At 29.2% G+C, this 44,829-nt stretch carries 51 protein-coding genes, 1 tRNA gene and 1 other RNA gene (1 of these 53 cut by a window edge); 5 read left to right on the top strand and 48 right to left on the bottom strand.

Annotation, left to right across the window (positions count from 1 at the left end):
• The 3 genes from ACQZHJ_RS00600 to ACQZHJ_RS00590 form a co-directional block, all read right to left on the bottom strand.
• Positions 1 to 588, bottom strand: partial view of a GNAT family N-acetyltransferase gene (locus ACQZHJ_RS00600; RefSeq protein WP_430483633.1) — the 5' portion only. 351 nt of this gene lie to the left of the window's left edge; only the first 588 of its 939 coding nucleotides appear in the window; its start codon is at positions 586 to 588; the stop codon falls past the left edge of the window.
• A 27-nt stretch (positions 589 to 615) separates the two neighbouring features.
• Positions 616 to 1,782: an MFS transporter gene (locus tag ACQZHJ_RS00595; RefSeq protein WP_430483632.1), complete on the bottom strand. Its 1,167-nt coding sequence runs from the start codon at positions 1,780 to 1,782 to the stop codon at positions 616 to 618.
• 215 nt (positions 1,783 to 1,997) lie between these two features.
• Positions 1,998 to 2,759 carry a tRNA threonylcarbamoyladenosine dehydratase gene (locus ACQZHJ_RS00590; RefSeq protein ID WP_430483631.1) on the bottom strand — a complete coding sequence of 254 codons (762 nt, stop codon included), beginning with the start codon at positions 2,757 to 2,759 and terminating at the stop codon, positions 1,998 to 2,000.
• Between the two features lie 326 nt (positions 2,760 to 3,085).
• Here ACQZHJ_RS00590 and ACQZHJ_RS00585 point away from each other — a divergent pair, with 326 nt between their 5' ends.
• The gene (locus ACQZHJ_RS00585; protein ID WP_430483630.1) at positions 3,086 to 3,781 is read left to right on the top strand and encodes a 5'-methylthioadenosine/adenosylhomocysteine nucleosidase; all 696 of its coding nucleotides are present in this window, start codon (positions 3,086 to 3,088) and stop codon (positions 3,779 to 3,781) included.
• Positions 3,782 to 3,819: 38 nt separating this feature from the next.
• Here the strand turns inward: ACQZHJ_RS00585 and ACQZHJ_RS00580 are convergent, their stop codons facing one another.
• The 11 genes from ACQZHJ_RS00580 to dnaX all read right to left on the bottom strand — a co-directional run bounded on the left by ACQZHJ_RS00580 (position 3,820) and on the right by dnaX (position 13,432).
• Complete coding sequence (locus ACQZHJ_RS00580) at positions 3,820 to 5,049, bottom strand: DUF1015 domain-containing protein (RefSeq protein WP_430483629.1); 1,230 nt, start codon at positions 5,047 to 5,049, stop codon at positions 3,820 to 3,822.
• Positions 5,050 to 5,300: 251 nt separating this feature from the next.
• Complete coding sequence (locus ACQZHJ_RS00575; RefSeq protein ID WP_430483628.1) at positions 5,301 to 6,203, bottom strand: D-2-hydroxyacid dehydrogenase; 903 nt, start codon at positions 6,201 to 6,203, stop codon at positions 5,301 to 5,303.
• 175 nt (positions 6,204 to 6,378) lie between these two features.
• Entirely contained in the window at positions 6,379 to 7,452 is a 1,074-nt protein-coding gene (locus ACQZHJ_RS00570) for a pyridoxal-phosphate-dependent aminotransferase family protein (protein ID WP_430483627.1), read from the bottom strand.
• A gap of 120 nt (positions 7,453 to 7,572) precedes the next feature.
• Positions 7,573 to 7,755 (bottom strand): hypothetical protein, encoded by a 183-nt coding sequence (locus ACQZHJ_RS00565; RefSeq protein ID WP_430483626.1) that lies wholly within the window; start codon positions 7,753 to 7,755, stop codon positions 7,573 to 7,575.
• Between the two features lie 71 nt (positions 7,756 to 7,826).
• A complete protein-coding gene (locus ACQZHJ_RS00560) occupies positions 7,827 to 8,006 on the bottom strand; it encodes a hypothetical protein (RefSeq protein ID WP_300257419.1) in 180 nt (59 codons plus the stop codon).
• Between the two features lie 164 nt (positions 8,007 to 8,170).
• Positions 8,171 to 9,568: a hypothetical protein gene (locus tag ACQZHJ_RS00555; protein ID WP_430483625.1), complete on the bottom strand. Its 1,398-nt coding sequence runs from the start codon at positions 9,566 to 9,568 to the stop codon at positions 8,171 to 8,173.
• A 268-nt stretch (positions 9,569 to 9,836) separates the two neighbouring features.
• A complete protein-coding gene (locus ACQZHJ_RS00550; RefSeq protein ID WP_430483624.1) occupies positions 9,837 to 10,112 on the bottom strand; it encodes a pro-sigmaK processing inhibitor BofA family protein in 276 nt (91 codons plus the stop codon).
• A gap of 19 nt (positions 10,113 to 10,131) precedes the next feature.
• Positions 10,132 to 10,410 (bottom strand): YaaL family protein, encoded by a 279-nt coding sequence (locus ACQZHJ_RS00545; RefSeq protein WP_430483623.1) that lies wholly within the window; start codon positions 10,408 to 10,410, stop codon positions 10,132 to 10,134.
• A 214-nt stretch (positions 10,411 to 10,624) separates the two neighbouring features.
• Positions 10,625 to 11,221 carry a recombination mediator RecR gene (recR, locus tag ACQZHJ_RS00540; RefSeq protein WP_430483622.1) on the bottom strand — a complete coding sequence of 199 codons (597 nt, stop codon included), beginning with the start codon at positions 11,219 to 11,221 and terminating at the stop codon, positions 10,625 to 10,627.
• A 108-nt stretch (positions 11,222 to 11,329) separates the two neighbouring features.
• A complete protein-coding gene (locus tag ACQZHJ_RS00535) occupies positions 11,330 to 11,668 on the bottom strand; it encodes a YbaB/EbfC family nucleoid-associated protein (protein WP_430483621.1) in 339 nt (112 codons plus the stop codon).
• A gap of 111 nt (positions 11,669 to 11,779) precedes the next feature.
• Entirely contained in the window at positions 11,780 to 13,432 is a 1,653-nt protein-coding gene (dnaX, locus tag ACQZHJ_RS00530) for a DNA polymerase III subunit gamma/tau (RefSeq protein WP_430483620.1), read from the bottom strand.
• A 192-nt stretch (positions 13,433 to 13,624) separates the two neighbouring features.
• On the opposite strand from dnaX, the gene ACQZHJ_RS00525 reads away from it, so the two are divergent.
• On the top strand, positions 13,625 to 14,116 hold the full coding sequence (locus ACQZHJ_RS00525; protein ID WP_430483619.1) for a dihydrofolate reductase: 492 nt from the start codon (positions 13,625 to 13,627) through the stop codon (positions 14,114 to 14,116).
• Positions 14,117 to 14,180: 64 nt separating this feature from the next.
• Here ACQZHJ_RS00525 and ACQZHJ_RS00520 read toward each other — a convergent pair whose 3' ends face one another.
• From ACQZHJ_RS00520 to ACQZHJ_RS00455, 14 genes are all read right to left on the bottom strand, one after another.
• Entirely contained in the window at positions 14,181 to 14,558 is a 378-nt protein-coding gene (locus tag ACQZHJ_RS00520; protein ID WP_430483618.1) for a DUF956 family protein, read from the bottom strand.
• A 272-nt stretch (positions 14,559 to 14,830) separates the two neighbouring features.
• Positions 14,831 to 15,742 (bottom strand): PTS system mannose/fructose/sorbose family transporter subunit IID, encoded by a 912-nt coding sequence (locus ACQZHJ_RS00515; protein WP_430483617.1) that lies wholly within the window; start codon positions 15,740 to 15,742, stop codon positions 14,831 to 14,833.
• Between the two features lie 19 nt (positions 15,743 to 15,761).
• Positions 15,762 to 16,568, bottom strand: a complete 807-nt coding sequence (locus ACQZHJ_RS00510) for a mannose/fructose/sorbose family PTS transporter subunit IIC (RefSeq protein ID WP_430483616.1) — start codon at positions 16,566 to 16,568, stop codon at positions 15,762 to 15,764.
• 36 nt (positions 16,569 to 16,604) lie between these two features.
• The gene (locus tag ACQZHJ_RS00505) at positions 16,605 to 17,585 is read right to left on the bottom strand and encodes a mannose/fructose/sorbose PTS transporter subunit IIA (RefSeq protein ID WP_430483615.1); all 981 of its coding nucleotides are present in this window, start codon (positions 17,583 to 17,585) and stop codon (positions 16,605 to 16,607) included.
• A gap of 328 nt (positions 17,586 to 17,913) precedes the next feature.
• A complete protein-coding gene (gene brnQ / locus ACQZHJ_RS00500; RefSeq protein WP_430483614.1) occupies positions 17,914 to 19,200 on the bottom strand; it encodes a branched-chain amino acid transport system II carrier protein in 1,287 nt (428 codons plus the stop codon).
• A 401-nt stretch (positions 19,201 to 19,601) separates the two neighbouring features.
• Positions 19,602 to 20,108: a hypothetical protein gene (locus ACQZHJ_RS00495; RefSeq protein WP_430483613.1), complete on the bottom strand. Its 507-nt coding sequence runs from the start codon at positions 20,106 to 20,108 to the stop codon at positions 19,602 to 19,604.
• A gap of 167 nt (positions 20,109 to 20,275) precedes the next feature.
• Positions 20,276 to 20,540, bottom strand: an RNA gene (gene ffs / locus ACQZHJ_RS00490) — signal recognition particle sRNA large type.
• Between the two features lie 2 nt (positions 20,541 to 20,542).
• Positions 20,543 to 20,632: transfer RNA gene (locus ACQZHJ_RS00485), tRNA-Ser, on the bottom strand.
• 178 nt (positions 20,633 to 20,810) lie between these two features.
• A complete protein-coding gene (gene lgt, locus ACQZHJ_RS00480; protein ID WP_430483612.1) occupies positions 20,811 to 21,599 on the bottom strand; it encodes a prolipoprotein diacylglyceryl transferase in 789 nt (262 codons plus the stop codon).
• A 177-nt stretch (positions 21,600 to 21,776) separates the two neighbouring features.
• Positions 21,777 to 22,496 (bottom strand): hypothetical protein, encoded by a 720-nt coding sequence (locus ACQZHJ_RS00475; protein ID WP_430483611.1) that lies wholly within the window; start codon positions 22,494 to 22,496, stop codon positions 21,777 to 21,779.
• A 12-nt stretch (positions 22,497 to 22,508) separates the two neighbouring features.
• On the bottom strand, positions 22,509 to 23,402 hold the full coding sequence (locus ACQZHJ_RS00470; RefSeq protein ID WP_430483610.1) for a permease: 894 nt from the start codon (positions 23,400 to 23,402) through the stop codon (positions 22,509 to 22,511).
• A 2-nt stretch (positions 23,403 to 23,404) separates the two neighbouring features.
• Positions 23,405 to 23,998, bottom strand: a complete 594-nt coding sequence (locus tag ACQZHJ_RS00465) for a GTP-binding protein (protein ID WP_430483609.1) — start codon at positions 23,996 to 23,998, stop codon at positions 23,405 to 23,407.
• A gap of 15 nt (positions 23,999 to 24,013) precedes the next feature.
• The gene (locus ACQZHJ_RS00460) at positions 24,014 to 24,940 is read right to left on the bottom strand and encodes a CobW family GTP-binding protein (protein ID WP_430483608.1); all 927 of its coding nucleotides are present in this window, start codon (positions 24,938 to 24,940) and stop codon (positions 24,014 to 24,016) included.
• A gap of 152 nt (positions 24,941 to 25,092) precedes the next feature.
• Positions 25,093 to 26,289 carry a phospholipase C gene (locus ACQZHJ_RS00455; RefSeq protein ID WP_430483607.1) on the bottom strand — a complete coding sequence of 399 codons (1,197 nt, stop codon included), beginning with the start codon at positions 26,287 to 26,289 and terminating at the stop codon, positions 25,093 to 25,095.
• 317 nt (positions 26,290 to 26,606) lie between these two features.
• Here ACQZHJ_RS00455 and ACQZHJ_RS00450 point away from each other — a divergent pair, with 317 nt between their 5' ends.
• Complete coding sequence (locus tag ACQZHJ_RS00450; protein WP_430483606.1) at positions 26,607 to 28,079, top strand: protein adenylyltransferase SelO; 1,473 nt, start codon at positions 26,607 to 26,609, stop codon at positions 28,077 to 28,079.
• Between the two features lie 45 nt (positions 28,080 to 28,124).
• On the opposite strand, the gene ACQZHJ_RS00445 is transcribed toward ACQZHJ_RS00450, so the two are convergent.
• From ACQZHJ_RS00445 to ACQZHJ_RS00350, 20 genes are all read right to left on the bottom strand, one after another.
• Entirely contained in the window at positions 28,125 to 28,787 is a 663-nt protein-coding gene (locus ACQZHJ_RS00445; protein ID WP_430483605.1) for a glucosaminidase domain-containing protein, read from the bottom strand.
• Positions 28,788 to 28,915: 128 nt separating this feature from the next.
• On the bottom strand, positions 28,916 to 29,281 hold the full coding sequence (locus tag ACQZHJ_RS00440) for a DUF2809 domain-containing protein (protein WP_430483604.1): 366 nt from the start codon (positions 29,279 to 29,281) through the stop codon (positions 28,916 to 28,918).
• 78 nt (positions 29,282 to 29,359) lie between these two features.
• Positions 29,360 to 29,818, bottom strand: a complete 459-nt coding sequence (locus tag ACQZHJ_RS00435; protein WP_430483603.1) for a hypothetical protein — start codon at positions 29,816 to 29,818, stop codon at positions 29,360 to 29,362.
• Positions 29,819 to 29,880: 62 nt separating this feature from the next.
• Positions 29,881 to 30,312: a tRNA adenosine(34) deaminase TadA gene (tadA, locus tag ACQZHJ_RS00430; protein ID WP_430483602.1), complete on the bottom strand. Its 432-nt coding sequence runs from the start codon at positions 30,310 to 30,312 to the stop codon at positions 29,881 to 29,883.
• Positions 30,313 to 30,315: 3 nt separating this feature from the next.
• The gene (locus tag ACQZHJ_RS00425) at positions 30,316 to 31,581 is read right to left on the bottom strand and encodes an HlyC/CorC family transporter (protein ID WP_430483601.1); all 1,266 of its coding nucleotides are present in this window, start codon (positions 31,579 to 31,581) and stop codon (positions 30,316 to 30,318) included.
• 633 nt (positions 31,582 to 32,214) lie between these two features.
• Positions 32,215 to 32,847, bottom strand: a complete 633-nt coding sequence (locus tag ACQZHJ_RS00420; protein ID WP_430483600.1) for a hypothetical protein — start codon at positions 32,845 to 32,847, stop codon at positions 32,215 to 32,217.
• A 3-nt stretch (positions 32,848 to 32,850) separates the two neighbouring features.
• Entirely contained in the window at positions 32,851 to 33,582 is a 732-nt protein-coding gene (locus ACQZHJ_RS00415) for a DUF3800 domain-containing protein (RefSeq protein WP_430483599.1), read from the bottom strand.
• Between the two features lie 112 nt (positions 33,583 to 33,694).
• Complete coding sequence (locus ACQZHJ_RS00410) at positions 33,695 to 34,090, bottom strand: sigma factor-like helix-turn-helix DNA-binding protein (protein ID WP_430483598.1); 396 nt, start codon at positions 34,088 to 34,090, stop codon at positions 33,695 to 33,697.
• A 44-nt stretch (positions 34,091 to 34,134) separates the two neighbouring features.
• Entirely contained in the window at positions 34,135 to 34,497 is a 363-nt protein-coding gene (locus ACQZHJ_RS00405) for a hypothetical protein (protein WP_430483597.1), read from the bottom strand.
• Positions 34,498 to 34,534: 37 nt separating this feature from the next.
• A complete protein-coding gene (locus ACQZHJ_RS00400) occupies positions 34,535 to 35,218 on the bottom strand; it encodes a sigma-70 family RNA polymerase sigma factor (protein ID WP_430486842.1) in 684 nt (227 codons plus the stop codon).
• Between the two features lie 569 nt (positions 35,219 to 35,787).
• On the bottom strand, positions 35,788 to 36,306 hold the full coding sequence (locus tag ACQZHJ_RS00395) for a hypothetical protein (RefSeq protein WP_430483596.1): 519 nt from the start codon (positions 36,304 to 36,306) through the stop codon (positions 35,788 to 35,790).
• 86 nt (positions 36,307 to 36,392) lie between these two features.
• Positions 36,393 to 36,527 carry a hypothetical protein gene (locus tag ACQZHJ_RS00390; RefSeq protein WP_430483595.1) on the bottom strand — a complete coding sequence of 45 codons (135 nt, stop codon included), beginning with the start codon at positions 36,525 to 36,527 and terminating at the stop codon, positions 36,393 to 36,395.
• A gap of 183 nt (positions 36,528 to 36,710) precedes the next feature.
• Positions 36,711 to 37,868: a Fic family protein gene (locus ACQZHJ_RS00385; protein WP_430483594.1), complete on the bottom strand. Its 1,158-nt coding sequence runs from the start codon at positions 37,866 to 37,868 to the stop codon at positions 36,711 to 36,713.
• Between the two features lie 346 nt (positions 37,869 to 38,214).
• Positions 38,215 to 38,358: a hypothetical protein gene (locus tag ACQZHJ_RS00380; RefSeq protein ID WP_430483593.1), complete on the bottom strand. Its 144-nt coding sequence runs from the start codon at positions 38,356 to 38,358 to the stop codon at positions 38,215 to 38,217.
• Entirely contained in the window at positions 38,351 to 38,551 is a 201-nt protein-coding gene (locus tag ACQZHJ_RS00375; protein WP_430483592.1) for a hypothetical protein, read from the bottom strand. The genes ACQZHJ_RS00380 and ACQZHJ_RS00375 overlap by 8 nt, the downstream gene beginning before the upstream one ends.
• A 413-nt stretch (positions 38,552 to 38,964) precedes the next feature.
• On the bottom strand, positions 38,965 to 40,269 hold the full coding sequence (locus ACQZHJ_RS00370; protein WP_430483591.1) for a DnaB-like helicase C-terminal domain-containing protein: 1,305 nt from the start codon (positions 40,267 to 40,269) through the stop codon (positions 38,965 to 38,967).
• Between the two features lie 19 nt (positions 40,270 to 40,288).
• Positions 40,289 to 40,519 carry a hypothetical protein gene (locus ACQZHJ_RS00365; protein ID WP_430483590.1) on the bottom strand — a complete coding sequence of 77 codons (231 nt, stop codon included), beginning with the start codon at positions 40,517 to 40,519 and terminating at the stop codon, positions 40,289 to 40,291.
• 17 nt (positions 40,520 to 40,536) lie between these two features.
• Complete coding sequence (locus ACQZHJ_RS00360; protein WP_430486841.1) at positions 40,537 to 41,466, bottom strand: helix-turn-helix domain-containing protein; 930 nt, start codon at positions 41,464 to 41,466, stop codon at positions 40,537 to 40,539.
• A gap of 132 nt (positions 41,467 to 41,598) precedes the next feature.
• Positions 41,599 to 41,898: a helix-turn-helix domain-containing protein gene (locus ACQZHJ_RS00355; RefSeq protein ID WP_060796862.1), complete on the bottom strand. Its 300-nt coding sequence runs from the start codon at positions 41,896 to 41,898 to the stop codon at positions 41,599 to 41,601.
• 189 nt (positions 41,899 to 42,087) lie between these two features.
• The gene (locus ACQZHJ_RS00350; RefSeq protein ID WP_430483589.1) at positions 42,088 to 42,282 is read right to left on the bottom strand and encodes a helix-turn-helix transcriptional regulator; all 195 of its coding nucleotides are present in this window, start codon (positions 42,280 to 42,282) and stop codon (positions 42,088 to 42,090) included.
• Positions 42,283 to 42,431: 149 nt separating this feature from the next.
• On the opposite strand from ACQZHJ_RS00350, the gene ACQZHJ_RS00345 reads away from it, so the two are divergent.
• Together ACQZHJ_RS00345 and ACQZHJ_RS00340 are read left to right on the top strand one after the other, a co-directional pair.
• Complete coding sequence (locus ACQZHJ_RS00345) at positions 42,432 to 43,055, top strand: helix-turn-helix domain-containing protein (protein WP_430483588.1); 624 nt, start codon at positions 42,432 to 42,434, stop codon at positions 43,053 to 43,055.
• Positions 43,056 to 43,219: 164 nt separating this feature from the next.
• Complete coding sequence (locus ACQZHJ_RS00340; protein ID WP_430483587.1) at positions 43,220 to 43,675, top strand: ImmA/IrrE family metallo-endopeptidase; 456 nt, start codon at positions 43,220 to 43,222, stop codon at positions 43,673 to 43,675.
• Positions 43,676 to 44,829: the final 1,154 nt, after the last annotated feature.

Below are 44,829 nucleotides of genomic sequence, written 5' to 3'. Positions count from 1 at the left end.
ATCTATAAACTGTCTAAAACTCTCTGTTAGAATCTCTTTTTGTCCTTCATAAGTATAAAAACTACTATCTCTAGTAGGTTCATATGGTTTTAAATGATTTTCATTTCTTACATAATAATCAAGCATCTCTTCAGTATGCTCTGGAGTTAAATTTCTAAGAACTACTCTTTTAGTATTTAACTGAAACTGAACTATCTTAACCTTATCTGTAAAATCATTTATGTTTATTCCCATTATATATTCATCCTTTTGGACTCCATTAGAATATACATTATCTGATATTATTCCTTCAAGCATAAATCCTAAATCTAAGTAAGCATTGAAATTATTTATATCTGAAATAAAAAGATTAACCTTATATATATCTTTCTTTGCAAATAGAACCTTTAATAGCTTAGTTAATGTTTCCTTTAGAAGATTATAGTTGTCCTCTTTATAAAACTTAAACCTTACATCAGCCTTTTTATTCTTGCTATCTATTTCTCTTAAATAAAATCTCCCTAATATTATGCCAACTTTATCTTTTATAACGTATTCCCTATCATTCCCTCTTGTAGCTTCTATTAATACATTCTTATTAAAAGACATACTCTACTCTCCAATTTATAATTTAATTTACTTTACTAATTTCTTTTTAGTATTTACATATAAGTAGAACATTAAAGCTGCAGATAAAATTGCACTTGCAGGTATTATGTAGAAAGCTTTATCTGGTCCAATACTTTCATTTAACATTCCAATAGCCTTGTTTAGAATCATACCAACTAAGCTAGCTGCTGTTATTACTATTCCTGTTATATAAGCTACATGTTTATCAAAAACCTTACTTATACTTAAAACAGTAGTTGGGAATGTTATTGAGAAGAATAATCCTGATAAAGATATTACTACCATACCATTGCTACCTAAAAGTAAACCTACTATACATAGTATAGCCCCTACAATTAATGTTTTGTACAGAATATTGAAATATCCTCTTTTTTCTACTACAAATCCACCAAACAGTCTTCCAACTGTAAATATAGCAAAGAATAAAGATAAGTATAAACCAGCTTTTTGCTCATTCATATCAAATCCAAACTTCATATAGTTAACAAACCAGTTTGAAATACCTTGCTCTGTGAATACATATAATCCTAGAGCAAGCATGTATGCAACAATAATCTTGTTTCCTAAAGCCTCTTTTAAAGATAATTTATCCTCTTCTTTAACAACCTCTGTTCTAGGTATCTTAACAAATATAAAACATATAAATACCACTAAATAAACTATACCTACAGCAAAGTACATTGTTCTCCAGTTTACTCCTCTAGCTGTTAATGCTCCAAAAAGACCTTGTCCAACTGATGAACCCAATCCATAACACGCATGCATAACATTCATTATTACATTCTGAGCAGTTAAAGCTATTATAGGAAGTACCGTATTACATGATATTGCTACCATTGCTATACCAGCACTACTTGTTACCATTCCAGTGTATAACATTCCATAGTTCTCTGTAAAAGACAAAAATATAAGTGATAAGAATATCACCATCAATCCGCCTAAAAAGACTTTCTTCTGTCCTAATTTTTCACACAGCGTTCCACCTATAAATGTTAATACCATATATGCAGCTGAAGTTGAGATAAGCATATTACTTATAGTATTATCATTAACTCCAAACTCTTGTTTAAATACTGGTATGAATATACCCTTAGTATTTTCAACGATTGCTGCTAATATCATCATTATAAATAGGAATGCTAATGCAACATAGTTTTGTTTCTTGCTGTTCATTATTATTCCCCCTTTGTTATCACAAAATAAATAAAGCACTAAAAATTATACCATAAAAAAGCTCTCTAGTACCTAGTAATATAGGCTTTTAAATACTTGTAGAATTATATTTCCCTAGTAATTTTATAAGAAATTAAATATAAAAAATTGTTATTTGCCAAAAGAAAACACCTAAGCAATTTCTTAGATGTTTTTCTCTTATATTTAAATCTATATTAAATGTATTCTTTTATTATATCCTTAACAACCTCTGATGCTATTATCATACCTGCTACTGGAGGTACAAACGATATACTTCCTGGTATTTGTCTTTTTGAAGCACACTTCTTAGTTCCCCCTGTACAAACACATCCTGTTTTACAAGTAACAACATCTTCAACCTTTGGTTTTCTTGGCATCTCTTCTGAATAAACTACCTTCAACTTTTTAACTCCTCTTTTTCTAAGCTCATATCTCATAACCTTAGCTAGTGGACACACTTTTGTTTTATATATATCAGTAACTTTAAATTCTGCTGGATTTAACTTATTTCCTGTTCCCATTGAACTCATAAGCTTAATTCCTTTTTCCTCACAATAAACAGCAAGTGCTATTTTAGCTGAAACAGTATCTATTGCATCTACTACATAATCAACATCATCTGGTATTATTTCTTGTAAATTATCTGGTGTAACAAAAACTTGTATAGTTTCTACATTACACTTTCTATTTACTGAAAGAACTCTCTCTTTCATAATCTCTACTTTATTTTTACTTACAGTACTATATGTAGCATGTATTTGTCTGTTTAAATTTGTTAAACAGACAGTATCGTCATCAACTAATATTAAGTTTCCAACTCCTGCTCTTGCTAAAGCCTCAACTGTGAAACTTCCTACTCCACCTACTCCGAATACCATAACTTTGCTATTAGCTAATTTATCTAACGCTTCTTTACCTATAAGTAACTCTGTTCTTGATAGTGAATGTTGTAACATAAACATCTCTCCTTCTTAAGTTAATAAATTTCCCCTATGTTAATCTTCCAATAATTTTTTCAAATATCTAAATTAAATCAAAATAATTTGTATTCTCTTCTACACACAAATTCATTAATATTATATACATTCTATTGATTATAAATAAAGTTTTTTCGTGTATCTTAACATATAAAATATTATTTTATCAATAAATCATCATAAAATCTTCTTTTAGCTGCAAATATATCTTAAATATTTTTTAAATGGATTCCTAAATTTCTATGATATCCACTTTATTTAATATATAATAGCCTTATGAATTTTATTTTGAGGAGGACATATAAATGACTTTAGGAATAATTGCTGCTATGAGCGAAGAATTAGAAATCCTTTTACAAGACATGAAAGTAGAATCAAAAGACACTAAAGCTAACATGACTTTCCACCAAGGAAATCTTTGGGGACAAGAGGTTGTAGCTGTAGTTTGTGGTATAGGTAAAGTTAACGCTGCTATATGTACACAAATATTAATAAGTGAATACAATGTTGATAAGGTTATAAACGTTGGTGTTGCTGGTGGAATAGGAAGAGAAATATTCCCTGGAAACGTAGTTATAGCTGATTCATTAGTTCAATATGATATGGATACAACTGCTTTTGGAGATCCAATGGGACAAATCCCAAGATTAGATACATTTGATTTCAAATGTAATAAAGAATTAGTTGAACTTTGTCAGGAAGCTTGTAAAGAAAATGAAGAAATAAAGAGCTTCACTGGAAGAATAGTTACTGGAGACCAATTCGTTGCTAGCGTAGAAAAAGTTAGATGGTTAGAAGAGGAATTCGGAGCTGCTGCTTGTGAAATGGAAGGTGGAAGTATAGCACACGTTTGTTACTTAAACAACATTCCATTCGTAGTTATAAGATCAATATCTGATAATGCAAACAATGGAGCACATATGGACTTTGCTGAGTTCACTGCTATAGGAGTTAAAAACTCAACTTCAATCTTAAAATCAATGATTTTAAAAATGGCTTAATATAAAAAAGAGATATATCAAATATATCTCTTTTTATTTTATATCTCATGAATGAATATTCCACTTCTAAGCTTTGGTTCAAACCATGTAGATTTTGGAGGCATTATCAATTCTTTATCTGAAATTTTCATAACCTCATCTAAGCTTGTTGGATAAAGTGCAAAAGCTACCTTCATATCTTCTGATACTCTTTTTTCTAGCTCTTCTAATCCTCTTATTCCACCTACAAAATCTATCCTTTCATCATTTCTTATATCTTTTATTCCTAAGATTGGTTCTAATATATTATTTTGAAGTATTGATACATCTAAGCTTTTTACTAAATCAGTTTCTTTATTTATATACTTTAGTTTAAACCAAGAGTTATTTAGATACATTCCAAACTCCCCTTTATTACTTGGCTTAAAATTTTCTCCTACTTCAACTTTTGTAACTTCAAAGTTTCTCTTTATTCTATCTAAAAATTCTTCTTCACTTAATCCATTTAAATCTTTAACTACTCTATTGTAGTCTATTATGGTTAGTTCACTATTAGGAAATAATACTCCTAGGAAATAGTTACATTCATCAGCTTTTGAACATTCTCCTTTTTCCCTTCTCTCTAAACAAACCTTAACTGCTGCTTCTGATCTATGATGTCCATCAGCTATATATACTGAATCAATTGACTTAAAAGCCTCTATTATTTCCCCAATAACTTTCTTTTCAGAAATTCTCCAAACCTTATGAACTACACCATCATCAGCCTTGAAATCATATAGTGGATTTTCAGTGCATATTTCTAAAACCATATTATTTATATCCTCTAAATCTCTATAAGTTAAGAAAATAGGACCAGTCTGAGCAGAGCAAGCCTTTATATGCTTTATTCTATCCTCTTCCTTCTTAGCTCTAGTAAATTCATGCTTCTTAATTGTATTATTTAGATAATCATCCACAGCTAAGCAAGTAACAATACCTTTTTGAGATTTCCCATTTAAAATAAGCTCATAAACATATAAACACTCTTCATCCTCCTTTATAAGAATCTTATTCTTAAGGAAATTCTCCATATTCTCCTTAGCCTTCTCATAAACTTCATTAGAATACTCACTAACATTTCCTGGGAAATAAGTCTCAGCTTTGTCTATATTCAAAAAAGAAAATTCATTCTCCTCAACAACCTTCCTAGCCTCTTCCCTATTCAAAACATCATAAGGCAAAGCCGCAACCTTATCCACTAAACCCTCTTGTGGCCTAATAGCCTTAAAACCCTTAATATTAACCATACTATCAACTCCTCTTTACTTTAAATATATGTTTTAAAGCATTCTTGATTTTCAGATAGAACTGAAATACTCTCTTAATGATCAACTAGAGTTTCATTATATATGGAGGAATAATTACGTTAAGAAGCGAAGCTGTTTGACCAACGGGAGTTCTGAGCTTTAGTAATTATTCTGAAATATATAATAGAAACTCTATGCGAAATTAAGCTATGTCTGAAGGTCTAGCTGAAAATCAACTTTGCTTAAAACATTTAGCTAAAGAAACTCTCTATGATTTCAATAACCTCTTCTCCTATTCGCTCTTGAGCTTCCTTAGTTGATGCTCCAATATGTGGTGAAAGACTAGCCTTTGGATGATTTATAAGTTGAATATTTTTACTAGGCTCCTCATTAAATACATCTAGTCCAACCCCACCTAAAGTTTCATTCTCTAAAGCTTCTAAAACTGCTTCTTCATCCAAAGCCTTTCCTCTAGAAGTATTTATAATAAAAGCACCCTTTTTAATCTTGCTTAACTCTTTACTTCCAATTATATTCTTTGTCCCAGAAATATTTAGGGAAATAAAATCTGACATTTTTAATAATTCATCAAATTCAACTTGAGTGTATTCCTTATCCACATCCTCAATTTTAACCATATCAAAATAAACTATCTTCATTCCTAAAGCAGTACACCTCTTTGCTAATTCTTTTCCTATTCTACCCATTCCTATTATTCCTAAAGTTTTTCCACTTATTTCTGTTCCAACATACTGTTTTTTATTCCATAATCTAGCTTTCATAGTTACATTAGACTGATTTAAGAATCTTGCTAAAGAAAACATATGCGCTAATATTAATTCTGCAACTGAAGCTGAACTAGCATTCGGTGTATTCTTAACAGTAATACCATTCAATCCCGCATAGTCTGTATCAATATTATCTACTCCAACTCCACCTCTTATTATTAATTTAAGATTTCCACCTTTTATAGCAGAATCAATTAATTCTTTTCTTATTTTTGTAGCAGATCTTATTACTATACAATCAACTTCCTTTATCTTTTCCCTAAGCTCATCACCATCATAATGTTTCTTATCAACATCATATCCTAAACCTTCTAGTTTTATAATAGCCTTACTATCTAATCCATCATTTAAAAGTATTCTTCTCATAATTCATAGCCCCCTAAATTTATTTATAAAAAATTGTGTTTTAGCACTTATTGCTTTCTAGATATAACTGAAAGATTATCTTATAAAAAATGCTGTATCAAAACACTAAAAATAAAACTTATAAATTTATAAGCATTATTTAAGTATTACTTTGATACAGCGCATAAAGAAATTATTATAATCCCAAAATTTCATTTATATTTCTTAGTAACTCATTTATATCTTCAATTTGACAGTCTGCCATATGTGCTATTCTAAATGTTTTATCCTTTAACTTTCCATAACCATTAGATAATTGAAACCCTCTCTTACCTAACTCTTTGTTTAACTCCCCAACATTTATATTTCTAGTATTCTTTATTGTTGTTAGCGTATTAGATTCATATCCTTCCTCTGGATATATTTCAAAATACTTTTTAGCCCACGCTCTAACAATCTTAGCCATTCCAATATGTCTATTAAATCTATTTTCTAATCCTTCTACATTTAATATATAGTCTAACTGATAATCTAAAGCAAACATATGTGAAAGTGATGGTGTTGATGGATACTGGTAATCCTTCTTTTTTATATATTTATATAAAGATAATAAATCTAAATAAGTTCCTCTAAACTTAACTTTTTCAGCTCTTTCTCTAGCTTTTTCTGAGAAAGTACAGGCTGATATTCCAGGAGGCAATCCTAATGCCTTCTGAGATGACGTTATACATATATCTATGTTAAGCTTATCAACCTCAACCTTACTTCCTGCTGCTGAACTAACCATATCAACACAAAAAATAACATCTGGATATTTTTTAAGAACTTCACTTATTTCTTCTAATGGATTCATTATTCCTGTAGAAGTTTCATTATGAGTAACTGTTATTAAATCATACTCTCCTGAACTAAGAACTTTATCCACAAAATCTCCTCTTAATGCTTTTCCCCAAGGAACTTCAAATTTATCCACAGGAACATTGTTGCTTATCCCCATTTCATACCATCTATCCCCAAAAGCACCTACTGAAAAAACTGCTGCTTTTTTTAAAGTACAACTTCTTATAGCACCTTCCATTAATCCGCTTCCTGAAGTCGTTGATAATAATATTTCATTATCTGTATAAAATAATTTTCTTAAATTATTACTTATTCTTCTTTGTAACTCCGAAGCCTCCTTGCTTCTATGTCCTATCATAGGAGTTGCCATTTTTTCTAGAACATCATCTCTCACTTCAACTGGTCCAGGTATAAATAATTTCTTATGCATTGCCTCTCCCTCCTCATTAATTAATTTATTTAATAGTATATTATAATTCCTTATTATTGGTGATAATAAAAAAAGAGTTTTAACACAAAAAATCTGTGCTAAAACTCCTTTAAAACAAAATTAAATCATATCTTGTAAAATGTTGAATTTATTTTCCATCTCTTTTTCACAAGCTCCACTATGAAACTTAATGCAATTTAAACAGCTCTTACAAGAATTCATTGATGATACAGCTTCTCTATATCTTGATGAGTAATCATAACAATTTTCTGCTATATCTATAAATTCTTCACTTCTAGACATAAGTATTCTCCTTTCTTAGTTAAAATACTATATATCCTTAGTATTTTCTAAGAAAGGATTTTTATACTAAATTATTCCTCTTCATCATTCCAAAATAAAACTGATTCAGTCTCTCTACAGTATTTAACACATATACATTGACCTAAATTTCTTGGACAAAGTCTACAAAGACAAGTTTTTTCAGTCCCATCACATCTATTATTCTTAAAATCTATACAATACTTACAATTAATACTTGTTCCAACAGCCATAATAAAACCCTCCTAGTATCTTTACATACAGTTAAGTATATCACTTTTAATAGAGTCTTAAAATTAATTTAAATCAAGTTTATATAAATATCGATATCAAGTAATAAACCAATACTTTGCTTTAACTCAACACATAACTTAAAATAGAGCAAAATCCCCAATTATTATTGCTTAGTAAAATCTTCTTTAAGTTCACTATCAACAAAATTCTTTAAAATTTCATCAGTATCATCAATAAATACCTCTTCATCTGAATCCTTTCCATGGTCTATTTCTTCAAACTCAAAATCTTTAAGCCTCTTATTAAATTCATCATCAATTATTTTTTCATCTTCACTTTTAAAATTACTTACTTCTTCTAAGCTCTTATTTTTATTTTCTGAGAAAACTTTTTCTTCCTCTAAATTATCATTTTCTAATATAGTTTTTTCTTCTACTCCATCATTTATTTCAAGAAATCCTGTATTTAAATCAAATTCCAAATTTGCCTCATTACAAACCTGAATTTCCTTAGATTCAACTACTTCTTTATTTTCATAATCATCATATTCTTTTCTTAAAACTCGAACTCTATATACTGATTCTAATAACATAAATAAAGTAATAGCAAAAATTACTGATGCTATATTAACATAAAAAGTTCCATCTATATAGCTAACATTAGGAATAATCATTATAGCAAAATATCCTACTGCCGAAACTAAACAAAAACTTATAAGAATACTCATAAAAATATAAATAATATATCTTGGTAGTTCAAAGAAATATGGTCTATTTAAATTTTTTCTTTCCATTAGTTTAATAAGAAAATATGAAATATATCCTAGCAAAAGAGTTATTGCTAAAACTATTAATAGAAGTAAAACTTGTCTTCCAAAAGAAAAAGTCTCCTCCTTAAAATCCAAAGTTAAAAGACTAAATATACCTAAAATATTAGTCCACAAACTCCCTAAAATATTTCTTACAAATTCCAACCTGTCACTTATTAAAAGCTTGCTTACTGCAAATAATATTATCAATCCATCAGCAAATAATACTGGTAATATTCCAGCTAAAAATTTATCCTTTACAATTAAATTCATAAGGAAAACTACTGTAGTAAAAAATAATCCTATTATAAGAAAATAAAATATACTTAAAATCAATCCCTTAAAAGCAAAGATATCACTATAAGAAAAGTAACATATCATTTTTATTAATATGTTAATCACTAATGGAACTAGTATAGCTAAAGAAATAACTAAAACCTTATTTATAAAATATTTTTTTCTTCCCTCTTCACCATTAATGATAGCTTGTCTTATTTCCTCCTCTTTATCTTTAAATAGTAACCCAATAATAATTATAAGAACTAAAAACATCAATCCTCTATCCAAATAGGTCATAGAAAAGCTATTTGCTACTATTTCAGCATCCAATATTCCATTTCTATCTTTTGATAAAGTACTTATCATATAAAAATTTCCCATTAAAAAGAAAAGAGAAATTCCTAAAGTAACCCAACTTAACATTATCCTTAGCTTATACTTTTTCAACTCTAAATTATTAATTAAAACTCCCATACTTTTCTCCATTCACAAAATTAAACTAAGTTCTTTATAATATACTTTTGCAAGTGGATTTTTATGATTTTATTTTTTATAAAATTAAGTAGCAATTTAATCATCACTACATATATTAATATAAAGAATGTTTAAATTACTTCTTCATTTTTTGACTACTCCTCTCCTTAGAAAAAGAAGAAGTTTTGTTAATGCATTCCTTGCTTACTTTGCAAGTTTCCTCCCATCTAAAAATAAAAAAACAGGTGATTTATCACCTGTTTTTTTATTACATAAACATTTGAAATAAAATTATTAAAATTACTCCTGGAATGCCTAAAATACCTGCTATAAGTGCTGTTAATATGTTTATTCCTACTGTTATACCAAAATAAGCTCCAAAGTAATTAGTAATCATAAGAAGTATAACTCCAAATATACTATTTATAACTAAACCAATTATTTTCTTTAGAGAACCAAATATTAATTTTAAAACTAATATTCCAACAAGCACTGCTACAATAAGAAGAATTATATCATCTAATGATAAAGTTCCTAAATCCACACTATCACCCGTCTCTCTCTTAAATTATACTAATATTAGTATTCTTAAATATATGTTCTAAGCCTACTTTTATACCTCTTTTTTTAGCTTCTCTAAGCAAGTATTCATACCTTGCATTAATGTCTTGTTCCTTGTATATAAGAGAGTCTATAAGCTTATCATCACAAGCATTCTGAAAAGCTGATCTCGCTACTTCCATTTCTAATATGGTTTCTTCTATTGCTTTTAATATTTCCTCATCCTCATTAGAATAATCTATTTTTTTAATTAAATAATCCGAAATTTTCTTTTTATCCATTACAAACACCTCCATAACTTCTCTTTTGGAATTATTACCAAATAGTCCAAGTTATATTCAGTATCTATAATTTATATAAAAACATTTTAATATTTTCTGATTTAAAGTTATTTTGAGTTATAGATATAACTTAAATACGCCCTTAAAGAAATACCTTTTAACTACATTTAAATGTGTAAGTTCAAGATACCAAATTTTAAATTTGGACTTTCACTTAAATCTCTGTTCTACCTTCTAGTGCTTTTGATAAGGTTACTTCATCCGCATATTCTAAGTCTCCACCAACAGGGATACCTGCAGCTATTCTAGTAACCTTAACATCTAATGGTTTTAAGATTTTTGAGATATACATAGCAGTAGCTTCTCCCTCTATTGTTGGGTTGGTTGCTACTATAACCTCTTTAATATCTCCACTCATTCTTGCTACTAGTTCTCTTATTCTTATGTCTTGCGGACCTCTTCCTTGCATTGGAGATATAGTACCATGTAAAACATGGTATAAACCGTTAAACTCTTTAACCTTCTCCATTGTCATTATATCCTTAGGTTGCTCAACAACACAGATTACATCTCTAACTCTGTTTGGATTTGAACATATTGCGCAAGGATCTGAATCTGTAAAGTTACCACATACTGAACAATACTTTATTGTTCCTCTAGCTTTTATTAAAGCATTAGCAAATTCCTCTACCTCATCCTTTGGCAAATTTAAAATATGTAAAGTTAGTCTCTGAGCTGATTTCTTTCCTATACTAGGTAGCTTAGCAAATTCTTCAATTAACTTTTCTATGGCTACTGGATAAAATTCCATCGTAAACTCCTCCTTTTATTTTTTTAAAATTTCTCTATATCTATAAAAAACTCCGCTGAGAAGTTTCAGCAGAGTTTTACAATTCAATAAGTATTTTTTTATTCTTTATTAGAATAATCCTGGCATACCCATTCCGCCAGTTAATTTACCCATTTTCTCTGAAGTTTCTTCGTTAGCTTTTTCTAAAGCTTGCTTAACAGCTGAGAAAACTAAGTCTTCTAACATTTCAACGTCATCTGGATCTACCACTTCTGGTTGTATATTAAGTGCGATTAATTCTTTTTTACCATTAACTTTAGCAGTTACTGCACCACCGCCAGCTGAACCTTCGAATTCTGATACTTCGATTTCTTCTTGCATTGATTGCATTTGCTTTTGAAGCATTTGAGCTTGCTTCATTAAGTTATTCATGTTACCCATTCCACCTGGGAATCCACCTCTTGCCATACTTACATCCTCCTTAATAATTAACTCCCTAATATTATATAGTATTTTTGAAAATTTTACTATAATATTAGATTATATAACTTATTGTTCTTTTGTTACTATTTTTTTGAATTATTCTTCTACAATTTCTAATCCATCTCCCATTAGTCCTGCAAGTCTAGCCTCTAAGTCTGCTTCATTATCCTTATCAGCTTCACTTCCTTGCTCAACACTGTAAACAACTCTTACAGGCTCTTTTAAAACTTCTGAGAATATTTCATTTACTATTCTAGAAAAATCACTTTTTTCAAGTCTTTCCTTATTGTGTTTAAATTCATATGAATATCTGAACTCAACTACACCTTTGTTACAAGATACATTACTTATACCTTTTGCTAAAGCTATATAAACCATGTATTTTCCTCTGCTCTTGAAAGCTTCAAGAATATCCTTCCAAACCTTTCTCAAGTACTCTGGTGTTAAAGTAGAATTTTCATTTACCGGCTCATAATTAGCTTTTACTGGTGCTTGAGTAGGTTTCTTAGCTTGATTATTAGCCCCACTATTAACCATTCCACCATTAGCTACTTCTGCTTTTATTCCGTCTAAATTATTAGCGTTAACTTGTATATTTCCACTCTTTATCATATGTTCTAGCTTATTTATTCTAGCTAGCATTACCTCTTTAGAAGTATCATACTCTATTTTACACATTTTTATTACTGCTAATTCTAAATAAACTCTAGCTTGTTTACTAAGCTTAGCTTCTTCATCACATTCCTGTACAATTCTTATACATCTCATGATTTCTTCAACTTTAAGCTTAGCACCTTGCACCTTAAGTTTCTCTATATTTTCCTCTGCAGTATCTAAAACTTCCTCTGGATTTGAAGTTACTTTTATCATAAGCAAGTTTCTATAATGTACTATTAAATCTTTTATGAAAAGAGTCATATCCTTTCCTGTAAGAACTAATTCCTCTATGATTTCCATAGCACTTTCTATATCTCTTTTTATTATAGAATCAACTATCTTAAATAAATTATCATTAGTTACAAGTCCAAGCATTGAAACTAACTCATCATAATCAACCTTACCATCTCCAATTGATATAGCCTGATCTAAAATACTTAAAGAGTCTCTCATTGCTCCATCAGAAACTCTAGCAACAAGATCTAAGCTTCTATCATCGCAGAATACCCCTTGCTCTGTAACTATCTTTCTAAGTCTTCCTGTTATATCTTTTCTACTAATTCTCTTAAAATCAAATCTTTGACATCTTGATAAGATTGTTATAGGTAATTTTTGAGGGTCAGTTGTTGCTAATATGAATACCACATTTTTAGGTGGTTCTTCTAAAGTCTTTAAGAATGCATTAACTGCACCAATAGACAGCATGTGAACCTCATCCATTATGTAAACTTTGAATCTAGCTTCCTGTGGCGGATATTGAACATCATCGATTATATCTCTTATGTTATCAACACCATTGTTTGAAGCTGCATCTAGTTCTGTTATATCTATAGCTAAACCTTCATTTATCTTTTTACACATCTCACATTCATTGCAAGGCTCCCCATCTTTTAAATCAAGACAGTTTAAAGCCTTAGCCATTACCTTTGCAGTAGAGGTTTTACCAGTACCCCTAGTTCCACAGAATAAGTACGCATGAGCTGTTCTTTCATTTAATATCTGATTTTTTAATGTAGTGGTTATATGTTCCTGACCAACAACGTCATTAAAAGTTCTTGGTCTCCACTCTCTATACAAAGCTTTATATGCCAAATTTTTTCACCTCTCTAAGCCTGCATTAACATATAATTATTATACATCAAAACAACTATATGTACCTATTTACTCCATTATATTTTTTTCTTAATTAAACTATTATATCATGATTAATATTATCTTTTTTCAAAATTGCTATATAATTAGTTTAATAACATGTCTAAATAAATTTTGAAAGGATTGTTTTATATGTTTTCTATAATTGTTGCCAAAAGTATTAATAATATCATAGGAGTAAATAATTCTCTTCCATGGAACCTTCCTTCTGATTTAAAAAGATTTAAAGAAATAACAATGGGAAAGAAAATTTTAATGGGAAGAAAAACTTTTGAATCACTTCCTTTTGTATTACCAGGAAGAACTCACTTAGTTTTAACAACAAATAAAGATTTCTCTAGTGAAAATGAGAATGTAATTGTATATCATGATTTAGAAAAGCTAATTGAAGAGTTTAAAGATAGTGAAGAAGAAGTTTTTGTTATAGGCGGTGGAAATATTTTTTCTCAATTTATAGGCTCAACTTCTAAGCTTTATATAACTGAAGTTTTAAAAAAGATTGAAGGGGATACGTATTTCCCAGAAGTAGATTGTTCAAAGTGGATTAAAACTTTTGAAAGCGATGTTTATGAAGAGAATAATACTATGTTTAACTTCGTAGATTATATAAAAAATAAGGATTAAAATATCTTATAAAAAAAGATTTTAATCCTTATTTGTAGCCATAAATTTATTTACAAAGTACTTATTATTGTTTCTTCTTAAAGGTTGATTTAATTCCTCTTTTAACAACATCAAGAAAGCTTAATGACCTAACTATACGGTCTGGCTCAACATAGTTTCTAACAGTACGAAGTACTTTTTTAGGTTCTTTAGAGGCAAAAGAATATGTACCATTTTTCTTTGTTTTAATTGCATACCTTGGAATCCACTTTCCCTTAAAAATTATGGATGCAATAACATAATCAACTTCCTCCCAAGGAATTTGAATAAACTTTAGAGGATTGCTAGAATGATAAAATTCAAAGCCCTTATCACCAATCATTATTTGTCCATAATCTGCAAGACCTGTAAAAGCTGTTGCATCAACTACTAAATCTACCTTTGTATTCAGTGATTGAATCATCTATTCTACTCCTTTTCTACTTATTTATAAATATTTCTCTATCTATGTATTACTAAAAAAGTTAAGAAATTATAAGAATAAATTAAATCCATTCTTATTGAATTTAATATTACTATATTTTATTCTTAACTAAAATTTTCAATTTAATGACTATACTTCAGTTCCATAATATCACAAAAATTATTTTTTAACTTTACTATAAAGTATTTATATTTAAGAAAAGCCTAGGCTAAGTAAAAAATATTACCCTAACCTAGGCTAAATAAACTATATTACATTAATCCTATTACATGGAATACAATACCGATTACGAATAAAGCAAGAATCATCACGATTGGAGATACTTTCTTTTTAAGTAACCACATACATAAGAATGTTAATAATAATCCTGCAAGTCCAGGAATTAATGAATCTAAGTTACCCTGTAATGTTGTAACTTTTTGAGCAGTTAATGATAAACCAGATGCTTGTTGTAATAACGCTTGTTTAATACCTTCTGCTCCAGCAGGAAGACTATTCCAATCTATATAAGCACCTTCACTTAAGTTAACTGATGATATTACTGGAGTGAATTTAATAGCTACCCATCTATTAACCAATGATCCTAAGATGAACATACCAAGTATAGATGCACCCTTTGTAATATCTTGTAGTAAGTTACCAGATAAATCTTCTGTAATACGAGAACCTGCTTTGTAACCAAATTCTTGTGTATACCAAGTAAATGCCATACGTATAATATTCCAACCGAAGAAGAATATTATTGGACCCATTATGTTACCTGCCATAGCAAGTGAAGCACCTAATGCTCCTAATATAGGTCTAACAGTAAACCAGAAAACTGGATCTCCAATACCTGCTAAAGGTCCCATCATACCAACTTTAACCCCTTGAATAGTTACATCATCAACTGGTGATCCATTTGCACGATCTTCTTCTAATGCTAATGTTACCCCAATGATAGGTGATGCTACATATGGGTGAGTATTAAAGAATTCTAAGTGACGAGTTAACGCCGCTGCTCTATCTTCTTTAGTTTTATATAATTTCTTAATTGCTGGAATTAATGAGAATGCCCAACCACCATTTTGCATTCTTTCATAGTTCCATGATCCTTGAATGAAAGTTGAACGCCACCAAATAGAAAGACGATCTCTTTTTGTTAACTTTAATTTATTTTCCATTTTAGTCCTATCTCCTTTCTTAGTAGTTATCGATAATATCGCCTACAGGATCTCCTATATTTGATCCACCATTACCTGAGCCACCTTTTTTGCTAAGGGCTAAGTAAAGAAGGGCTAAAGAAACACCGATTGCACCTAATCCCATAAGTGTAAGTTGAGGGATAGTTGCTAATACAAAACCAATTGCGAAGAATGGCCATACTTCTTTTGTTGCCATCATGTTAATTACCATTGCGTAACCAACAGCTACAACCATTCCACCACCTACAGCTAAACCATCTGTTAACCAAGCTGGCATTGCAGTAAGTAATGCACGAATAGGCTCAGCTCCAATTAATAATATTAATGCAGCTGGAAGTGCTATACGTATACCCTGCATACAAATAGCAATAATATGCCACATTTCAACTTTTCTTATATTTCCTTCTTTAGCGGCAGCATCCATAAAATGTACAAAAGCTGTAGCTATTGTACGACAAATAATTGTTAATAATAATCCTGCAACAGCTAGAGGAATTGCTATAGCAATAGCTGAAGAAATTCCTGCTTGACCTGTTTCTCCACTAAGAACTAGAATAATTGCAGCTGCAACTGATGCTAAAGCTGCATCTGGTGCCACGGCAGCACCTATATTTGCCCAACCTAAAGCGATCATTTGAAGACTACCACCTAAGATTAAGCATGGTATTAAGTTACCTGTAACTAATCCGATTAAAGTACAAGCAACTAGAGGTTGTTGGAATTGGAACTCATCTAGGATACCTCCCATCCCAGCTAAAAATGCAATAATAATAACTAATATTATTTGAAGTATATTTAGATCCACTGTTAATCCTCCTTTTTTCTATTAAAATAATTTATATTATTTTAATTTATTTAATTCCTCTTGTGCTTTTTTAAGAATTTCATCCATATTCCCTTTTGCGTCATTTGGAACTTTACGCACATCAAACTCTACTCCACTTTGTTTAAGTTTATCAAAAGTATCTATATCTTCCTGACTGAAAGCAAGAACTTTATTTGGTTGAACTTTACCTGGTGAATGTGCCATAGAGCCAACATTAACTACTTTTAAAGGTACTCCACCCTCTACTGCTCTTAACACATCTTCTGGATTTTCAAAAAGAAGTAATGCACGTTGTCCACCAAAGTGATCTTTATCTTTTGCAAGTTTAATCATTTGATCAACAGGAACAATATGAGCTTTGACTCCTGGAGGAGCTGCTTGTTGTATTAATTTTTTACGAAGTTCATCTCTAGCTACATCATCAGACACAACAATAATTCTTGTTGGTCTAACTGTTTTTGTCCAAGCTGTTGCTACTTGACCGTGAAGTAAACGAGAATCGATACGTGCTAAAACGTATTCAAAAGAGCCAGGCGCACCTACATTAGAAGATTGTTGAGTAGAATTTTCAGAAGGCTTTTCTGAATCCTCAGGCTCTAATTCTTCTGGTTTAGCTTTAACTCCCTCTCTAGCTGGTTTTAGGATATTAGCAGCAATTTCTTGTGCTGATTCCATTGAAAAACGTGAAGCATAAGCTTCAATAACCATTGGTAGATTCATACCAGCTACAATTGCCCATTTATCTTTATGTTCTTCAACGAGACTATTAGCTTGGTTAAATGGTGTTCCTCCCCAGAGATCAACTAAGAATAATACCTCATCTTGATTCTCAAAGGATGCAATTGCATCTTTCATTTTTGCTTTAATATCATCTGGGCCTTCACTAGGCATTAGTGTAACAGCACTTACATTTTCTTGTTCTCCAAAAATCATTGATCCTGATTGCAATATGCCATTAGCAAATTCCCCATGACTAGCAAGAATAATTCCTACCATATGTATACCTCCTATTTTTTTATTTTCCATCTCTAAATTAATTTTACACCTATGTACATTTTAATACAATATTCATAATTTGGACATATTAAAAGAAAAAATACAAATTTATGCCATATTCTAGAATTAACTCCTATTCTTTTATTTATAATTAAAATTAAAATAATTAATAAATAATTATTTTATGATTTATTTATCATTAAATATTTATTTAAATCTCCTTTTTTTATTAAATCAATAATTAATAATCATAAACAAAAAAATACTAAGTAGATATATTTTTATCCACTTAGTATTTTTTTATTTCTAAAATATATATTTTTATTATCTAACAAGCCTCTTTTAAGCTTATATTCTCTTTTTCTCTAAAAATTAAACTTGCTACTAAGCCACCAACTATTGCAGGAACTATCCAGTTAAATCCTAAGCTAGCAAAAGGTAACTTATGTACTATACTTATACTAATTCCAAAGCTATCAATTACATTAAGCGAACTTATTAAAAGAGTTGTGTATGCAGCACCTTTAAAAGCAACACTTTTCTTAAACACATTTCCAAAGATACTCATAACAACTAAAAGTATAAGTACAGGGTAAATTAAGCTTAATATTGGTGCAGCTATTTCTATTATTTTATCTACGCCTAAATTTGAAGCTAATGCACTAAAAATACACATAAAAATCACTATATGTTTGTATTTAACTTTTTTGTTAGTTAAATCCTCAAAATACTTACTAGTTACAGAAGTTAATCCTACAGCAGTAGTAAGACATGCAAACCCTATAACTATTGCTAAAATAATTGTTCCTGTAGATCCTAATATTGACTTTGTTATATTCATAAGTAAAACTGTTTGAGAAATTTCACCATTATATAAAGTTGAAGCTGTTGCTCCTAAGTAAGTTAATCCTCCATATACTATAGCAAGTCCAATACATGCTATTAATGATGATTTCATTATTAGTTTTTTATTTTCAACTTCATCTTTATACCCTTTTTCTATAAATGAAGCCATAACAAGAGCTACAACTCCGCCAACACCTAAGGCATCCATTGTCTGATATCCTTGAGTTAACCCATTTATAAATAATTCATCTGAACTAACCTTTTGTAATTCTCCTATTGGCGATATTATGCCTTTAACTATCAACACTCCTAAAGCTATTAACAATATTGGAGTTAATACTTTTCCTATTATGTCCATTACCTTATTAGGTTTTATAGTGATTATAAGTACTACTATAAAAAATATTATTGAAAACATATAAGGATTAATTCCTTTAAATATAGGTAAGATACTCATTTCATAAGTTGTTGCAGCAGTTCTTGGAACTACTAATATTGGTCCTAAACAAAGCATTATTAATACTTCTAAGATAAGTCCAAATCTTTTTCCTGCCTTACCTAAAACATTTCTAAGTGAACCTACCTTTGATACCGCCACTATTGAAAGTAAGATTAATCCTACATCTGATGTCACAAATCCTAAAAAACTTTCTATCCAATTAGCCCCTGATATTAATCCTATGTATGGTGGAAATATTAAATTTCCTGCTCCAAAGAAAATTGAGAATAATGCAAATCCTATTATTACGATGTCTTTATTCTTTTTCATTTGTTTTTCAACCCCATTCTAATTTATATTTCTCATATATAAAAAAGCCACATAGTGTAAAACTATGTGGCCATTCTTGCCTAGGATAAAAAAAGCCACATAGTATTTCTCTATGTGACTATATATGCATCAAAAACTTAGCCATCATAGATACAAAACTTTTAGTTTGTATCCATGATTCTCATAATCATAAACACAAACTTAACTATAATAGCTAAAGTAAAAGGTATTAAGTTTTAAAGCCTTAGTTAAGTTTAAATTATTCATATTACCAAATCTCCAAATTTCAATTTATTATGTTAATAGCATTTTAATTGATTAAATCAAAAAAGTCAACGATAAATATTGATACTTTATTAAAAACTTAAACCAAAACCTAAAAACAATTCATTTCATAATAATTAACATCCAGCAAAATAAAGTAATACCTTATCTATTACATTCGATATTTCTTTATTATCATTTATAAATTTATCTGCATATTTTTGTATATCTTCTTTGCTTTCTGAATTTTCAAGATTACCTAAAGCTTCTTTAGCACTCTTTAAGTATGTTAATATTTCTTCGTTATAATCTATAAACTCTTCTGGAATGTCTGAATTACTAAAATCATCAACTAAGCACTGAAAAAATGTATTAGATTTTTTTATTTCTTCTCTCATTTCTGGTGAAATTTCACCAGTCTCAGATATAGCTCTCATATTTCTCAAAGAACCATCTAAACTTATATTTACTATAGTAGTGGAAATCTTATCTATATATTCATCTTCACCTTCATGCTTCTCTTCTTCAGTTGTTTTTTCTATAGGAGCTGCAACATTAGCTTCTTTAGGGCTTGTACTTCCACAACCAACAAAGAATGCTGATAATGAAGCTGTAATTATTCCAATTAAAATTTTTCTCCTCATAAAATCCTCCGTAAAATTATACTTATAAAACATATACGTATACTCAATTATATCAATAAGAATCACACTTTTTTATTAATGTTTCGTAAACATATGGAAAATAATTTTTACAAATAAAAAAAGCTTTTAACTAAGATATAGTTAAAAGCTTAAATTACATAATAAAACCGTGCACCTCACTTCGACAATAACTTATGAACGTTACCTATGCAGTTAGCTCAAGCCAGACGGATCCACGGCACATGAAAATGACTGCTTATCGCTGCTTCCTTCCGGACCTGACGAGGTTCACAGGTTTCCATTGCGTGGGGCCCAACTCTCAACACCACTTACATAGGGCAGACTCCACAAATTAGAGCCTCGATGAGGACTTCGATCCTGCTATAGCGGATTGCAGGTTACAGGGCACCGCTAACTCCCCATCTAGCACGGCATGGCGGAGAGAGAGGGATTTGAACCCTCGATAGAGTTTCCCCTATACACGCGTTCCAGGCGTGCTCCTTCGACCACTCGGACATCTCTCCATAACAAATATTAACTTATAATACTTTTTCATTCTAACATATAAGTTTAATCAATTCAATACTGAAAATTTAATTATAAATGTTACATTTTTTAGTATAATTATATAATTATCCTTATTTGCTAAATAAAATAAGGTAGATAATTCATATTATTATCTACCTTTTTATAAAAAATTATTTAATTTAAGAAAATACCACCTTTATTTTTTCTTGCCCTAATAATAATAAATATAATTGCTCCTATACCAATTATAATTCCTATTAAGCTTACCATTTGAGCTACTCTTATATTCATCAGATATAAACTATCTGTTCTTAGCCCTTCTATGAAAAATCTTCCTAAAGAATATAGAGCTATATAAGCTGATATAACTACCCCTTTATATTTATTAGTTATATTATATAAGATTATCATAAGCACTATAGCTATAAATATATCCCATATACTTTCATATAAAAAGGTTGGGTGATAATAAGTTCCATCTATGTACATTCCTTTTTGAATAAACTCTGGAAACTTACTTATAAATTCTTTAGAAACAAGACCTCCATGAGCTTCTTGATTAAAGAAGTTTCCCCATCTTCCTATTCCTTGAGCTAATATAAATGCTGGTGCAACAATATCTGCATAAGCTAAAAAATCTACTTTTTTAACCTTACAATAAATAAAAGCCGTTACGAAGGCACCTATTATTCCACCATGAATAGCAAGTCCACCTGCTCTTATATTTATCATTTCCCAAAAGCTATGATAATTCTCTAATTCAAAAAGCACATAATAAGCTCTAGCCCCTATTATAGCCATTGGAAAACACCATAAGAATAAATCTAATACAACATCAAAATCTAAATTTTTCTTTTTAGAATTTAACCAGACTAAAGCCATAGCTATCATCATACCTGTAGCAATTATTACACCATACCATCTAACTTCGAAGCTACCAATTGTAAAAGCTATTGGATCCATACAATCTCCCCATTTCCTTTAAATTTATTTTCCTAATCATAATACATTAGAATTATTAAGTAAATATGTAGCTATTAAGGATTACTTAAATCTTTGTTAAATATTAAAATGTCACATTAAAAATTAATAATAAGTATTATGATAGGCTTATTATAATGTTTCAATGTGACATAAATATTACTGTAATGTATCTGCATAGAAAATATTTATTACAGGTATTTTTATCTCTTCTCCTAGAGAATTTTTAATAATTTTTGACTGTACTATTCCTTTAACCTTAACTTCATCTCCATTTTCTAAATTTGGCATATCTCCCTTGCAAAGAACGCCTAAATAAGTTGAATCAACTATACAACAAGTCATTTCAATCTGAGTTATAGCAAATTCACTTTCCTCATAATCATTACTTTTATAAAACAAACCCTCTATTGAAATTTCCTTTCCAATAAATTCATCTAAATGAACTATCAATCCTTCTATTGTATTATGAAAATTTTCTTCTGTAAGAACTAAAGTTTCAAGCGCCTCTAAATCTTCATGAGAATGTAGATGTTCATGTTCACCAATCTCATGCTTTTCATGATAAAGTTTAACTCCTTTTAGATTTAATGAAACCTCATTTATATTAAGTCTATTAGTTATCATAAGCATTGTTAAAGCAAATATAAATATAAAATATCCGCACTTAAAAATTCTCCTTGATGAAAAAGTGAATATATTGAAAAACTGAATTATTATTAATAAAAATATTATGGCTATGGCTAGAAAAATATACTTCCTCATATCAGTTGAAATTAATAAAAATATTTTTTCGCTAATTAGCATTTTGAAAATAATATACTCAAAGCATACTAAGATAAGGAACCATACTAATTCACTAAAATTAAATTTTCTCATATAATTCCCTCCCTAAAACACTAAACATGATGCTATGAAACAAAGTGAAAACACTACAAATAATAACTTAATAACAAATGATTTTTTGAATACAGAGAAAAGCATTATTGTATTTTTTAAATCTATCATTGGTCCTATGATTAAGAATCCTGTTATTGACCCTAAAGAAAATCTATTCATAAACGTACTGGCTACAAATGCATCTGCTTCTGAACAAAGAGAAATTAAAAACGAAAATACCATAAGCATTATTATTGATAATATTGTGCTATTTTCAAAATAGAATATACTTTCCCTTGGAACCAAGGTTTGAAATAAAGCAGCTAAGGATGATCCTACTATAAAATATTTCCCTATCTCATAAAACTCTATAGATGTGTGTTTTAGAAGCCTTATCGGCTTACTAGAATTATCATCAATTTCGGAGCATCCACAAAGACATTTACCATCTAAATCTAAAGTTGAGCCTGCCTTTAAAATATTACCCTCTCCACCAAGATAGATCATTAGTATTCCTGCAATTACAGCGATGGTAAAACCAACTCCAACTCTCAACACTACTACCTTTATGTCTCCATCAAAGGCATAAAAGGTTGATAAGATTACAAGTGGATTTACTATTGGCGCAGCTAACATATATGTTATAGCTACATTTATAGGTACATTTTTACGTAATAACCCCTTAGTGATTGGTACTGTAGCACATTCACAAACTGGTAGAAAAACCCCTATTACCCCAGCTTGAAGTGAGCCTAAAATTTTATTCCTTGATATAATCCTATTGAATAAATCTCTCGAAAAGTAAACCTGCATAAAGGATGATAGCACTGCCCCTGTTAATATGAAGGGCAATGCTTCAATTACTATACTAGAAAATATTATAGAAAATTTATTTAAACTCTCCATACTTATCCCATCATCCTATTAACTAATCTTTCTTTATCAAATTTTAAGTTGCTACACTCTTTACCTATGCAATTTACTAAATGAGCACTTGGATTAAACTTTCCTATCATATCCCTATACTCTTTTAAACTTTCTTTACTAATTTCATTTGATTTGTTTAAAACAATAAGATTACTCAAAGATATATTAGGAATTATCATTGAAGGTATATTCTTTAAAAACATATTGAAAGTAGTTATATCTAACAGATTAACTATAAGCCCTAATTTTAAGTATTCATTAAGTTTGCTATTTCTTATTTTATCTATAAGCTCCTTAGTTTCAGAAACCCCATTACATTCAATAATAACTCTCTTAGGTGCATAAAACTTTAATGCCCTTATTAAGTCATCCTCATTTAGGTCATTATTGCTTTGAAAAGTTTTTATACTTATATTTCCTCTATATTTTCCTTTATTTATTTCTTCTTTTCCATTTTCGCATTGTATTAATAGAACTTCATCTTTTGAATAATCATCTAAAATATGATTTATAAAGCTTGTTTTCCCAGATGACAAAAAACCTGTAACCAAGTCAACAGAACACTTTCTCACCATATCCTCCCCCTTATTTTATGAGAATAGTTTGTCTATACTTTCCCTATCTAAATTTCTTCCTATCACACAAACTCTTCCTGTATAATCGCTTTTATAATCAACTATTGATAAATCATTAGGAACAAAATCAAACTTAATCCATGAATTATCTTTAGCTTTTAAAATCCCCTTAGCTCTAAGAACTTCTCCATGTTTATTCTCTTGAAATTCTCTTAATATCTTTAATACATCCTTATACTCAAAAGCTTTAGGTGTCTCAACTCCCCAATTTTCAAATATCTCTGGTGCAGATACTCTTCTTATTCCAAGTGATGTTGGTTTCTTTATAGCTGTATTGCTTATTAATGGTTCAACTTTCTTCTCTGAAACCTGAATTATTCTCTCTGCACTCAGTTTATCTAACTCAGTTGTTATAATTGTTGCCTTATTGTTTACGGATTTTATCTTATTGCAAACCTCAGTTATTTCATCATTGTTCAATTTTTCTATTCTTGTTAAAATGATAGTATTTGCATTAACTAATTGGCTTCTATAAAAATCACCAAAGTTTTTCATGTACATATCAATATTTTGAGCATCAACCATTGTAATCTTCATATTTATCCTTAAACCTTCTATATCAGCTTCATTTATAGATTCTAGAACTTGAGATAGGTTAGCCACTCCAGAAGGTTCAATTATTATTCTGTCTGGTCTGTAATTTAAGATTATATCTAATATATTTTTCTTAAAATCACCCTTTATAGTACAACATATACATCCAGAATTAATTTCTTTAACTTCTATTCTTCTATCTTGAAGAAGTACACCATCTATACCAACTTCCCCATACTCATTTTCAACAATAGCGATTTTTTCTTTATTAACTAAAGTATCTAAAAGCTTTTTTATTAAAGTAGTTTTACCAGCTCCAAGAAATCCAGAGATTATATCTACTTTCATTTAAATTCCTCCTAATGTAATCACCATATTCTTATTGATTATATTCCTTAACTATTTAGATTATTACTTTTAGTGTACAAATAAAAAAAAAGTCTAAATTAGACTTTTTAAAATCTAATTTAGACTTCCTCATTGTTTAAATATCCACTAATTTACTTTATGTAGAATGTTGAATTCCCTGAAATCCATTGATTTATATCTTTATCAACCTCTACTTTTCCATTTGCTATAATCTTTATGTTTTCTGGCTTATAATCATCATGAATTGCTGTAAATTTACTTTTTCTGATCCACATGTTTTCTATGTCATCAATTTTAAGATTTTCATCTCTTAGCTTGAATGTGTATGTATCATGACTTCCTTGCATAAAATCATTGCCTGGGTTGTCCATTTTCCATTCTTGAGTTTGTCCACCTTTAGTTTTTATCCCAAAGTACATGTAATCATCAGTTCCAGCATCCTTATCTCCACTAGTTGTAATGTATGCTACTAATTCTTTTACATCATTATTAGCTGTCATATCTGTTCCTTCTGAAACATCATGTAAAAATCTATATATATATCCTGCTGTTCCTTTTTGAGAATTTGATAAAGTTAATCTTGCTGCCTTATCCCAATCTTCCCAGCTATGACTCATGCTAGCGTGACTATAATATGTAGATTTCCCAATTTTAGCGAAATGTCCTGCAAATTCCTTTGACCATGTTGCAAAATCAGGATTTTTTAAGATATCAGTATAGAATTTTTCATTCGTTTTGCTTCCAGTTGTGTTTATTTTATACTGCTCTTTTCTTTCTTCTGCAAATGTTTCAAACTTAACATGACCTAAACTATCTACAGCTGTTACATTAGCTGGATGATATGGAGTATCTATATCTCCAAAATAATGCATAGCTTCCCCAAGATAGAATGTAGCTTGCTTATAGTTTCCCCTTCTCCACTCATATCTAGCTAATGCAGTAAATTTTCTTATTTGTGATTCACCTGTGTCTGGTATTGAATAAGCTAAGTACCAATTGTTATCCTTTGAGAAGTTGCTGTTAGTGTCAGGATCCCAGAAATGATCTTGATATAAATCATATGCATTCTTATCGTAATCAGGATAAGTTGATCCTACTTGTAGCTCATGAATGTTCTGCTTTAGTATTTCTAGATTATTTCTCACTGAGCTTGGCTCATCCTTAGATAAATCGTTTTCTAAAATAGTAACACCCTGCGTTACTATCATAGCATGGGTTCCTGTTCCATCTGGTTTACCATCCCATGCATAAACTTTAGTACTTGTTCCTGCCCATAGGCATGTAGTTAGTGCAGCACAAATAAGTGCCTTACAAATATTCTTCTTCATTTTTTATCCCCCGTCATTGTTTTAAGTGTTAAATTCCCCTATTTTGATAATGATTAACACTTTCACGGTAATTATATCATAAATTTACCAACCAAAAACCTTCAAACGAATATTTTTTAAAATATTTTTGAATTTAATTAAATTTTTTATAATAACCAATTCATTTTTTTTATAATGTCGTTTTACTCACATATATTTATATCTCTGTAATGATATAATAAAATAATATTTATTTTTAATTTATTGTGATGAGTTTAGACATAATAAAAGGGATGGATTAAAATTTGAAATAAATTATAAAATAGAGGAAATTAAAAATGGATAATAAAAATTTAGAACTAAAGGCTGGTTTTAACTTAGAAAACAGTTATTCCAGTCTCCCAAATATATTTTTTAGCGTACAAAAACCTAATGGTTCAAAAAATCCTAAGTTAGTTAAATTCAACTCTTCACTAGCTAAGGAACTTGGCTTAAATGAAAAAATATTAAATAGCGACTTTGGACTTAGCATATTTTCAGGCAATAAAACCTTTCATGGAATAGAGTCTATTGCACAAGCTTATGCTGGTCACCAATTTGGTCATTTTACTATGCTTGGTGATGGTAGAGCATTGCTTTTAGGTGAACATATAACTCCTGATGGTAAAAAATTTGATATTCAACTTAAAGGATCTGGAAGAACAAAATATTCTAGAGGCGGAGATGGTAAAGCTGCTCTATCACCTATGCTTAGGGAATATGTTATAAGCGAAGCAATGCATAGTCTTGGTATACCAACAACTAGAAGCTTAGCTGTAACAATAACTGGTGAAGACATTATCAGAGAAAAGTTTGAGACCGGTGCTATTTTAACAAGAATATCTTCTAGTCATATAAGAGTTGGGACTTTTGCCTTCGCTGCTAGATGGGGAAGTTTTGAGGATTTGAAAGCCTTAGCTGACTACACTATAGACCGCCACTTTCCTTATGTAAAAGAGGATAATAATAAGTATTTATCATTACTTAAAGAAGTTATAAAACTTCAAGCAGATCTTATATGTAAATGGCAGAGTGTTGGATTTATTCATGGAGTAATGAACACAGACAATATGGCTATATGTGGAGAAACAATAGATTATGGCCCATGCGCATTTATGGATACTTATAATACAAATACAGTGTTTAGCTCTATAGATATTAATGGAAGATATGCTTATGGTAATCAGCCAAACATAGCAATGTGGAACCTTGCTAGATTTTCAGAAACTCTAATTCCTCTTTTAGATACTGATTCAGATAAAGCTATACGAATGGCTGAAGAATCACTAAATGAGTTTGCTGATTTATATAAATCAAAGTGGTTCTCAAAGATGAGAGCAAAACTTGGTTTATCTTTAGAAGAAGATGTCGATGAATTTTTAATTGAAGGACTTTTAAGCACTATGCAAAAATATGGTGCTGATTTTACAAACACTTTTGCAAATTTAACACTTAATGAAATCGAGGAAGAAAAAATATTTAGTACAGAAGAGTTTAAACAATGGTATTCACTTTGGAAAGAGAGACTTGAAAGAGAGAATAAAACTTTTGAAGAAATACAATCTCTTATGATGAAGAATAACCCTCGTATAATCCCAAGAAATCACAGAGTCGAGGAAGCTTTAAATGCTGCTAAAGCAGGTGATTATACAGTAATAGATAATCTTTTGGATGCTTTAAAAACTCCATATGATTATTCAAGAGATTTACGTTGTTATACTGAACTTCCAAAGAAAACAAACATACCATATAGAACCTACTGTGGAACTTAACATTCAAATAAAGCGAGTACTTTTAAGTGCTCGCTTTATTTGTCTTTAATATATATTTGTAACCTCTAAATCATAGTTTCCTATGCCTTCAATAAGTTCGTTATACATACCTAAAATTTCATCTCCATAAGTCTCACTTGGTGCCCAATTCGCTCCTAAATCAACTACTGAATCTGCCTTTCCATAAATAGCTGGAAAGTGTCTTGGGTCTTCTGTTTCTGCTTTTGGATATCCTTCTGCTCCAGCATATAAAGCAAGATGATCTAAATGTGCTTTAACTCCATCATGCCAACTTTCAAATTTCATATGTGCATTAGGATTGTAATCGCCCCCACCTTGGCTCGTTTTTAACCCACAAGGATTATTATAAGAAGCATCTAAAACTCCACCGAAGTTTCCATAAGCAGTTTCCTTAGCAGCTTGTACATAAGCTAAAGCTGGATTAACCCCACCATGCTCTTCTGAATATTCCCAATATAAATCAGCCAGTTGGACAAATTCTTCACTAGCCCCTTTACCAATAGCCCATTTTTTCGCATCATCCTGTGACACATAAACTTTAGAAATTATAGGTACATCTTCTTGAGATTCAAACTTAATACTAACACTTTGAGCTTCCGTTACATTTATAAAATCTATATTTATGAGAGTTAGCATTATAAGTATTGTGACAACCAAAATTTCTATATTAAAGTATTCTTCACTCACTAGAAGTCCTCCAATGCAATTACATAATATTCTCTTTAAAATAATATGCCTCTAATTAAGTATTTATGTAAAAAAATGATTATAACAAAACTAATAATAAAACTTATTTTTGCTATAATCACTTCCATCTAATCCTTATGAAATTTTTCCCACAAAATAAGAATTATTGTACCAATCAAATAACATACAATATCCTTAATATCAAAAGACGTTCCTATTAGTATTCTAAAAAACTTGCTATTATGTAAATTTAATATTTTAACAATATTTATATACTGTAAAAATTCAACTAAAACTCCAAATAGAAATAAATATATAGGCAAAAATCTTATTCTTTTTCCTACCAAACCTCGTATCAAAGTGTATAAAACTATTATTACTAAAATATCTCCTACATATGGTCTAATGAAATTATCTTTAACAAACAAAGCTATGAATATTTCTACCAAAAGTAAAATAAAAAAAGCTCCTAAATACTTTTTATCTATTTTCATAAAAACACTTCTTTCACTTAATTTATATATGTAAACTAAAAGTCAGTAAGTAAAGCTTTACTTACTGACTAAAAAATATTATGAAATCTTTAATGATCTTACTTTACACTCTTTTTGTAAGTAGTTTTCTTTAATATAGTCAAACACTTCTTTATAATCAGCCTCACCATATTTTTTAACTAACATTACATTTAAGCTTGTACCAAACCATACCCTACAGAAAGAAGGGTCTATCATTAATTTTGCTCCCTCTTTACCACTTATTTTAACATTTTCATCTTCTAATAACTTATTAAAGTGGTTTATAAGTCCCATCATTATTCTATCACCCATTTTAGGATCTTCATCTGCTATAGTAACAAAATAATATGACCAAGCATATAAAAGATTTTCCTCCATAGCTATTCCTGCAACTTTTTCCCCTATAGTTTCATTTAAACATCTATGCATATAGTAAGATAATTTCTTTGAGTTCTCCTCAAATTTCTTTTCATAGAAATTTATATCATATCCTACCATCATGTCTAATTTGCTCATAATGCACCCCCACCAATATTTGTATTTTCAGTATAACATAAAAAGGGTAAGTAAATCATTACTTACCCACGTCTATCTTTGAAAAATTTTGTTAATATTTTACTACATTCTTCATCATTATCCCAATTAACATCTAAAAAATGATTAAAATTAGGATTTTGAAGAAGGTTTATAGTTGAACCTGCTGCACCTGTAGTCTCATCAAAAGTTCCTATATGAATTTTTGAAATTCTACTCTGAAGTATTGCTCCAGCACACATAGGGCATGGCTCTAAAGTTACGTACATTTCACAGCCACTAAGTCTCCAGTTATTTAGTTTTTTACAAGCTTCTTTTATAGCTAGAATTTCAGCATGCGCTGTCGGATCATTTAAGGTTTCTTTCAAATTATGTGCTTTTGCAATAATTTCTCCACCCCTAACAATTACGGCTCCAACTGGAACCTCACCTTTTTCTCTAGCTTTTTCGGCCTCTTCTAAAGCTAAACTAAGCACTTTTTAACTCTCCTCTTGTTCTATCTTATACGTATAAACTCTAACTTTTTTTACTCTATTTCTGTCGATTTCTTCAACAACCACTTTAAACCTATTAGTCTTAACTTCTTCTCCAACCTTAGGCATTCTTCCTAGATATCCAATAACATATCCACCTATTGAATCAAATTCTTCTGACTCTATATCAAATCCTATCATGTCACTTAAGTCTGAAAGTCTTGTACTACCATCAACAACAAATTCATTTTCTTTTATAATCTCAATTTCCTTATCTCTTTCATCGTATTCGTCCTCAATATCTCCTACGATTTCTTCGATTAAATCTTCAATAGTAACTATTCCAACAGTTCCACCATACTCGTCTAAGACTACTGATATATGATTTCTAGTTGTTTTCATTTCAGCAAATAACTCAGTTATCTTTTTAAACTCAAAAGTTCTAAATGGCTCTCTCATATATTTAGTTACATCAAAATTATCTTCATCTCTCTCTAAAAGGATTAAATCTTTAACATTTAAAATACCAACAATATCATCAATTGACTCATTATAAACTGGTATTCTAGAAAATTGCTCTTCTTTGATAACTTTCAATACTTCCTCATAAGTTGATGTAACATTCACTGCTACAACATTTACCCTCTGAACCATTATATCTTTAACCTGAAGATCTCCAAATTCAAAAACGTTGAATATCATTTCTTTCTCTTCAACTTCTAAGACACCTTCTTCTTCACTCACATCTACCATTGTTTTTAATTCTTCTTCTGTTATAAATGGCTCTGTCTTACTCAAATCACCACCAAGAAGTTTTATAATTAATCCTGATATATTTGAAAATAACCATACAAAAGGCTTAAATACAATAACAACCAAGTTTATTATTGGTGCTACTAATAAAGAAATTTTCTCAGCATTTTGTTTAGCTAATGATTTTGGTGTTATTTCACCAAAAATTAAAACAAGTATAGTCATTACACCAGTTGCTAAAGCTACTCCACTATCTCCAAAAAGTCTGTAAGCTAGTGTTGATGCTAAGGATGATGCTCCTATATTTACTATATTGTTTCCAATCAAAATTCCTCCTAATAATTTATTAGGATCTTCTAATAATTTTTCTAATAATTTCGCTCCTTTTACTCCTTCATCAACCATATGTCTTATTCTTATCTTACTTAAAGACATTAATGCAGTTTCTGATGCTGAGAAGAACCCTGATAATATTAGCAGGATTATAAGAAGCACAATCTGAAACGTAAATGGGTCCAAAAAAACCACGCTCCTAAAATATCTATTTTTCTTACTACGTTTATATAATATTATAGTATATAAAAATTTAATATTAAATAATAATCTTTTAAATTTTTTATATACAATTGCTCATTTTTACATTAACTATTATCTTGAAATACAAAAAATTTATTTATAAATTAAATATAAAATAAAAAAGACTTAATCCAAATGATTAAGTCAATTCCACTAAATAAGTGGTATCCCCAGTAGGAATGTTTCCATACATTTTTATAAATCTATATACAATTATAAAACATCTATAAACCTACTTAAATACTATATTTGCAAGTGATTAAATATTCTTATAAAATCACTTGTATTTTCTTTTATATTTACAAACTGTCCCCTTTGTGTCCCTTTATTTTATTTTTATTAATTTTCTATGAAATTATTATCTTTTTTATTTTTTTTGAATATATTATAGTATAATGTCAATACTAAAGTTATATTAACGTTAATAACACTGAAAATATACTTGACAAAGTCACTTAATGTTGACTTTTTAATTGCAATGTGATAAATTTAAGGTAATAAAAGTAATATTACTCATCTACCTAGTTAGTAGAAGGAGCCCACCGGATTCCTCAGGGAAGACCGGTATTTTTTATTTTATAATGGATATTTTTTAGCCTGTTTGTCCAAATCAGCTCCTTCATGTGGTTTAAATATTGGATATGCACTTCTAAAATCTAAATAATTTAATTTTGTTTTATCTTGTTTATCATATAATTCATTAAATACTATTAAAAAATCTATAAATTCTGATCTATATCTAATATATCTGCACCAATACCATTTCCCTGACTTATCCTTTTTATCATATCTCCACATAGTTATTCTAGGATCACCTTCATTAGCATATTTTATTATTTGAGGTATCCATTGTACTCTTGCTAATCTATATTGACACTCTACTCTTTTCAATTTAGAAAAAGTAAAATTAGCATTTTCTATTTTACATTTTGGAATACATTTCTTTGAATAAGGTAAATTTGAACAAGGTAGTATACTTTTATAATATCCTTTGTCCTCCATACTTATGCAATGTAAAAATCTTTCTTCCATTCCACTTTCTTTTTCATTTTTTATAAATATCGGTATTCCTTTCACTTTAGGTCTTATTTTTGGATCAATAAAAGTTTTAAATAATATATCATATTCTCTTCTTATATCCATCATTAAATCTTTACTTGTAAAAACCTTTGGAGTACTTAACCCATAGTAATTTTGTTCATGTTCCACAGCCTAAACACCTCTTTCCTTGTGGTTAGGTGTCCATATAAAAGTATTAAATTTTCTTTCACTTATTAACGTTGTTTTAGTTAATGAATATCCACTTAATTCTTTTATTAATTCTATAATTTCTAATTTTGATTTTGAAACTAATTTTTCTCCAACTTCAATTCTATTTATATAAGCAACAGCTCCAGTTAATAAATCAGCAAGTTGCATTAATTCACTATCTCTTGAATCTATTATTTGAATTCTCTCAATCATATTTAAGTTAAATTCTGTATTAGAATCAGTTACCAACTTATTTTTAAGCCACGCTACCTTTCTCCCTCCCCTTGTATCTTTTTTATCTATATAAATTGAATTATTCTCTGAAGGATTTATTAAATTTTTTAATAAAAGATAATACGCCATATAATAAAGATCATTATGATCGTAATAATCGTAATAAAATTCTGTCTTTCTTTTAAATACAAGTACTCTAAACATCAACTTATTATTATCAAAAAAGTATCTTATTATCTCTTTATAAAATGCTAATTTATTATCTGATACCTTTGTCCATTTAAATTCTCCATGTTTACTTAATCCGTGCTTTACTTTTATTCTTCTAATATCATCTAATATCTCCCTCTTAAATTTTTCATTACATATTATTCCTCCTAAAGCCATCGACTTTTGATTATCTTTATTTAAATCTGTAACCTCTAAATGACAACTTTCATCACAATATATATTAATCAACCAAAATTCACCTCTTCTAAAAATCTTATTGTATATTATACTAAAATTAAATTATGTTTGCATCTAATTATAGACCTAAATAATTCTTATATTTATAATATATACCAAAACATTATAATACATTAAATATGTTAAATAAAATTTTATTTAACATTTCCTTTCTACAATAATCAGAACTATAACCAACTATGTTACCTGTCTCTTTCCAAGTATGCTTTTCACCTTCTAAATACCTAAGCTCAATTATTTTTCTTTCAATATCACTCAATTCATTTAAAGCATTATCTATACTATTTATACAGTCCTCTAGCCTCTTCCTTATAGTTCTCTTATATTCAATCTCATTATTCTTTTCAATAATATAGTTCTCTGTATCTCTAAGCTCTCTTAAGCCTTCTATGCACTCTTTAATTGTATTAATTTCAAAATCAATACACTCAATTTGAGCTTTCATAGTTTTATAATTGCTTAATAGCTTTTTAACCTTTTCTTTTTGTTCCTTAGTCATAAATCCTCCTAAATAAAAAAGCACCTACTTTATGTGTAAATGCCTTAAATCTTATATTCTATATTATTCTTTTCATAGTAATCAATTAATAGCTGCTCTACCTCTTCCATAGCATAAACCTTCCCATTCTTATCTCTAAACACATGACCTAAGTTAATATAAAACTTAAATACAGTATATAAATCAACCTTAATAATTACTGGTTTCTTAATCTTCCTTATGCTCTTATCAGTTTTCTTACATTGGATTAAACCTAAATCTTTTTCTATATCTACCATAAGCTTATAATGGTCTAGTTTACTCTTATAAAACTTATGTAAATTCCTCTCTTTTATGAAGAGGTCTTTTTTAGTTAATCCCATTTGTTCTAATCTCTTAAATACTTCTTTTCTAAACTCTTCACTCATTGCCTATGCTCCTATATTAAAAAGGTATAAGCATAAACTATATACTCATACCATAATCTATATTTCTTAATACTCTCATAAAGGTTATATCTTCTGAATACCTTCTTTGATATTGGATTCTAAACCATTGACTACCTCTTAACTTTCTTATAGCTCTTGCCTTTGTATTTTTTATATCACTTGAAGAGGCTTCAAATATATCAGCTATTTGTTCTATGCTTAACTCATCAGTATCCCAACCATAATATAGTTTTAATATTTCTCTCTCATTAAGAGTATTATGTTTGTCCATAACAGCCTCTAATTCAAGCCTTAATTCACTTAGGTATAATTCCTCTTCTCTATCATTTATCTCATTACTATGGCTCTCTATACTATTTATTAATTCATCTGTATTCTCTTCACTTACTGGTGTATTAAGACTTATTTCCTCATTAGTGTTATGTGTAGTAATAAATCTATGTATTTTTTGATATATCCAGTAAAAAGCATAAGTAATAAACTTAGTTTTCTTTATATATTCAATATCATATTTACTACACGCTAATATAAATCCTATTCTCCCCTCCTGGATCAAATCATCAAACTCAATAGAACTGGTTTTATCTGAATAGAATTTACTGGCTATCTTGTATATTAACTTATCATTATTTTCTAAAAGCTCATCTAAAGCCTTTTTATCTCCTTGCTGATATAATACAACAAGTTCCTCATTAGTCATTAATCTCACCTCTTTTATCTTAATGTATCCACTCATTTTCATGTTAACAAATGTCAACATTTTCTCTATCAATTTCAATCATTTCATTGGAGCGTTTTATACATTCGTCGTTTTGTAAAAATAAATTTATCCTAGCATTTCCTAGCATACTATGTAACTTTTAATGTTAGCATTTGTTAGCATTTTATCTTAGTATTTCTTAGTATCAATCCTAACAATTCCTAACAAGCATTTACTAGCATTAAGCAACATTTAGCAACACTTAAACTAACCTTGCACACCACGTTTTACCACAGTCTTAATGTTGCATCTATACTAGGTTTTACTAGGTCTACGTTGCATTATAGCGTTGCAAATAGTTGCCTTTAGACAAGGTATTACAAGGCTCAAACGTTCACTTAAACGTTCCTTTTCGTTACCATTGGAACGCTCCTTTTTACGGAACATTTTAATGGAGTACTCTGTCCAATTTCAATGTAGTACTCCATTAAAATTTATTGTTGTACTACATTCAAAGTGTGCATACTTTTTTAAATTTTGTGTGCATACTTTTTAATAAAATATTGAACTCAAAAATTTTTTTTGATATATTTATAAGCTAACTTAAGCCATCTATTCTCTCTTTCATTCTGCCAATATATAAGTGACCTAATTAATTTATTGTATGTAGTCCGCCTCATGCCTTTAGGTTTTATGTTTGGTAATGCTCCAGTATAGTATTTAATATCATGCTCTAGCTTTAACTTATCCAGTATCTTATTTATCTTTAAATCACAATATTCCATACCTCTTCTGTATGTATTAGTTGTTCTGTATCTCAATGATCCACACTCTCTACACTTCCAATTACCTTTTACTAAGTAAATATGTTTTCTAGGACTTAAACAATATGGACATAAGAATAAATGCTTTTCTCCAAAGTTATTTTTATATCTCTCTATTCTTATAAAGGTATTATCAATACATATACCATTATCTTTTACGGTCAAAACACTCCCTTTTAAGACACTTGATTTAAACCTAAACTTATTACCCTTAAGACTTAAAACCTCGTCTATATCTAGCCTAAGGCACTCATCTACATACACAACTTAACCACTCCTTATATATAAGAAAACTACTAAATAGTAAGGCTTTTTAAGTAGCTTATAATTAAATCTATATTGAAGAGGTATTATATTGATTGTTCCTCTTCTCTCTTACTTTTACGCTCCCAGTAACTAGAGTTATACATCTTTACTCTATCTTTGTTCTTTTTACGCCATGCTCTCATATGTGCGTTTCTTTCTTCTCTTGCCTTATCATTCACTCTCAATGCTCCTTTCTATTTTTAAGCAACAAAAAAGCCACGAGAACAACACCAGTATTTATATACTGATTAATTGTTTCCCGTGGCTATATAACACGCCTTCCACCTTTTAGGTAGGGTACTTAAAATATTCTTTTTCTTAATCTTATTATATCATTCTTATTTACTTTTTAAAAGAAGAGGTTATCTTAAGATACTAATTAAATCGTAGAAGAAGTACTTTTTATTTCTTGCTCTATCATCAGCATATATAACACCAGCTTCAACTAATTTATTTAAGTAGTTATTTAATGTGGATGGAGCAATGTCTAATCTTTCTCTCATTGATTTAGTTGTAAATATAGGATGTTCAAACATATAATCCACTATATCAACAATTTTATTATTACTTACTAAAGTTTTTGCTATTGTTAAAGTAACATCATATAGCTTATCTATAGCGTTTATTTTTTCTATTCCTTTATCACATTCTATTTCACAAGCCTTTAAGAAGAACTTAATCCATTCAGTATAATTTTTTCTAGCTAATTCAAGTTTCTCTGAATCAATATCCTCTTGATCCTCATCCAAAGGAGAATTTAATCCTTTAACTAAAACTCTAGTATTATTTAATAGCTGATAATATTTAAACTTATCGCGCTCTAAGCTTTCACTTACAAAGAACATAGGTCTGCTAGTTTTTTTCTCATTATATAAATATAAAGGTATTAATATCCTTCCTATTCTTCCGTTTCCATCTAAGAATGGATGAATAGTTTCAAACTGTGAATGAATAACAGCTATTTTAATTAATACATTCCAATTATCTTCTTCATTTATGAACTTCTCTAAATTGGATAAATATTTATCAAGTAACTGTGGCTCCGGAGGTACATAAGTCGCAGTTTCTAAAGTACATCCATTTCTACCTACAAAGTTTTGAATACTTCTAAACTCTCCTGGTGCCTTTGAAGCTCCTCTTACTCCATTACTCATTAATATTCCATGAAGTTTTTTTATTAACCTTGTACTTATTGGTAATCTATTTAATTCATATGCTCCAGCCTCTAAAGCATGTAAATAATTTAGAATTTCTCTAGTATCATTATTAGCCTTATTCTCATCTATTTTACTCTCAAACATATCATCCATAGTAGCTTGTGTACCTTCTATTTTTGAAGATTCTAAAGCCTCTTTAGTAGAAAGTAGTCCAACTAATAAATCTGAATCTACTTTTGAGTTATTTATTTTTTCCGAATATGAAGCTAACTTACTATTTGCTTGTATAGCTGGTTCAAATAGCTCCTCTTTATCTATTAATCTTTTATCTAAAGGTAATTCAAAAGGTATATATGGTTTCATTTCTCTCACCTCATTTTATTATACAAAAATACATTTTTTAAGTTTAATATATTATATTATATCACTTTAGAACAAAAATAATACTTTTTTTGAAATAAAATTACAATAAATTTGAAATAAAATTACAACAAAAAAGATACCTAGTAAAACTAGATATCCTCTTCCTAATACTTGATAATGTATATTCTTATTGCAATTTAAATATAAAATAGCTGATACTAGAATACGTTCATTACCAGTAGACAAAAATTACAGTAACGTAACTAGATTTTAAACTAAAACTTATTTATATTCAATACTTTATTAAAATAATAAGGCTCAACTTAATGTTGAACCCCTTAAATTATTAATCTATATCAATATATATTCTCTTATAAAGTCCTTTTTTATAAGGCTTACTAATCTTCTTTATCTTAACACCAGTTGATAAAACTTTAATGATCTGCTCTCTTTCCTCAACTGTTTGGTAGCTTATAATTATCTTACTCATTTGATACCCTCTTCATCTTTAATGCTCTTATTTTAGCCTTAGCCTCTTCCTCTAGCTTTACAACTTCCATAACTCCACTAGCTTTCACAATTTGATTTTGAGTGTCTAGTAAAGCCATAACCACACAATCTAATGTATCTCTTAATTCAATATTGCTTAAATCTCTTGTAATATTATCTATTGCATTTCTCATTATTTTAAATTCCTCCAATATTTCTTATGTTTACCTCTTGATTTATTGGAGCTAACATGATACCTTGAAGTTGCGAATTTCTAGGGTATCATGTTAACCCTTTGACTAATGTATGTATCTTTACATTAGTCTTTTTTTATATCATCTATGTTTCTTATAGTGTTTTTACCCAGTTATTCGCCCCGTAGAAGAGGTTTGTCTATTATTTAATGGAATATAGGTTGAATTTTCATAAGTGCTTATACGAGCCGTTATCCTCCTTGAAATATGCAAATTAAAATCTATTTATTATTACCTTTTCCACTCATTAAAACACCAACTAAGATTTTTGTTTTCTTATCTGATTTTTTATAGAGTATAGCAATTAATTTAACCCTTTCTTTTAACTCCATATATTGCACTCCTATATTAAATTATTTTCCAAACTTTTCAGTTAACTTTTGAGTTGGTAAGTTGTAATCAAAATAGATAGCTCCAGTTCTTCCACTCCTATTTTTAGCAAAGTTAACTTCTAGCACATCATCTTTTATATTTGTTCCCTCTTCTCTAGCCTTGTAATAGCCCTCTCTATAAAGTAGACCAATAACATCAGCGTCCTGTTCAATAGAACCCGTGTCCCTTAAATCACTTAGAAGAGGTCTTTTATCTGACCTTTGCTCTGTTCCTCTTGATAATTGACATAAACCAACCATGGCAACATTCAAATCCTTTGCTATTGCTTTAAGCTCATTAGACACAATATTCATCTGTTCATATCTGCTCCCTTTAGTTGTTGGAGTTATTTTTCCTATATGATCTATTATGATTACATCTAGTCCATGTTTTAACTGAACTTCTTTAGCAACTAATCTTATTTCATTTATTGTTATTGATGAAGGTTCATAGATAAATATATTTTTCTTCTTAGCTGCAATGTAATTAAATGTATCAGTTAGCTTATTCCATTCACTATCATTAAGCTTACCTCTTGATAGTATTGTATTTTCTATACCACTATTCATGGCTAATAATCTTTGTCCCATTCCCTCTGTACTCATATCTAATTGTATGTAAAGTACATTAGCTTTTATATTATTTAATATTGCAAGTGAAAAGGCTGTTTTCCCCATGCTTGGTCTAGCTCCAAAGACTATAAAATCTTTTTTATTAAGTCCATTTGTAATCTTATCTACACTTTGTATTCCAGTCTTAAAACCACGAATACCAGTTTTATTATTATAAGCAAATTCTATTTCACTTAGAGTGCTATACATAATATCACCAATCCCCATGACCTTATTTTTTCTATTTACCTGGTTAACTTCTAAAAGTTTATTTTGTAAGAAGTCCACTTTACTATTAACATTACCCTCGCTACTAATAACCCTCTGACAAGCCATTACAAGCTCTCTCTCACGACTTTTCTCTTTAACTATATTTACATGGCTTGATAGTGTTCCATAGTCTACATGACTTGTTTTCTCTGCTATATCTGTAAGTGTTATTGCTCTACTCTTAATCTCATTACTTAACTTTTCTGATAATACAACTACATCAAAAGATATATTCTTTCTATATAGCTCACTTATAGCTCTATATATTATTTGATTCTTAGTGTTGTAAAAGTCCTTTTCCTCTATTTCTCCAATAACTTTAAGCATATATTTGTTATTAGCTGTAACTGTTCCTAAGATAGCCTCTTCTGATTCTAAAGAATATAATAATTGTTTATTCTCCATGCCTATTGCTCCTTTCCTATTAATGTCCGATTAACTCCTCTAGTTTATCCAACTCTTTATTAGTGTTTCTAATATTCACAATTTCTTGAAGTAATGCGTCTGCAATCAAAAAGAAATCAAAACAATTTGTTTCTAAATAAGCTTTAAAATAGCATTGCATTATAGGTACTAAGTTTGATTCTCCATTTTCTAAATCATTTCCAATATTGCTTATTAAACATTCAGCACTTTCTGAATAAGTTTTTCTCATAATGAAATTTCCCCCTTCTATAAGTCATCTAAATTTGTACCTCTTCTTTTTGGTTCTTCTTTTGGTTTTGCTTTATCCTTATTATTTTTAATACACCAATTATTAATAGCTCTATAATGGTCTTTGTATTTAGCTCCTTTTCCATTAACTATATAGTTATCCAAACTTAATATCTGTTGATGTACTAAATCCTTATTGAACTTATCTATTAAACTATCATATTGTTCTTTAGTAATTTTTACTTTATCTATAACATCATCTATAAAAGTTAAGTCCATATATGTTTTTTCTTTATTAGATTTTTTAATATTTTTATCTAATTGTTTTTTTAATTCTCTAAGCAAATCTAAAGTACCTAAGTTTTTATCTTTAAGTTTCTCTTTTTCTTTAGTAACTAAATCTTTATCATATTTATTATTAATTTCATTTTCTAAGTCATCTATTTCTTTATTAATTCTTTCAAAATAAGATATATTATCTTCATCATTTGAACTATATATATTTAATTGTTCTTTCATTGTTCTTTCATTGTTAGTACCCTCATTTTGTGGGTAATCATTACCTACATTTTGTGGGATATTATCACCCTCATTTTGTAGGTTACCTACATTTTGTGGGTTACCTTCATTTTGTAGGTAATCTTTTAATATTAATGCTATGTTTAATTTATAATAATTTCTTCTTTTAATTGTCTGCTTAGAAATTATATTTTTTTCTCTTAAACTTTTTAATGCTTTAATAACTTCTCTATCACTTTTATAAAACCATTCATCTTGTATAGTTTTAATTGACGGATTACATATTCCATTTTTCCAATTATTATGATTAACTAAAGATATTAAAACCATCTTTTCAACTCTGTCTAAATCTATTGAAATGTTATTAAAAACAATTCTATTACTCAACATCAAAGCATTAACATTACCATTTAACACCTCCTTATCCACCAATCTAAGCACCTCCTCTTCATCTTAAGCAAATATACCTCTAAATGTATTTAAGTCTTTCCAATTAGGCTCCTTGCCAGTTTCTCTGCATAACTCTAAATACCTCTTAAATAATTTAAAGCTCATATTAAATCACTTCCTTACTCCATTAGTTAGCATTAACTCAATATTTGTTATGTTGCCTTGAATAGCTCCTAAAACAAATTCATAATGCTTTACTTTACTTTCTAGCTCCTTAATATAAATCTCTTTCTTAAGCTCCTCTTCATTGGTTGTAATACCTAAATATTTATCTACCTCTTTACTGTCTACACTCCACTCTTTGCCTACCTTTTTAGCTTTAATAATTCCTTTTCTACATAGCTCTCTAGTATATGGGACTGTAGCTCCTATTCTTTTAGATACCTCTTCAATCTTTAGTATGTTACTCACTTCTCTCCCTCCTATTCTTCAAGCTCTTTTAAAACTCGAATAAGTGTTTCTAAATGTTCCTCCATAGTTTCCTCCCTATGTAATACTTGTAATTTATCTGTGCAAAATAATAAGACTGAACATTAATGAAATTAACTTGTCCTATTTAATTGATTTGAATTTTAGATGTGACAATTAGTAACACCTTAATTATTCTTCATCTGAAAAGAATAGCTCTTGTACTGTTGTGTCTAATGCTGCTGCTATCTTTTTTATAATTCCAAACCTGATTCCATCAGTATCACCTTTTTCAAGTTTAACTATTGTATTTCTTGAAACTCCTGCTTCTTTTGATAAATCTTCTTGTGTCCAACCTTTTGCAATTCTTTTAAGTTTTATTTTCATACAACTCCCCCCTTTGCATACGTTTGTTTGCAAAATTACTACACCACCATTATATGCACACATTTGTAGTAAGTCAATACTTTCTCAAAACTTTTTTGTTTACAAATGTGTGCTAATATTTTATTATTATCTACATAAGGAGTGATTTTATGAAAATAGGAGATAGGATTAAGTACTTTAGAAAGAAAAAAAAGTTAACTCAAGATGAACTGTCAAACAAATGTGGAATATCTAGAAATGCTCTTTCAAATTATGAATTGAACAAAAGAACTCCACCAATAAATGTAATAATGAAAATGGCTAATGTTTTAGGTATTCCATCAACTCAATTATTAACAGAAAAAATAGACTTAGTATCTCAAGAAATTATCGAAAATGCTCTTAATAAAGGATATACTCTTGAAACTCTTTCTAAAAATGCAGATATACCTTTACAACAATTAAACGCCATGTTTGAAGCCAAACCTGATTACACCATACTAGATTTTGTAAAATTATATACTTTTTTTGATATTGACAAAAATAAAATTGATGAACTTATTGATGATGCCTATAATTTTTCTGAAAAGCAGCCTACAACCTCTTCACAGAATGATTTAATGGAACCAATAAATAAATTAATTGATTTCTTAAAATCAGATAATTATCCAGTTGATAAATTAAATAATCAAACATTAAGTTATATTTATGAAAAAATCACAGATTTATTAGAATTTGAATTTTATAAATTAGAAAAAAATAATTTTAATATAACAGATAAAAAAAGAAAATAATATTACTCCTCTTCCTAAAAAAGAAATATGGGAAGAAGAAGGAAAAGAATATCTTATGCCTATAGCTTCACATGATAAAGACGGAAACTTTACAGAAGAGGAATATAAACATGATGACGACTTAATGAATGATGAGGATTTATGGAAATAACAAAGGAGTAAATATGAGTTACGAAGAATTATTAAGAGAAGCTGATAAGCTCGGAATAATTGTTAAAGAACTTGATTTAAAAACTAGAAAAGGGCGTTGTTGTGGTAAGAGAATTGCAATAGATAAAAAACTATCTACTAAAGAAAAAGCTTGTGTCTTAGCTGAGGAGCTAGGACACTTCCATAAAACTCTTGGAGATATAAGTAATCAAAAAGAGATAAATAACCGTAAACAAGAAATTATCGCAAGGCGTTGGGGATATGAAAGATCAGTTGGAATAATAGGTCTAATAAATGCCTTTAATAATAACTGTAAAAATGCTTATGAAATAGCTGACTTCTTAGGAGTTACAAAAGAATATTTAGATGAATCTATAGAATATTTTAAATGCAAATATGGTGCAAGATATGAAATTGACGGATATATAGTATATTTTCTGCCTAGGTTTGGAGTATGTAGAATGTTCTAATTTTTAACCACATTAAAGAACATACATTCGTTTTTATCTAAATTATTTAAGCTAACCCTTAGTAAAGTTTGAGTTAGAAAAGTGAATCGTTAGTAACGATTGAATTTTAACTAATTCCGAAATTCGGAAGTGGTTGAAGGTTTCACGATGAAACTTTGGAAGTCCTTATTTAGGACATCTGAAAACAAAACAAAAGCCCCTTTATTCAAGGAGCTCTGTTTTGTTTGATACATTCGGTAATACAATGTTATATATGCATATTAAAGTGTATTGTGATTTAAATTTAATAATATTATACCAACTATACTAAAAAAGTTAATAGTAATAGGTAAAATTTTCTTTATCAGTTTAATGTTTAGCATAGATTTTATTACCATTGCTAAAAACAAGGAGTTAAGTCGAGGTTCTTTAAAATAACTTCGGAATTTAGTTTCCGAAGGATTTAAAGGTTCTTTATAAGAACCCTAATATATTTCTAAGTGGCTCGGAGGAACTTAGAGATTTCTAAATCCTTTAGAATTATTTATGACTTTAAGGGGTGCTTAAAAGTCAGCATACCCATTTGTGGGTTCGTTCTAAGTATGAAGGTCGGCGGAAAATTCAGCTCACCTCTTCCCACTATTAATGGGAATGATATTTTAACTAAGCTCATTTTGTAGCTTAGTATTTTGCCACCAACTTTTATGACTCGGCAATTCTTCGGTGTCCTCACTTTTGAATATACCCATTTATAGACTGATATTTTAAGCTCCTTATACCTTCCCTAACTAACAGGGTAAATTTTTCCCTCGTTGATTTTCGACAACTTGTTGGAGAAAGTTTTCGCACACTTTTGTGAGAAAGTATTTTTGCGTTTTCTCAACTTGTTGCGAATGTAATTTATTAAATAATAGCGATTTACGATTATTTATCTTGATAGTGCTAAATTTGCACTTTCCCCCTCTTGTGGAGGAAACATACATTAATTTAAAGTGTCCTCAAATTTTAGGATGCCTATTTTAAACTTAAAAGCTATATTTTAAGGGTTGCTGACAAGCTTAGTACGAAATCCGTACCTACCTCTGATTTATTAAAAGTTATATTTTAAGAGTTGCTGACTTTTCAGCATACCTCTTCACCAGTAACTTTTAAATTAATAAGGTTAAGAACATTAA

This window comes from Clostridium sp. B9 (genome assembly GCF_050509515.1).
Classification (GTDB): Bacteria; Bacillota; Clostridia; order Clostridiales; family Clostridiaceae; genus Sarcina.
This window is presented reverse-complemented; position numbering and strand designations above follow the sequence as displayed.

Bases quoted from the DNA above. Each gene is read 5' to 3' on its own strand.
- ACQZHJ_RS00595 (WP_430483632.1), bottom strand. From the start codon at position 1,782: ATGAACAGCAAGAAACAAAACTATGTTGCATTAGCATTCCTATTTATA.
- ACQZHJ_RS00590 (WP_430483631.1), bottom strand. From the start codon at position 2,759: ATGTTACAACATTCACTATCAAGAACAGAGTTACTTATAGGTAAAGAA.
- ACQZHJ_RS00585 (WP_430483630.1), top strand. From the start codon at position 3,086: ATGACTTTAGGAATAATTGCTGCTATGAGCGAAGAATTAGAAATCCTT.
- ACQZHJ_RS00580 (WP_430483629.1), bottom strand. From the start codon at position 5,049: ATGGTTAATATTAAGGGTTTTAAGGCTATTAGGCCACAAGAGGGTTTA.
- ACQZHJ_RS00575 (WP_430483628.1), bottom strand. From the start codon at position 6,203: ATGAGAAGAATACTTTTAAATGATGGATTAGATAGTAAGGCTATTATA.
- ACQZHJ_RS00570 (WP_430483627.1), bottom strand. From the start codon at position 7,452: ATGCATAAGAAATTATTTATACCTGGACCAGTTGAAGTGAGAGATGAT.
- ACQZHJ_RS00565 (WP_430483626.1), bottom strand. From the start codon at position 7,755: ATGTCTAGAAGTGAAGAATTTATAGATATAGCAGAAAATTGTTATGAT.
- ACQZHJ_RS00560 (WP_300257419.1), bottom strand. From the start codon at position 8,006: ATGGCTGTTGGAACAAGTATTAATTGTAAGTATTGTATAGATTTTAAG.
- ACQZHJ_RS00555 (WP_430483625.1), bottom strand. From the start codon at position 9,568: ATGGGAGTTTTAATTAATAATTTAGAGTTGAAAAAGTATAAGCTAAGG.
- ACQZHJ_RS00545 (WP_430483623.1), bottom strand. From the start codon at position 10,410: ATGGATAAAAAGAAAATTTCGGATTATTTAATTAAAAAAATAGATTAT.
- recR (WP_430483622.1), bottom strand. From the start codon at position 11,221: ATGGAATTTTATCCAGTAGCCATAGAAAAGTTAATTGAAGAATTTGCT.
- ACQZHJ_RS00535 (WP_430483621.1), bottom strand. From the start codon at position 11,668: ATGGCAAGAGGTGGATTCCCAGGTGGAATGGGTAACATGAATAACTTA.
- ACQZHJ_RS00525 (WP_430483619.1), top strand. From the start codon at position 13,625: ATGTTTTCTATAATTGTTGCCAAAAGTATTAATAATATCATAGGAGTA.
- ACQZHJ_RS00520 (WP_430483618.1), bottom strand. From the start codon at position 14,558: ATGATTCAATCACTGAATACAAAGGTAGATTTAGTAGTTGATGCAACA.
- ACQZHJ_RS00515 (WP_430483617.1), bottom strand. From the start codon at position 15,742: ATGGAAAATAAATTAAAGTTAACAAAAAGAGATCGTCTTTCTATTTGG.
- ACQZHJ_RS00505 (WP_430483615.1), bottom strand. From the start codon at position 17,585: ATGGTAGGAATTATTCTTGCTAGTCATGGGGAATTTGCTAATGGCATA.
- brnQ (WP_430483614.1), bottom strand. From the start codon at position 19,200: ATGAAAAAGAATAAAGACATCGTAATAATAGGATTTGCATTATTCTCA.
- ACQZHJ_RS00495 (WP_430483613.1), bottom strand. From the start codon at position 20,108: ATGAGGAGAAAAATTTTAATTGGAATAATTACAGCTTCATTATCAGCA.
- lgt (WP_430483612.1), bottom strand. From the start codon at position 21,599: ATGGATCCAATAGCTTTTACAATTGGTAGCTTCGAAGTTAGATGGTAT.
- ACQZHJ_RS00475 (WP_430483611.1), bottom strand. From the start codon at position 22,496: ATGAGAAAATTTAATTTTAGTGAATTAGTATGGTTCCTTATCTTAGTA.
- ACQZHJ_RS00470 (WP_430483610.1), bottom strand. From the start codon at position 23,402: ATGGAGAGTTTAAATAAATTTTCTATAATATTTTCTAGTATAGTAATT.
- ACQZHJ_RS00465 (WP_430483609.1), bottom strand. From the start codon at position 23,998: ATGGTGAGAAAGTGTTCTGTTGACTTGGTTACAGGTTTTTTGTCATCT.
- ACQZHJ_RS00460 (WP_430483608.1), bottom strand. From the start codon at position 24,940: ATGAAAGTAGATATAATCTCTGGATTTCTTGGAGCTGGTAAAACTACT.
- ACQZHJ_RS00455 (WP_430483607.1), bottom strand. From the start codon at position 26,289: ATGAAGAAGAATATTTGTAAGGCACTTATTTGTGCTGCACTAACTACA.
- ACQZHJ_RS00450 (WP_430483606.1), top strand. From the start codon at position 26,607: ATGGATAATAAAAATTTAGAACTAAAGGCTGGTTTTAACTTAGAAAAC.
- ACQZHJ_RS00440 (WP_430483604.1), bottom strand. From the start codon at position 29,281: ATGAAAATAGATAAAAAGTATTTAGGAGCTTTTTTTATTTTACTTTTG.
- ACQZHJ_RS00435 (WP_430483603.1), bottom strand. From the start codon at position 29,818: ATGAGCAAATTAGACATGATGGTAGGATATGATATAAATTTCTATGAA.
- ACQZHJ_RS00410 (WP_430483598.1), bottom strand. From the start codon at position 34,090: ATGACTAAGGAACAAAAAGAAAAGGTTAAAAAGCTATTAAGCAATTAT.
- ACQZHJ_RS00405 (WP_430483597.1), bottom strand. From the start codon at position 34,497: ATGAGTGAAGAGTTTAGAAAAGAAGTATTTAAGAGATTAGAACAAATG.
- ACQZHJ_RS00400 (WP_430486842.1), bottom strand. From the start codon at position 35,218: ATGACTAATGAGGAACTTGTTGTATTATATCAGCAAGGAGATAAAAAG.
- ACQZHJ_RS00385 (WP_430483594.1), bottom strand. From the start codon at position 37,868: ATGAAACCATATATACCTTTTGAATTACCTTTAGATAAAAGATTAATA.
- ACQZHJ_RS00380 (WP_430483593.1), bottom strand. From the start codon at position 38,358: ATGAGTAAGATAATTATAAGCTACCAAACAGTTGAGGAAAGAGAGCAG.
- ACQZHJ_RS00375 (WP_430483592.1), bottom strand. From the start codon at position 38,551: ATGAGAAATGCAATAGATAATATTACAAGAGATTTAAGCAATATTGAA.
- ACQZHJ_RS00370 (WP_430483591.1), bottom strand. From the start codon at position 40,269: ATGGAGAATAAACAATTATTATATTCTTTAGAATCAGAAGAGGCTATC.
- ACQZHJ_RS00365 (WP_430483590.1), bottom strand. From the start codon at position 40,519: ATGAGAAAAACTTATTCAGAAAGTGCTGAATGTTTAATAAGCAATATT.
- ACQZHJ_RS00350 (WP_430483589.1), bottom strand. From the start codon at position 42,282: ATGAAAATAAAACTTAAAAGAATTGCAAAAGGTTGGACACAAGAAGAT.
- ACQZHJ_RS00345 (WP_430483588.1), top strand. From the start codon at position 42,432: ATGAAAATAGGAGATAGGATTAAGTACTTTAGAAAGAAAAAAAAGTTA.
- ACQZHJ_RS00340 (WP_430483587.1), top strand. From the start codon at position 43,220: ATGAGTTACGAAGAATTATTAAGAGAAGCTGATAAGCTCGGAATAATT.